We start from the raw sequence: 57671 nt of genomic DNA, 5'->3' as shown, positions 1-57671 counted from the left end.
TCATCGAAAAGGTGTCGGGGATGTCGTACGCCGACTTCATCCGCACGCGCATCTTTGAGCCGCTGGGGATGCGCAACAGCTACTACGAAACGGCCAACGCCATCGTCCCCGGCCGCGTGTCGGGCTACGACCGCACGCCGGAGGGGATCCGCGCGGCCAACTACCTGAGCATGACGCAGCCGTACGCGGCCGGCTCGCTCATCAGCACGGTGGATGACCAGCTGGTGTGGCAGCGCGCCGTGGCCGAGGGGCGGATGCTGAAGCCGGAGACGTGGCACCGCGCCTTTAGCCCGTACCGGCTGAGCGGCGGGCTTAACGCGGGATACGGCTACGGCTGGTTCGTGGGCGAGGCGGCGGGCCGGCCCAGCATCGAGCACGGCGGCGACATCAACGGCTTTTCCAGCAACGGCCTGTGGATTCCGTCGGAGCGCCTGCACGTGATCGTGCTGAGCAACCGCGAGCGTGAGGGCGAGCGCAACCCCGACGACATCTCGCGGCAGATCGCCACCCGCGTCCTGGGCGCACCCGCGGCACCCGCTCCCTTTGCCGTCACCGTTGATGCGCTGCGGGAGTACGCGGGCGTGTACCGGATCAGCGAGACGGAGAACCGGCTGATCATCATCGATGGCGGAAAGATCTACGGCCAGCGCGGCCGCAACCCGCGCCAGGAGATGACGCCCACCGGGCGCGACGAGTTCGTGTTCGCCTCCGGCACCCGCGCGCGCTTCGTGCGCGGCGGAGACGGAAAGATTACGGGGATGGTGGTACGGGGGCGGATCGGGCCGGAGGAGATGGCCCCGCGCACCGCCGAGTCGGCGGAGGCGGTGCTGGCCGCCGCGAGCGCGACGGTCACGGTGCCGGTGGAGACCCTGCGGCGCTACGTGGGCGTGTACGAGCTGGCGCCCGGCTTCGAGGTCACGGTGCGCCTGGACGGCGACGTGCTGCGGGCGACGCCCACCAACCAGCCGGAGACGGCGCTGGTGCCGGAGAGCGACACGCGCTTCTTTGTGCGCGAGGCCAACGCCACGGTGGTGTTCGAGACGGACGCGTTCGGCGCCGCCACGCGCCTGATCCTGCACCAGGGCGGCCGCCAGCTCCCCGCGCCGAAGATCCGGTAGGCCTCACCCCGGCTCGTTCCTCGCCTTCCCCTCTCCCACAAACTGCGTGGGAGAGGGGATTGTTGTCACGACGACCCGCGGGTTCGTTTCCGCCGATTGTCGGCGGGCGAAAATCATCCAGGCGCGCAGGCCCCCGCCTACCGGAGCAGGTGAAGCCCCGTTTGGCGAGCGCAAGCGAGCCGAGACGGGGCTTATGGCCTTTCCAGCCGCGGCTTTAGCCGCCCTTGCCGGGCCGTGACGCCCATGGTGCCGTGCCGGTGCGCTCCCCAGTGTGGGACTTGGGCATCACCCCTTCACCCGTTCACCCCATCACCTTCACCCCTCCCACCGCCGCAGCTCCGGCGCGCCGCCGCCGACCGGGAGCACCACGTAATCGAAGGTGCTCAGCCAGTCGCCGGAGTTCACGTAGAACCGGCCGGGCTCCACCTCCGTCACCGACGCCAGGTGGGCGTGGCCGGTGAAGATCAGGTCGATGCCGGGATCGGCACGCATCTGCTCCAGCGCCCACGCCTGGATGAACGCCGCCCGCCCGCGCGCCGCCACGTCGCCCGTATCCGCCTTGTGCTCGGTGGTGCTGGCCATCAGCGCGATGCGCCGGCCCAGGTCCGGGTGCAGCGTGCGGAACGCGCCCACGGTCACCGGGTTGCGGATCATCTTCTTGAGCGCGCGATACTTCAGGTCGCCGCGCCCCACGCCGTCGCCGTGCGCCACCAGGGTGCGGCGCCCGCCCAGCGTCATCTCCACGGGCCCGTCCAGCAGCTGGATGCCGATGGTGTCGCGCAGGAACGGCCCCGCCCACGCGTCGTGGTTGCCGCCCACGAAGGCGATGGGCACCCCCGCCTCTACCACGTCGCGCAGTTTGGCCAGCACGCGGTAGTGCTCGGCCAGGATCACGTGGCGGTACTCGAACCAGAAGTCGAACAGGTCGCCGTTGATCAACAGGAACGACGCCTCCCCGGCCACGTGGTCCAGGAAACGGCGAAACGCGCGCTCCGTCGCTTCCGGAACGGCGCCCAGGTGAATGTCGGATACAACGTAGACGGGCTTGGTGTCCATGGGGCGGGGAAGCTACCCGGCGCCCGTGGCTGAAACAAGCGCGCACTCGATCCGTTTTCCAACGATGCCCGCCGCGCGGCCGCTCACCCGCGGCCCAATTCGTCGCCGGAAGGATTCACCCGCCGCCCGCGCGTCATCATCCGCATCACCCCGGGATTCGCCGCGGATGCACGCGGGCGACCCCGGGCCTGCCGCACCCGTTTGACTCCCCCCGCGCCGCCGGGTAGAATCGTCCCCGGTTCCCGTACTTTCGTACCCTCGTACTTTCGTACCTTCGCACCCGATGCCGTCCGACGCGCTACCGAGCCCCTCGTCCACCGTCGAGTTCCGCACGCGCTACGCGGAAACGGACCAGATGGGCATCATCCACCACGCCAACTACCTGGCCTGGTGCGAGATCGGCCGCACGGACCTTATCCGCCGCCTGTACAAATCGTACGCGGAGGTGGAAAAGGACGGCGTGCTGCTGGCGGTGACGGAGGTCGCGCTGCGCTACCACGCCTCCGCCCGCTACGACGACCTGGTGCGCGTAACGACCACGGTGGATGACGTGCGTTCGCGCGCCGTTGGCTTTTCGTACCTGATCGAGCGGGTGGAGGCGGACGGATCCACCACGCGCCTGGTGACCGCGCGCACCGGGCTTACGCCCATCGACCGCTCCGGCCGGCCGCAAAAGCTGCCCGCCGACGTGCTGGCCGCCTTTCGCGCCGCATCCCCGCAACCGGCATGACGATGAACGCAGTCCGCCTGGCCGCCGCCGCGCTCCTTCTTGCCGCCTGCGCCCCCGCCGCCCCGTCGTCGTCCCCGTCGCCCGTGGGCAGCGTGTCGCACGCGGGACTGCTGCGGCTGGCGGACCGCCGCGAGCTGGACGAGCCGTACCTGCGCGCGGCCCTGGCGCACCGCAATCCGGCCATCGCGCGCCGCGCCGCGTTCGTGCTGGCGAACCTGCGCCGCGCCGAGGGCGTCGCCCTGCTGGGGCCGGCGCTGGCGCACGCGGACACCTCCGTGGCCGCCGCCGCCGCCTTTGCCCTGGGCCAGATCGCCGACACCACCGCGGTGCCGCTGCTGGTCCCCTACGCCGACCCCGCCCGCGCCGCCACGGCGCCGACGGTGGGGACCGAAGTGGCGTACGCGCTAGGGAAGATCCGCCATCCGCAGGCGCGCGCGGCGCTGGAGGACCTGCTGCGTACGCTGGATGACGAGGGGATCGGCAACAACCTCGTCACCGCGGCGGCGCTGCTTTCCATCTGGCGGCAGGGGCGGCCGGTGCCGGTGAGCGTCATCGAGCCCTGGCTGCGCCACGCGGACCCGGGGATCCGCTGGCGCGCCGCGTATGCGCTCGCCCGCCGCCCGGAGCCCGCGACCGCCGCCGCCCTCTTCACCGTCATCGCCGATCCGGATCCGCTCGTCCGCTCGTTCGCGGTCCGCGCGATCACCGGGCCCATGGTGGACTCGGCCGGCGTGGAGAAGCAGCACGCGCAGGACTTTCTCACCTTCCTGGCGACGGGCGACCCCACGCAGATCGTCCGCATCAACGCCCTGCGCACCCTGGGCACCTACCCGGGCGAGCGGTCCGTGCGGATGTTCATGGACAACATTCCCACGCAGGACGATCCGTACCTGGTGATCGCCGCGCTGGAGGGGATGCAGCGGATGGGGACGGATGCGGCGCCCGCCGTGCCGCTGCTGCGGGAGATGGTGGCGGATGCGCGCCGCCCCGTCTTCGTCCGCCAGACCGCGCTCGCCACGCTGACGATCATCGACCCCGCGGCCGCCGTCGCCGCCGCGGCTCCCCTCGCGCGCGACCCGGAATGGCGCCTGCGCGCCTCCGCGGCGCGGGCGGTCGCGCACGCACGACCCCTTCCGCTGGGGGATCTCACGGCCGTGCTCCGCGATCCGGACGGGCGCGTGGCGTCCGCCGCCCTCGAGGAGGCCGTCACCGTCGCGGGCGACTCCGCCATCGGCACGATCCGCGAGCTGCTGCTGGCCGGCCTGGCGCACCGGGACGTGATCGCGCGCACCAACGCGCTGGGCGGGCTGGTCACGCTGGCGGATCCCGTCACGCTTCCCGTGATCCTGGACGCGTACGAGCGCGCCCAGGCGGACTCGCTGAACGACGCCGCGCTGGCCGCCATCGGCGCCGTGGACGCGATCGCGAAGAAGGATCCCGCCGCGGCCCGGACGTTCGCCGCGCGCTTCCCCCGCTCCGGCGACTACCTGGTGCGCCAGCGGGTCGACGCGCTGTTCGGCGACTCCATCCCCAATCCGTGGGGCGAGCCGCTGCCGATCGAGGCGGAGCTGACGATGCGGGACTACGCGCGCATCGCCGCCGCGTCGCGCGCGCGGCCTCGTCCGCGCGTGGTGATCGAAACCAATCGCGGCGAGATGGAGCTGGAATTGTTCGCCGACGACGCACCGCTGACGGTCCGCAGCTTCCTGTCGCTGGCGCGGAGCGGATTCTTCGACGGGCAGGAGTGGCCGCGGGTGGTGCCCAACTTCGTCATCCAGGGCGGCGATCCGCGGGGGGACACTTCCGGCGGTCCGGGGTATGCCATCCGCGACGAGATCAATCGCCACCTGTACCTGCGGGGCAGCCTGGGGATGGCGCTCTCCGGCCCGGACACGGGGGGGAGCCAGTGGTTCGTCACCCATTCCCCCCAGCCGCACCTGGACGGCACCTACACGGTGTTCGGCCACGTGGTGCGGGGGATGGAGGTGGCGGACACCATTCTGCCGGGCGACCGCATCATCCGCATTCGGGAGGTCCGTTGAAGTTTTTTGCGACGCTGATCATCGCCGGCGCGCTGGCGGCCTGCACGCCGCCCCCGGCGCCGGCCACCGGGCCCGCGCCGGAGCCGGGCTCCACCGCGCAGCCGGGACAGCCCGCGCCCTCCGCGCAGGACATGCAGACCCTCGCGGCCGACGCGCGGCGCGCCACCGTGCCCGACGCGCCGCGGCAGGTGAACTTTGGCTGGGAGCTGGACGAGGCGGGCGCGCGCTTTCAGGGCCGCGGCGTGGCGCGCTACGAGGCGCCGCGGCGCTCGCGGCTGGACCTGTTTGGCCCGCGGGGCGAAACGTACCTGGCGGCCGCGCTGGTGGACGGCGAGCCGCGCGTGCCCCCGGGGCTGATGGGGCGCTTTCAGCTTCCGTCCCCCGCGCTGCTGTGGGGCGCCGTGGGCGTGATCGAGCCGCCGGCGGGCGCGCGCCTGCTGGAGGCGTCCAACCGCGGCGCCGTGACCACGCTGCGCTACCAGGCGGGGGACGACGTCATCGAGTACCGCGCGGAGGGCGGCCGGCTGCAGTCCGTGCGCCGCCGCCGCGGGAGCGCCGTGGCGGAGTCCATCGACCTGACGTACAACGACCAGGGGCTGTCCCGCGCGCAGTACCGCGACTGGGCCGCCTATCGCTCGCTCAACCTGACCATCGAGTCATCCACCGATGTCCTGCAGTTTCCTGAAGATACCTGGCGCCCGGCGGGCACGTAGCCTGGCCGGCGCCCTGCTGGCGCTGTCGATGCTGGCGGGGTGCATGTACAGCTTCACCGGCGGGGGCCTTCCCAGCCACGTGGACCGCGTGTACATCCAGCCGTTCGAGAACGAAACGCCGTACCAGAACCTGACCTCCGACCTGCTGCGCGAAATGCAGGACCGGCTGCCGGGAAGCCTGGGCGTGCGCCTGTCCGCGGAGCAGACGGCGGACGCCGTGGTCCGCGGCACCATCCGCTCCGCGGAGGAGCAGACCACCAACTTCGACCCCCAGCCTGACGCCACGGGGCGCATTCAGCGGCTGGAGGCGCGCGTGCAGGTGAGCTTCGACGCCGAGATCTTTGACGTGCGCAACGACAAGGTGCTGTGGCGGGGGAGCGGCCTTACCGCCATCGGCAACTTTGAGCCGGGGCGCGAGGACGTGGACGACGGGCGCAAGAAGGCGCTGGAGCTGGTGGTGCAGAAGATCGTGGAGGGAGCGCAGTCGCAGTGGTGAGGATGGATACGCTGCGCATCGCCTCGCGCGGCAGCGAGCTGGCGCTCTGGCAGTCGCGCACCGTGCAGGCCGCCCTGACGGCCGCCGATCCCGCGCTGCAGGTGGAGATCGACGTCATCAAGACCACGGGCGACAACATCCAGGACGTCCCCCTGGCCAAGATCGGCGACAAGGGGCTGTTCACCAAGGAGCTGGACGCCGCGCTGCTCTCCGGCGCGGCGGACCTGGCCGTCCACTCGCTCAAGGACGTCCCCACGCGCCTGCCGGACGGGCTTACCCTCGCCGCCGTCACGTCGCGCGAGGACCCGCGCGACGTGGTGATCCTCCCGCCCGGGGGACGCGGCGGGCTGTACTACCTCAAGTCCGGCGCGAAAGTGGGCACCAGCTCGCTGCGCCGCCGCGCGCAGCTGCAGGCGCTGCGGCCGGACCTGGACATCACCGACCTGCGCGGCAACCTGAACACCCGGCTGGCCAAGCTGGATGCCGGCGCGTACGACGCCATCATCCTCGCCGCGGCCGGCGTGCTGCGCCTGGGCTGGGCGGAGCGGATCGGACAGTACCTGGACGCGCCGGCGTGGCTTCCGGCGGTGGGCCAGGGCGCGCTGGCCGTGGTCGCGCGCGCCGACCGGCCCGACGTCATCGACCGCCTGCATCCGCTGCACGATCCGCACGCCGCCGCCTGCACCGTGGCGGAGCGCGCCCTGCTGCGGGCGCTGGAGGGCGGCTGCCAGGTGCCGATCGGCGCGCTGGCCACGGTGGACGCGGACGGGGTGATCGCGCTGCACGGGCTGGTGGCGGCGCTGGACGGCCGCCGCATCCTGCGCGTGCAGGAGGTGGGTTCGATGCACGAGGCAGAGGACGTGGGCCGGCGCGCGGCGGACGCGCTGATGGCCAGGGGGGCGGGGGAGATCCTGGCCTCCATCCGCGCCTCGCTCTCGCCCCAGCCCGCCGCGCCGTGAAGCCGCCCGTCCATCCCTCGGACAAAATCCTGTCGCGGGACCAGGTGCTGCACCGCTTTGGCGGGGCGCGGTGCGGGCGCGTCGTCTTCACCAACGGCGTGTTCGACCTGCTGCACCGCGGACACGTGGAGTATCTCTGCGCCGCCCGCGCCCTGGGTGACGCGCTGGTGGTCGCGGTCAACACCGACGCGTCCACGCGGCGGCTGGGAAAGGGGAGCGACCGGCCGGTGAACGGCGAGGCGGACCGCGCCTACGTGCTGGCCGGCCTGGCCTGCGTGGACGGCGTAACGCTGTTCGACGAAGACACGCCGCGCGACCTGATTGCCGCGCTGCTGCCGGACGTGCTGGTGAAGGGCGGGGATTACACCGTGGACACCGTGGCCGGCGCCCGGGAGGTGATGGCGGCCGGCGGGCGCGTGGAGATCATCCCGCTCACGCCGGGGCGATCGACCACGTCCATTCTGGAACGAGCGAGGAGGGGAGGGGAGGATGGCTGAGGGGTCGATGGAGACGGTCCGCGCCGACGGCCGCGCGCCCGGCGAGCTGCGCCCGGTGACGCTGGAGCGCGGCGTAGGCCTGTACGCCGAGGGTTCGTGCCTGATCACCGCCGGGCGGACGAAGGTGCTGTGCACGGCGTCGGTGGAGCAGGGGGTGCCGTCCTGGCGCAAGGGGCGCGGCCAGGGGTGGGTGACGGCGGAGTACGGCATGCTGCCGCGCGCGACGGACACCCGCAACAAGCGCGAGCGCAAGGAGGTGGGCGGGCGCACGCAGGAAATCCAGCGCCTGATCGGCCGGTCGCTGCGCGCCTGCGTGGACTTTGCCGCCATGGGCGAGTGGCAGATCACCATCGACTGCGACGTGCTGCAGGCGGACGGCGGCACCCGCACCGCCTCCATCACCGGCGGCGCGGTGGCGCTGTACGATGCCTGCGCCTGGCTGCAGCAGCGCGCGGGGCTTTCCGCCTCGCCCTTTCGCCAGTTCGTGGGGGCGATCAGCGGCGGCATCGTGGACGGGCAGGTGGTGCTGGACCTTGACTACGCCGAGGACAAGCGCGCCGAGGTGGACCTGAACGTGGTCGCGCGCGAGGGCGGGGGCTTGATCGAGGTGCAGGGCACCGGGGAGCACGGTGATTTTACGCCGGAGCAGCTGACGGCGCTGGTGGGCTTGAGCGCCGGCGCCATCCGCGAGCTGAATGCCCGGCAGCGCGCCGCCGTGGGCGGATGACGCGGCTGGTGGTCGCCACCCGCAACGCGGGCAAGGTGCGGGAGATCCATGAGATGCTGGCCGGTGTCGGTGGATACGAGGTCGTGGGCCTGGCTGACCTGGCCATCCCCGAGTCGCCGGCGGAAGACGACATCGAGGCGTACGAGACGTTCGAGGAGAACGCGCTGGCGAAGGCGCGCTACTTCGCCGCAAAGACGGGCGAGCTGGCGCTGGCGGACGATTCCGGCCTGTGCGTCGACGCGCTCGGTGGCGCGCCCGGCGTCCGCTCCCGCCGCTTTGCCCCCGTGGACGAGGCGCGCGGCGAGCGGCAGGACGCGGCCAACAACCGCTACCTGCTCGCGCTTCTGGCGGACGTCCCCGATGAGCGCCGCACCGCGCGCTACGTCTGCGCCGCGGCGGCCGCGTGGCCGGACGGACGCGAGCTGGTGCGCACCGGTACCTGCGGCGGCGCCATCCTGCGCGAGCCCCGCGGCACCGGCGGCTTCGGCTACGATCCGCTCTTCTACCTGGAGACCGAGGGGCAGACATTCGGCGAGCTGCCGCCGGATCGCAAGAACGCCCTCAGCCATCGCGGCAAGGCCGTGCGCGCGCTGCTGCAGGCGCTGGGGGAGGGCTGACGAGCCACCGATCTTCCTCAGCCCACAGGTTGTGGTGCGCGTGGTTTTTTACAACCACAGCGCCGGCGGAACCTGGGATGACGCTGGCAGTCAACGCTCCAGTCATACCGGTTTCCATGATTCGTCGTGCACTCGGAGTTGTACTGCCGGGCTCACGCGGAGACGCGGAGGGCGCGGAGACGCGGAGAAACGCTACGCTTCTTCGCGCCTCCGCGTGGAATTTCGTGAAGGCGTGACTGCACAGCGAATGGAAGTCGCAGAAACGGTATCAGGGTTGGCAACGTCGTTCTGAGCAGGCCGCCAACATCCCCGCAGGGGTTGACGAAAAGGGCGCGGTTGTCTACGTTTTTCTGCTCCGATCGGGGTGTGGCGCAGCCCGGTAGCGCGCCTGCTTTGGGAGCAGGAGGTCCTCGGTTCGAATCCGGGCGCCCCGACTGAGCAGAACAGGGACAGGCGCCAGTAGCTCAGCTGGATAGAGCAACGGCCTTCTAAGCCGTAGGTCGCTGGTTCGAGTCCAGCCTGGCGCGTGGAGGCTAAACCCCCGCGGTTGCTGCAGATGCAGCGCCCGCGGGGGTTTCAGCATTCAGGACCCTTCCCCCCATTTCCGTTGACGCAGGAGCGGCCGCCGCGCTTCTCTCTCCGCGCCCGGGAGGAGATCGTGGGACTGGACGGGCGTGAGGCACGCATCTCGGCGGAAAGCGTGATGGCGCCTGAGGCGCGGTCCGGACCGCAAAGCTCTGCCATGTCGCCTACACCTCCGGCAGCACGGGACTTTCAGGGGGGGTAGCCCTGCAGCACACGGGCGTTTACAATTATATTCACTGGCGCGTACCGGTGTGCGGACGTGGGGGCGGGGTCCGATGTGGAACGCCGGTTCTACCCCCATGGCGATAGACCTGACGGTCACCAGCCGCTTTCCCGTTTTCGTCGGCCGGGGGTTCGCCTGCTCCCGGACGCGTTGCGCGTTGAAGCGCTCGCGTTGTCGCGTAAGGAGCGAACGGGCTTCGGGCTCATCCAGATTACCCCGATCCAGGCTCATCTCGATCACCCCGATTCACGTGGCCCCGCAGGACCTGCCATTCGCTGGTGATCCGCGCCGACTTCCTTTCCGTCGAACCCACCGCATCCTGGCGGCAGCACGCGCCGGGGGTGCGGCTTGATGAACGAGTACGGGCCCACCGGCTCCAACGATCCAACGTACCGCACGAGGAGAGCAGATGAAAGGTGACCTGGAGCTGGACGCTCCGTCCGCCGCCGCGCCCGGAGAGCTCCGGCTTCCCCCCGTGGCCGCCCACGTCCCCGCCGGGGGGCGCAGGCACCTTCTGTCCATCCTGGACCTGTCGCCCGAGGAGGTTGTCTACCTTTGCCGCCGCGCGCTGGCCATCAAACGCGCCGGGAGCGCCCCGCAGACGCTCAAGGGGCGCACCGTGGGCGTCTACTTCCGCAAGACGTCCACGCGCACCCGCGCCGGCTTCATGGTGGGCGCCGGGCGGCTGGGGGCGACGACGGTCTACTTTGGCCCCAACGAGCTGCAGACCACCACCGGCGAGACGACCGGGGACACGGCCCGTACGCTGGCCGGCTACCTGGACGTGCTGGTGATGCGGACCAACGAGAGCGTGGAGGAGATGCAGGTCTACGCCTCGCACCCGTCCATGTCCGTGGTGAACGCGCTCAGCTCGGAAGAGCACCCCACGCAGGCGCTGACGGACCTGACCAGCATCCTGGAGCACTTCGGGCGGCTGGAGGGCGTCTCCGTCCTGTACTGCGGCGAGGGGAACAAGACGGCGGCCGCCCTGGCGCTGGCCATGAGCCGCGTTCCGGGGATGCGCCTGACTCTGGCCACGCCGGACGGCTACGGGCTGGATGCCGAGGTGCTGGCCACGGCGCAGTCGCTGGCCGCGGTGCACGGGGCGACGATCGAGGAGACGCATGACATCGAGGGGGTGCAGGCCGGCTACGACGTGGTCTACACCAGCCGCTGGCAGGAGATGGGCGTCAGCAAGGCCGATCCGGAGTGGAAGACGCACTTTCATCCGTTCCGGGTGACGCAGGCGCTGATGGACCGCGTGGGCAATCCGGACGCCGTCTTCATGCACGACCTTCCCGCCGTGCGCGCCGAGGACGTGGACGACGAGGTGCTGGATGGGCCGCGCAGCCTTGCCTGGGTGCAGGCGCAGCACAAGATGTTCAGCGCCATGGCGGTGGTGGAGTGGTGCGGCGCGGGCGTGCAGGACGAAGGCTGATCGCGCGCCGCGGTGTCGGCCGCCACTGGCCGTCGCTGCGCACCACGCTTCCGTTAGACTGTCGGGTTGGCAGAGGGATTCGGTGCGGCAGGGTGCCATGCGAATTTTTTTGGAGAGGCGTGTATCCACGCCGATGCTTCCGAAAGCGCGCCGCACCCCGCCCCCCGGACCACCCGTGGCGCGATCTGGCGAACCTTCCGCTCGCGCCCTGACTGCCGGAGACGCGGCTGATCGTGACGGTCCGCGGCCGTGGGCGCGGGAGGCCGGCCGTCAACGAAGCGGGCGCGCATCGGGCGTCGGCTGATCGCGCCGCCCCGTGACGGGGGGAAGTCCGGGCGGAAACGGAGATCCACCGTGTAACGCAGCCCGATGGCTGCACGGCGGCGGAACTGGTGGGCAAGTCAATCAGGCCACCGCGAGGACAGGCGTCGCGGATCCGGGCGAGTTGGTGATGGGGTGGAGGCCCGGCTCCCTTGCGGAACGCCGCGGAAATGCGGGAACACCTTTGGCGACGGTCATGATACAGGAAGCCGTACCGCTCCTCGACATCCCCGGGAGCATCGTCAGGCGCGGGCGCGCCGCGCCCGCTCTGACGCTCTTTCCGCCCGCCGCGGAGCCGTGCCGCGTGGGGCGCGGCGAGGTGCACGCGCACCACGGCGAGATCATCCAGGGGCTCTTCCACACCTCTGACGGGACGCTGGAGCACGGGCTGGTCACGCTGCCGTGCAGTCTCTTCAACGCGCGCGCCCGCTTTCGCCCGCTGCGCGGAGGCCCGCTGACGGTGGAGCCCGGCGACCGCTCCCGCGCCCGTTTGGCCGCGCGGCTGACGCTGGACGCACTGGGACGCACCGGGTGGGGGGGCTCGCTGCGCCTGGAGAGCGACGTCCCCCTGCGCTGGGGGTGCGGCTCGTCGACCACGGACGTGCTGGCCACCATCCGCGCCGTGGCCGACGCCTTTGGAGCCGTGCTGGAGCCGGCGTGGATCGCGCGGCTTTCCGTGGCCTCCGAAACCGCGTCGGACTCGCTGATGTACGGGGCCGACCGGGCCGTGCTCTTTGCCCAGCGCCGCGGAAGCGTGCTGCTGGACCTGGGCGGACCCCTTCCCGCGGTGCGGGTGCTGGGCGTGAACACCGAGGGAATGCACGGCGTGGAAACGCTCGCCCTTGCGCCCATGCCGTACTCGGCGTGGGAGGTGGAGGCCTTCCGGACCATCCTGGGGCTGCTGCGCCGGGCCGTGGAGGAGCAGGACCCCGCGCTGCTGGGCCGGGTGGCGACCGCCAGCACCATCATCACCCAGCGACACCGCCCCAAGCGGTGCATGCCCCAGCTGCTGCGGATCGCGAAGGAAAGCGGCGCCCTGGGAGTGCAGGTGGCGCACAGCGGGACCGTGGCCGGGCTTATCTTCGAGCCCGGCGCTGCGGAGCGCATGGAGCAGGCCCGCGCCGCGATTGGAGTGCTGGGGCTGCAGAACTGGGAATTTTCTACCGACTTCGCCTCGCGGCGGGAGGGAGTTTCGTGAGCGGTACGCTGATCAACGCAAACATGGTGGATGCCATCGCGCTGCCGCGCGTGGTGTGGCTGCGCCCCAACCTCATCGGCCTGGCCTTTCCGCTGATGAAGCTGCTTCCCGCCCGCTTCATCATCCGCAAGGCGCTGGAAAGCGGCGAGCTTACGCCGGGCGGGCTGATCGCCGAGACCACCAGCGGCACCTTTGGCCTGGCGCTGGCCATGGTGGCGCGGCTGGGCGGCCATCGGCTCACGCTGGTGAGCGACCCGGCCATCGACGCCCCCCTCAAGCGGCGGCTGGAAGACCTGGGCGCCACCGTCCACATCGTAGAAAAGGCGGGCGCCTCCGGCGGCTACCAGACGGCCCGGCTTCAGGTGCTGGAGCGGGTGCTGGAAGAAAACCCCGGCTCGTTCTGCCCGCGGCAGTACGACAACCCCAACAACCCGGGAAGCTACGCCCCCTGCGCCGAGCTGCTGGCGCACGCCACCGGCGGCATCGACTGCCTGATCGGTACCGTGGGCTCCGGCGGCTCCGTGTGCGGCACCTCGTCGTACCTGCGGCTGCTCTTTCCCGAGCTGCAGGTGATCGGCGTGGATGCGCACCGCAGCGTGATCTTTGGGCAGAGCGACGCGGGGAGCGGGCGGCTGCTGCGCGGGCTGGGCAACAGCCTGATGCCGCCCAACGTGGACCACACGGCGTTCGACCTGGTGCACTGGGTGGGCGCGGCCGAGGCGTTTCGCGCCACCCGCGAGCTGCACCAGCGCCACGCCATCTTCTGCGGCCCCACCAGCGGCGCCGCGTTCCTGGTGGCGGACTGGTGGGCGCGCAACAACCCCGACGCACTGGGCGCGGTCATCTTTCCGGACGAGGGCTACCGCTACCAGGACACCATCTATGACGACGCGTGGCTGGAGGAGAAGAACGCGCGTCTGGACGTGCTTCCCGACGGCCCGGTGGAGTGGGACCGCCCGCACGACGGCGACGACCCGTGGGCGTTCTATCGCTGGGGCCGCCGCTCGTTCGACGAGGTGATGGGCGCGGAGGCCGGCCGCCTGGAGCCGGTCGCGTGACGCGCGCGGGCAACGGCGGCGGGGCGCTGCTCTTCATCGAAAGCAACACCAGCGGGACGGGGCGCCTCTTCGTCCACACGGCCCGGGAGCTGGGCTTTGCCCCCGTGCTGATCACGGCGAAGCCGGAGAAGTACGCCTACCTGTCCCAGGCCGGGGCGCCGGAGACCATCGTGGTGCCGCGGGTGGACGAGGACGCGCTGGATGCGCTGATCCGGGAACGGTTCGACGGCGGGGCGGGGGTGGCGGGCATCACCTCCAGCTCCGAGTACTTTATCGCCACGGCGGCGGCGCTGGCGGCGCGCTTTGGCCTGCCGGGCCCGGACGCGGCGTCCGTCCGCGCGGCGCGCGACAAGTCGCACCAGCGCCGGGCGACGGCCGCCGCGGGGATCGCGGCGCCCGCCTTTCGCGTGGCCGCCTCGGCGGCGGAAGCCGTCGCCGCCGCGCGCGAGATCGGCTTTCCCGTGGTGGTGAAGCCGGTGGACGGCAGCGGCAGCATGGGCGTGCGCGCCTGCGCCGGCGAGCGCGAGGTAGAAGAGCACGCCGCGCCGCTGTTCGCGGCGGGCGGGGCGGAGACGCGGCTGCTGGTGGAGGGGTTCGTCGAGGGGCACGAGTTTTCGGTGGAGGTGTTCTCGGGCCGCGTGATCGGCATCACCCGCAAGCACCTGGGACGCCCGCCCTACTTTGTGGAGGCCGGGCACGACTACCCGGCGGCGGAATCGCCCGAGATCGAGCGGACGCTGACGGACGCCGTGGTCCGGGCGACGGAGGTGCTGGGGCTGGGCTGGGGCCCGCTGCACTGGGAGATGCGGATCACGGCGGATGGCCGGGCGGTGCCCATGGAGGTGAACCCACGGCTGGCCGGCGGCTTTATCCCCGAGCTGGTGCGCCACGCGCAGGGGATCGACCTGATCCGCGAAACCCTGCGCCTGGTGGTGGGCCAGGCGCCGCAACCCGCCGCCGCGCGCCACCGGTACGCGTCCATCCGCTTTCTGTTCGCGCCCGCGGCGGGGCGGCTGGAGGCGGTGGAGGGGCTGGACGAGGCGCGGGCGCGGGAGGGCGTGGTGGACGTGTCGCTGTACCGTCCCGTCGGCTCCGAGCTGACCATCGAGGGCGACTTTCGCGACCGCATTGGCCACGTGGTCGCCTGCACGGACGAATCGGAGGCCGCCTGCACGGCGGCGGAAGGGGCACGGGGGGCGATCCGCATCGTCGTCGCCGCGCCCGAATCCGCGGACGACGCGGCGCTGGTGGGCGCGGGGGAGGGGGCGGCGTGACGGAAGACACCGGCCGCATCCGCAAGACCCTGGACCGGCGCGCCCGGCGGATCGTCTTTGGCGACAACGCGGACCGTGGCATCGACCAGGAGCTTCCCTCCAACGTGCAGGTGGACCGGGCGCACGTGGTGATGCTGGTGGAGCGGGGACTGCTTCCCCGCGCGTCGGGGCGGCGCCTGCTGGCCGCCATCGACGAGCTGTCGGCGGGGGGGTACGGGCCGCTGCGGGGGCGCGAGGCGCCGCGCGGGCTTTATCTGCTCTACGAGGGGTGGCTGGCGGAGACGCTGGGCGAGGAGGTGGGCGGGGCCATCCACCTGGGCCGCTCGCGCAACGACATCAACGCCACGGTGCTGCGCCTGCGCCTGCGGCCGGTTTACCACCGCCTGGTGCGCGAGGTGCTGCGCCTGGTGGCGGTGCTGGTGCGCCGCGCGGAGCGGTACGCCGCGGTGACGATGCCCATCTACACGCATTATCAGGCGGCGCTTCCGGTTACCTACGGCCACTACCTGGCCGGGGTGGCGGTGGCCCTGCTGCGCGACCTGGAGGGGATCGAGGCGGCCGCCGCCGGGCTGGACCGCTGCCCCCTGGGCGCCGGCGCGGCGGGGGGAACCACGGTGCCCATCGACACCGGGCGCACGGCGGAACTGCTGGGATTTTCCGCGGGCGTGCTGCACTCCATCGACGCGGTGGCCTCGCGCGACCTGGCGCTGCGCCTGCTGGCGGCGGCGGCGGTGCTGGGGGTTACGCTCAGCCGGCTGGCGAGCGACCTGCAGCTGTGGAGCACGGCCGAGTTCGACCTGGTCCGCTTTCCCGACGAGCTGGTGGGCTCCAGCTCCATGATGCCGCAGAAGCGCAACGCCTTTCTGCTGGAGCACCTGCAGGGGCGGGGCGGGGCGGCGCTGGGTGCCTTTACCGCCGCCGCCACGGCCATGCACGCCACCCCGTTCAGCAACTCGGTGGCCGTGGGCACCGAGGGCGTCAAGCCGCTGTGGAACGCGCTGGACCAGGTTGCCGAGTCGGTGCTGCTGGCGCGGCTGGTGGCCGCCGGGGCGCGGCCGCAGCCGGAGCGGATGCGGCGGCGCGCCGTGGAAGGGTTCACCACCGCCACGGCGCTGGCGGACCGGCTGGTGATGGAGGCGGGGATGCCGTTCCGCCGGGCGCACCACCGCGTGGGCGAGGCCGTGCGCGAGGCCCTGGACGGCGGCGAGCCGCTGGCCGCGGCCGCCGGACGGCTGCTGGCCGAGCACGGCCTGGAAGCGCAGGCGGCCTGGACGGAGCCGGCCCAGGTGGCGGCCGCCGCCGCGTACGGGGGCGGCCCCGCCGCGGAGTCGCTCGGGCGGATCGTGGCGGAGCTGCGGGCCGGGTGGACGGACGCCGCGCGCCGGCTTCGCGAGCGGGCGCGGGCGTGGAGCGAAGGGGAGCGCGCCCTGGACGCCGGGGTGGCCGGGGTGCTGGCGGAGGACGCCGTTCGCCCTCCCACCGACGCCGGACGGGCGCGCGTGCCGGCGCTGGAAGAGGCGTGATGCCGCGTCCGGGGTGAACCCGGTCCGGGAGGGTGTCGCCCAACCTCGCGGAGGAGAAGGAGAGACCTGTCGTCCCGTCGGGGCGGACGGAGCCAGCCCGCCGGCTTTGCCGTCGAGGTCTTTCGGCCGGCACAGAGCCTTGCGTACGCGCACGATGCAGCGCGGCGCCGCGTTCGGCGTGACGGTTGTTCGCAGGGGTTCGGCAACGGAAGAACATCGGCTTGACAACGTCCGCAGTGCCTTGGTATCCTGCCACATGCCTTCCGGAAATGTGCGCCAGATCCCACCCGTGCGATCCACGGGAGGCGCACCCCGTGCCGCGGTTTTCCTCTTTTTCTGCCGCGAAGCCAGCCGCCGTTTCCTGATGTTGTGACGAGATGAACGGATCGTGAGCGCTGGCGCCTTGGGGGCGACGGCGTTGCTCTCGAAGCCGCAGTGCTCGCGTGCCGATGACGGCTCCCATTCCGCCACCGGGAGCCATGAATCGACAGCGCGGCTTATGACGGCTGATCCCGAATCCTCAAAAAGATCGGGCACGCAGAGGAAGCGGAGGAAGCAGAGAACTGCATGTAGAAACCTCTGCTTCCTCTGCTCCCTCTGCGTGAGAACCTGCAGTGAGGGAATGCGGAGTAAATCTGCGGATGCGGCTTGAGGTGCCGTGCGGAAGCGCGGATCTGCACGTGGCGCAGGCATGCGACGGCACGAGGGCGGGGATGGGCGCGGAGTTCGATCCGTCCCGGACGGAACCGAGGGTGAGGATGCGGGCGCGTGGGGTGACGGTGGGATGGTCCGGCGCCCGCCGCGGGATGCCACAGACGTGAGGAAACCCCTTTGGCGACGGTCATGATACAGGAACCCGACGTTTTCGGGAGCATCGCCCAGCGCGAGCGCGCCGCGCCTGCCCGGGGGCTGTTTCCGCCCGGCGCGGAGCCGTGCCGCGTGGGGCGCGGCGAGGTGCACGCGCACCACGGCGAGATCGTCCAGGGGCTCTTCTATTCCTGCGATGGAACGCTGGAGCACGGGCTGGTGACGCTGCCGTGCAGTCTCTTCAACGCGCGCGCCCGCTTTCGCCCGCTGCGCGGAGGACCGCTGACGGTGGAGCCCGGCGACCGCTCCCGCGCCCGTTTGGCCGCGCGGCTCACGCTGGACGCACTGGGACGCACCGGGTGGGGCGGCTCGCTGCGCCTGGAGAGCGACGTTCCCCTGCGCTGGGGGTGCGGCTCGTCGACCACGGACGTACTGGCCACCATCCGCGCCGTGGCCGACGCGTTCGGTGTCGTGCTGGAGCCGGCGTGGATCGCGCGGCTTTCCGTGGCCTCCGAAACCGCGTCGGACTCGCTGATGTACGGGGTCGACCGTGCCGTGCTCTTTGCCCAGCGCCGCGGAAGCGTGCTGCTGGACCTGGGCGGACCCCTTCCCGCGGTGCGGGTGCTGGGCGTGAACACCGAGGGGGAGCGCGGGGTGGAGACGCTCGCCCTGACGCCCATGCCGTACTCCGCGTGGGAGGTGGAGGCCTTCCGGACCATCCTGGGGCTGCTGCGCCGGGCCGTGGAGGACCAGGATCCCGCGCTGCTGGGCCGGGTGGCGACCGCCAGCACCACCATCACCCAGCGCCACCGCCCCAAGCACTTCATGCCGCAGCTGCTGCGGATCGCGAAGGAGAGCGGCGCCCTGGGAGTGCAGGTGGCGCACAGCGGGACGGTGGCCGGGCTTCTTTTCGAGCCCGGAGCCGGCGCCGCGGAGCGCATGGAGCAGGCCCGCGCCGCGATCGACCTGCTGGGGCTGCAGAGCTGGGAGTTTTCCACCGACTTCGCCTCGCGGCGGGAGGGAGTTTCGTGAGCGGCACGCTGATCAACCCCCGGCACGGTGGATTCCATCGCGCTCCCGATGACGAAGGAGAGGTCGTGAGCGGTTCCGTGATCAACGCCAACGTGGTGGACGCGCTGGTGCTTCCCCGGCTGGTGTGGCTGCGGCCGAACCTGGTGGGGATGGTGTTCACCCTGTCCAAGCTGCTTCCCGCGCGCTACATCGTCCGTAAAGCGCGCGAGGAGGGCAAGCTGCGGCCGGGCGCCGTGATCGCCGAAACCAGCTCGGGGACGTTCGGGCTGTCGCTGGCGATGGTGGCGCGGCTGCACGGGCACCCGGTGGAGCTGGTGAGCGACCCCTCCATCGAGCCGCCGCTGCGGCGCCGGCTGGAAGACCTGGGGGCCACCGTCCACATCGTGAGCGACCCGGGCCCGTCCGGCGCCTTTCAGATCGCCCGGCTGGAGCTGCTGGAGCGGATCCTGGCGGACAATCCGGACGCGTTCTGCCCCCGCCAGTACACCAATCCTCAGAACCCGGCCAGCTTTGCCCCCTGCGCCGAGCATCTGGCCCGGGCGGCCGGTACCGTGGACTGCCTGGTGGGCCCGGTGGGCTCCGGCGGGTCGCTGTGCGGCACCGCGTCGGCGCTCCGTGGCTTTTCTCCCGGGCTGAGCGTGGTGGCGGTGGACACGCACCACAGCGTAATCTTTGGCCTTACCGAAGGCCGGCGCACGCTGCGCGGCCTGGGGAACAGCCTGGTGCCCCCCAACGTGGACCACGCGGCGGTGGACCTGGTGCACTGGGTGGGCGCCGCCCAGGCCTACCACGCCACCCGGCGGCTGCACGCGGAGCACGCGGTGTTCATGGGCCCCACCAGCGGCGCGGCGTTCCTGGTGGCCGACTGGCACGCCCGCACCCATCCCGACTCGCTGACCGCCGTCATCCTGCCGGACGAGGGCTACAGATACCAGGACACGGTCTACGACAACGCCTGGCTGGAGGAAAAGGGGCTGCGGCTGGACGCGCCCCCCGCGGGGCCGGTGGAGTGGGACCGCCCGCACGACGGCACCGAGCCGTGGGCGTACTATCGCTGGGGCCGCCGCACGTACGCCGAGGTGATGGGCGCGCCCCCCGAGCGCCTGGAGCTGGCGTCGCTCTGACGGCGCGCAGGGGCATGGATCCGCCCCGGCCGGCGCACGGCCGCGGCCGGCCATGGACCAGCCGCCTTTGTCGATTCGATCATTCACCGGGACGGGGAGGGAGTGCGCTGTGGATCAAACGGAGGCGACCGGCCGGGACGAGCGGCACACGCAGGGCACCGACCGCCCCGCGCCGCGCGCGGCCAGCGGCACCGCGTTCTTTGTCGCCGTGCTGCGGGCGGCACACCTCATCATCGACGGCCAGCCCCCCGTGCTGAACGACACGGTCGCCGCGCGGCTGCTGGGCGGCGAAACCCTGGCGCAGATCCGCGCACGCGCCGACGAGCTGCAGACGCCGCCCAACCGCGGCCTGCGCTCGCACGTGCTGTTGCGCAGCCGGTTCACCGAGGACACGCTGATGGACGCCGTCGCGGACGGCGTGGAGCAGTACGTTCTTCTGGGTGCGGGGCTCGACTCCTTTGCGTACCGCCAGCCCTCGTGGGCGCGCCGCCTCTCCATCATCGAGGTGGACCACCCGTCCAGCCAGGCGGGAAAGCGCGAGGTGCTTGCCGCGGCGGGGGTCGAGATCCCGCCCAACGTGCGCTTTGCCGACGTCGACTTTGAGCGCGAGACGCTGGCCCACGGCCTGGCGCGCACTGGCGTGGACACGTCGAAGCGCACGTTCTTCTCCTGGCTGGGGGTGACGATGTACCTCACCCGCGAGGCGATCGAGGCGACGCTTCGCACCGTGCTGTCGTTCCCCAGGGGGAGCGGGATCGTGTTTACGTACGCACACACGGACTCGCTGGCGTCGCAGCTCGCCCGGGGATCCGCGTCGGACGGCGAGCCGTGGGTGAGCTACTTTACGCCCGAGGAAGTGGAGGCGATGCTGCGATCACTCGGCTTTTCCGGCACCCGCTTTCTTTCGCGCGAAGAGGCCCAGCGGCGCTACTACGCGAACCGCACCGACGGGTTCGAGGCGCCGCCCCGCGTGTCGGTGGTCGCCGCGACGGTGTGACCACGGAGCGGGGGGCCGCGAGCTGTTGTGGGCCCCTCGTGCACATCCCCATCATCCGCCATTGGCCGGATTCAACGCGCGCATGTCCAGTCTCGACACTCCCGATCGCCCCACCATGGCCGCCATGCTGGGGGCCTACCAGGCTCCGCACGCGCTCTACGACCGTGCAAGAGCTGGGGACGGGGTCGCGTTCGACCCGGCCGGCAACTGCTGGCTGGTCACCGACCACCGGGCCGTTCGGAGCATTCTCGAGGACCGGCGGTTCACCTCGGACCTGCGCTTCGCGAGCGGGGGAAAGGCGCGGCCGGGCCGTCGGTTGTTCATCCAGGACGTGGTGGAGAAGCAGATCGTCCTGTCGGACGGGGCGGAGCAGCACGGCGCGCAGCGGGTGATCCTGCAGGAGTCGTCGCGCAAGATGCAGGAGCTGTCCGGCTGGATCCGGGAGCTTGCGGCCGGGCTGCTCGAGCCGCTGCGTCCCCGCGGCGCGTTTGACCTGGTGGGCGACTTTTCCCTGCCGTACGCGCTGCAAACGGTCTGCCGGGTGTTCGGCATCCCCGTGGACGACCCCGTGCGGGTGGCCGAGCTGGCGAGCTGGTCCTCGACCATGGCGGACCTTACCAGCGGCTACCTGAACATACGGATTCAGGAGATCACGCTCTTCGGCGAGTACTTCCGCAAGCTGGTCGCCGCGCGCAGAGCGTCGCCGTCCGACGACCTGGTCAGCTCGTTCCTGACCGCGGGAACCTTTGCCCAGGACGAGGACCTGGTCATCAACTGCATGGCGGCCTTCGCGGCCGGCAGGGTGACGTCGCAGAAGCTGATCGGAGACGGCGTTCCCATGCTGTTTGCGGAGTGGGCCACCTGGCGGCAGATGGTGGCGGAGACGCCAGGCGTGAGCCGGCGGCTTACGGAGGAGCTGCTGCGGATGATCACGCCCACCCGCTACGTGGGGCGGCACGCCATCGAAGACGTGGACCTTTCGGGCGAGTGGGGCGCCGGCCACGTGATCCGGGCGGGGCAGAGGGTCATCCTCTTCCTTGAGGCCGCCAACCGCGATCCCGCGCGCTTTCCCGACCCGCATGAGCTTAAGTGGGAGCGGCAGCCCAACCCGCACGTGGCGTTTGGCCACGGCCCGCATCGCTGCCCCGGGGCGAGCATCGCGCGCGCGGAGATCCAGATTGCCCTGGAGACGCTGCTGGCGACCTTCGAGACGCTGGGCCCCAATCCGTCCGCGCCGCCGGTATGGGACCCCAACCCCAACCTTGGCGGCTACCGGTCCTACCCGTGCCTGTGTAGCTGAAGCCAGGCTGTTCGCCAGCCCGGGCCGCGGCGCAGGCGGAGCCGGAGCCGCGGCGATCATCCACGACGGCGTGCCGGTCACCTGCTCGGAGGGGATCGGCGTTCCGGTGCTGGCGGGGGCCTCATCTGCGCTGGGAGCACGGCATCACGTGCCGCGGGTCACCCCGGGCGTGCCGTACGCGGCCTTGCTCGCTTCACCCGCGGAATTTGTTCGATTTGCCGCACCGTACGGATCCCGCTCCCCCGTAGCACGCGAACCATTCTCCCGCGCCATCCCGCCCGCGCCGCTGCCCAACTTTTCGCTTTTCTTCACTTTTGCCGAAATCGTCTGTTTCCCGTCAAGCTCCTTATCTGACATCAAGTCAGAACGTAACAAAGTGTTGCGCCAAATCTGACGGGAAGCGTTGACGCAAGTACAAGCCCCAGGTTATCATTTATTCCCTACATTTCTGGACACCACGCAGTTCAAGTCCTCCAGACCAAAGGCCGTGCCGCCGGAGGAAATGGGCCACCTCCATCGTGGGAGGCTGTCCCCCTCTCAAGGCAGGCCGATCAGCGAGTGGCGGCAATCACGTGAGCTGACAAGACAAGGATACTGCGGGGCACATGGGCCCCGCAGTTTTACGTCCCGGATGAGATTTTTTGCGGGAAACAGGCTTATGGACGTGCTTGCTGGTCGGACATCCTCCACATCCCCGGTGGCGGTGAGCGCGGTTGGGGCGGAGTTGCCGGTGGACGCCGACCTGCCGCGGCGGCGGGCGGAGTACTGGCGGGAGGTGCTGGCGGACGCGCCCGAGCCGCTGGAGGTGCCGGCGGACCGCCCGCGCCCCGCGCACGGGGACGACGCCGGAGCCCTCGTCCGCCTGGAGCTGGACGAGGAGCTTGTTACGGCCTTTAAGGCGCTCGAAATGCGCCACAGTGCGCACGTCTCCACGGTGCTGCTGGCGGCGTGGGCCGCGGTGCTGGGCCGGCTGTCGGGGCAGACGGACCTGGTGATCGGCACGTCCGTGGGCGGCGTGAACCCGCTGCCGGTGCGGATGGACCTGTCGGGCTCGCCCACGGCCGTGGAACTGGTCGAGCGGGTCGAGGCGCGGGTGCAGGGAGCGCTGCGGAACGGGGATCTTCCCCTCGCGCGACTGGTGGAGTTCGTGCAGCCGGGCGGCGCCGACGCTTCGGCCACGCCGCTGTTCCGCGCGGCGTTCGCGTGGCGGGATGTCTCCGCGCGCGCGACGACGGTGCGGGAGCCGCGCTCGACCTCCGGCGTTGACCTGTCGCTCGAACTCCGCAAGGAGGAGGACCGCATCGTGGGCGAGGTGGTCTTCGCGACGGCGCTGTTCGACCGCGAGACGGTGGAGCGCTACGCGGAGTACCTGCGCCGCGTCCTCGCGGGGATGGCGGCGGACGAGACGCGCCCGGTGGACCGGCTGCCGCTGCTGCCCGCCGACGAGCGCCGGCGTGTGACGGAGGAGTGGAACCGCACGGCGGCGCCGTATCCCGCGACGTTCATCCACGAGATGTTCGAGGCGCAGGCGGAGCGCACGCCGGACGCGGTGGCGGTGGTCTACGAAGACCGGCAGCTGACGTACGGGGAGCTGAACGGGCGCGTCAACCGGCTGGCGCACCACCTCCGCTCCCTCGACGTCGGTCCCGACGTGCGCGTGGGGATCTGCGTGGAGCGCGAGCCGGAGCTGGTCGTGGCGGTGCTGGGGGTGCTGAAGGCGGGAGGCGCGTACCTGCCGCTGGATCCGGGCTACCCGCGAGAGCGGCTGCTGGACATGGTGCAGGACTGCGCGCCGGTGGTGATGCTGACGCAGGATGCGCTGGCTGACCGGCTCGCCGGGCTGAATCTGCCCCTGCTCGCGCTGGATGAAGGCGCGGCGTGGTGGGCCGAACAGCCGGACACGGACCCGGAGCGTGCCGCGCTGACGCCGGAGCACCTGACGTACGTGATCTACACCTCCGGCTCCACCGGCCGGCCCAAGGGGGTGGAGATGACGCACGGGGGCGCGTCCAACCTGCTGCACTGGTACCTGGGCGCCACCGGGATGTCGGATCGCGACGCGGTGCTGGTCGTCACCTCGTTCAGCTTCCACCTTACGCAGCGCAACCTGATGGCCCCGCTGTTCGTGGGCGGGCAGGTGCACCTGGCGCGGGAGCCGTTCGAGCCGCACCGGATTGCGGCGCAGATCGTCGCGTCCGGCATCAGCATGATGAACGTCACGCCGACTGGCTTTCAGGCGCTGGTGGGGCATGCGATCGGCGGGCTGCGGATCGTGGTGTTCGGCGGAGAGCCGCTGTATCCGCGGCAGCTGGCCAGGGTGCCGGAGCCGCGTCCCGTGTTCCTGAACCCGTATGGATCTACCGAGGCCACCGGGATCACGACGCATCACTTTGCGCGGGTGGACCTGTCGAGCTACGGCAGCCGCGCCATGCCGCCGGGGCGCCCGATCGCCAACGCGCAGATCTACGTGCTGGACGGGGTGGGCGAGCCGGTGCCGGTGGGGGTGACGGGGGAGCTGTACCTGGGCGGTGCCGGGGTCACGCGCGGGTACCGGCGGCTCCCGGCGCAGACGGCGGAGCGCTACCTCCCCGATCCCTTCGCACCGACGCCCGGTGCGCGGATGTACCGCACGGGCGACCTGGGGCGGTGGCTGCCGGACGGAACGGTCGAGTTCATGGGCCGCGGCGACGCGCAGGTAAAGGTGCGCGGGTTCCGCATCGAGCTGGGCGAGATCGAGGCGCGGCTGGCGGAGCATGCCGCCGTGCACGAGGTGGTGGTGGTGGCGCGCGACGGGGAGATCGGCGACCCGCGGCTGGTGGCCTACTACACGGGTGACGAGACGCGCGCGGCGGCGCTGCGCGGCCACCTGGCGGAGCGGCTGCCGGAGTACATGGTGCCGGCCGCGTTCGTCCACATGGACGCGCTGCCGGTGAACCCCAACGGCAAGCTGGACCGCAAGGCGCTGCCGGCGCCGGAGTTCGCGTCGGACGAGGAGGCGTACGTGGCGCCGCGCACCGCCGTGGAGGAGGTGCTGGCGGGGATCTGGGCCGAGGTGCTGGGCGTCGCGCGGCTGGGCGTGGAGGCGAGCTTCTTCGAGCTGGGCGGGCACTCGCTGCTGGCCACGCGGGTGGTGTCGCGGGTGCGTGAGGTGTTTGCCGTGGAGCTGCCGCTGCGGGCGTTCTTCGAGGGGCCCACGGTGGCGGAGCTGACCGTGCGCGTGGAGGAGATGCGCCGCGCGGGGATGGCGGTGCTGCCGCCCGTGGTGCCCACCGAGCGCACGCAGGCGCCGCCGCTGTCGTTCGCGCAGCAGCGGCTGTGGTTCCTGGAGCAGATGGGGAACCTGGGCGGCACCTACCACATCCCCATGCGCCTGCGGCTGCGGGGCGGCCTGGACCGCGGCGCGCTGGCGCGGTCGCTGGACCGCATCGTGGCCCGTCACGAGGCGCTGCGCACCTCGTTTCCCACGGTGGACGGCGAGCCCGTCCAGCGCATCGCGCCGGCCGCGGAGAGCGCGTTCCGTCTGGTGGAGCACGATCTTCAGGCCGCGCCGGAGGCGGAGGACGAGCTGCACCGCCTGGTATCGGACGAGGCGGGCGCGCCGTTCGACCTGGCGCAGGGGCCGCTGATCCGCGGGCGGCTGGTGCGCATGGCGGCGGACGACCACGTGCTGCTGCTGACGATGCACCACATCGTCAGCGACGGCTGGTCGATGGGCGTGCTGCACCGCGAGCTGGGCGCGCTGTACGCCGCCTTTGCGCGCGGCCAGGCGGATCCGCTGCCGCCGCTGCCGGTGCAGTACGCCGACTACGCCGCGTGGCACCGGCGCCTGGTGGAGGGCGAAGTCCTGCGGCGGCAGGCGGAGTACTGGCGTGAGACGCTGGCCGGCGCGCCGGAGCTGCTGGAGCTGCCGACGGACCACCCGCGCCCGGCCAAGCAGGACTTTGCCGGCGCCTCGGTGAACGTGGAGCTGGACGAGGCGCTGGCTGCCGCGCTCAGGACGCTGGGGCAGCGGCACGGCACCACGCTGTTCATGACGCTGCTGGCCGGGTGGGCCGCCGTCCTGGCCCGGCTGTCGGGCCAGGACGAGGTCGTGGTGGGCACCCCCACCGCCAACCGCGGGCGGAGCGAGATCGAGGGGCTGATCGGCTTCTTTGTCAACACGCTGGCGCTGCGCGTGGATCTGTCGGGCTCGCCCAGCGTGGCGGAGCTGCTGGGGCGGGTCAAGGAGCGGGCGCTCGCGGCGCAGCACCACCAGGACATCCCCTTCGAGCAGGTGGTGGAGCACGTTCACCCCGTGCGCAGCCTGGCGCACACCCCTGTGTTCCAGGTGATGTTCGGCTGGCAGAACGCGCCGGGGGGTAGCCTGGCGATGCCGGGGCTGGCACTGGGCCCGCTGGACCCGGCGGGCTCCGGCGGCTCGCCGTTTCCCGCCAGCGCAAAGACCGACCTGTCGTTGACGCTGTGGGAGGAGGGCGGGCGGATCGCGGGGGTGGTGGAGTACGCCACCGCGCTCTTCGACCGCGCCACCGTCCAGCGGCACGTGGGCTACCTGCGGCGGGTGCTGGAGCAGATGGCCGCGGACGACGCCGCTCCGGTGGACCGGCTGAAGCTGCTCTCCGCGGCCGAACGGCACACGGTGGTGGAGGCGTGGAACGCCACCGGCGCCGCGTTCCCGGCCGACGCGTGCATCCACGAGCTGTTCGAAGCCCAGGTGGAGCGGACGCCCGGCGCGGTGGCGGTGACGTTCGAGCGGGAGCGCCTTACCTACGCGGAGCTGAACGCGCAGGCCAACCGGCTGGCGCACCACCTCCGCGCGCTGGGGGTGGGGCCGGAGGTGCGGGTGGCGGTGTGCGTCAAGCGGGGGATGGAAACGGTGGTCGCGCTGCTGGCCGTGCTGAAGGCCGGCGGCGGCTACGTGCCGCTGGACCCCATGAATCCGGAGGACCGCCTGCGCTACGCGCTGGCCGACAGCGCGCCCGCCGCGCTGCTGACGGGAGGGCCGCTCGTCGCCCGCTTCGCCGACGCCGGGATGCGGATCGTGAACGTGGACGCGCCCGCCGCGTGGGACGCGTATCCCGCCTCCAACCCCGATCGGGCCCGGTCCGGGGTGCGGCCGGAGCACCTGGCGTACGTCATCTACACCTCCGGGTCCACCGGACGGCCCAAGGGCGTGCTGGTGCGGCACGGGTCGCTGGTCAGCCTGCTGGCCGTCACCCGCGCCGCGTTTGGCGTGGGCCCCGGCGACGTGATGCCGGCGCTGGCGTCGAGCGCCTTCGACATCTCCCTGTTCGAGCTCCTTCTCCCGCTCGTCGCGGGCGCGGAGCTGCGCCTGGTGCTGCTGCAGCGGGTGATGGACGCCCGCGCGCTCATGAGCGAGATCGCGGACGTCACGCTGCTGCACGCCGTCCCCGCGCTGATGCGCGAGATCGCGGAGGTCGAGCGCCGGGCGCCGCGCCTGGCCCGCCTTCGCGGCACCTTCGTGGGCGGTGACCAGGTTCCCGCCGACCTGCTGGCGGAGATGAGCGCCGCCTTTCCGGCCGCGCGGACGCACATCCTGTACGGCCCCACGGAGGCCACGATCCTGGCCTCCGCCCACGCGGTGCCGGCGGACGGCGCGGTCGCCGGGCACCCGATCGGCCGGCCGCTGGGCAACGTGCGCCTGTACGTCTGCGACCCGCTGGGCCAGCCGCAGCCGGTGGGTGTCGCCGGCGAGCTGCTGATCGGCGGCGCGGGCGTGGCGCGCGGCTACCTGGGCCGCCCCGCGCTTACCGCCGAGCGGTTTGTCCCCGATCCGTTCTCCACCGCGCCCGGCGCGCGGCTGTACCGCACCGGCGACCGGGTGCGATGGAAGGAAAGCGGCGTCCTGGACTTTCTGGGGCGCACCGACTTTCAGGTCAAGATCCGCGGCTTTCGCATCGAGCTGGGCGAGATCGAGGCGCGGCTGCGCGAGCACCCGGCGGTGCGCCAGGCGGCGGTGCTGGCGCGGGAGGACGTTCCGGGGCGAAAGCGGCTGGTGGCGTACGTGGTGGGCGAGGCCCCGGCCGACGCGCTGAAGGCGCACCTGGAGGCCCGTCTGCCCGGTTACATGGTGCCGGGTGTGTACGTGCGGCTGGAAACCCTTCCGCTCACCAGCAACGGCAAGCTGGACCGCCGGGCGCTCCCGGTGCCCGACGCCGCGGCGTTCGCGCGCCGCGGCCTGGAGCCGCCGCGCAACATGACGGAGCACGTGCTGGCGGAGATCTGGGCCGAGGTGCTGGGGGTTGAGCTGGTGGGCCGGCGCGACCACTTCTTTGACCTGGGCGGCCACTCGCTGCTCGCCGTCCGCGTGATCGCCCGGGTGCGCGAGGCGCTGAACCCGGCCGCCACGGTGGACGAGGTGTTCGCGTACCCGACGCTCTACCAGCTGGCGGCGCGGCTGGAGCGGAGCGGCGAGTGGCTGGGCGCCACCCGCGCCATCCCGGTCCGTGAGACCGGCTCCGAGCGCCCGCTGTTCCTGGTGCACGACGTACTGGGGTTCGTGTTTTACGCGCAGGTCCTTCGCCCGCACCTGGACCCGGAGATCCCCGTCTACGCCCTGCCGGGGCCGCTCAACGATCCGGACGAGCTCCACTCGCTGGACGACCTGGTGACCCGGCTGGTGCGGATGATCACGGAGGTGCAGCCGGAGGGGCCGTATCGCGTGGCCGGGTGGTCCGCGGGCGGGGCGTTCGCCTACGCGGTGGCGGAACGGCTGATCAGCACGGGGCGGGAGGTGGAGTTCGTGGGGCTGCTGGACACCGTCTACCCGCGCCCGCTGGCGGGGCCGGACTCGCCGGTGATGCGGCAGCACCGGGTGCTGGGGGTGCTGGCCTGGGCCACCGGCGAGATGCGGCCGACGCCCGAGGCGATCATGGCGCTCCGGGTCGATGCCGACGGGCTGGACATGGCGGGCTTCATCGCCGAGTGCAAGGCGCGGGCGCTCCTTCCCCAGTCGGTCACCGTGGCGCAGGCCGAAGAGGCGGACAGCCGGCTCGTTCTCCTGGAGCGCAGCTACGTGGACAACGTTCCCGGGCCGCTCCCGGTTCCCGTCCACCTGTTCAGCAGCGACGATGCCGAGGCGGAGGGCGACCTGCGCCGCGGCTGGGCAGACCTGCCGGGTGGCGCTCCGTTCCGGGTGGTGCGCGTTCCCGGCAACCACAACACGATGTGGACGAAGGGGAACGTGGAGATCGTGGGGGCGGCGATCTCCCGCGCGGTCCGTGCGTCCGCGGCGGCGGGGAACTGAGGCGCGGGTGGGGCCCGCGCCTCACCCATCACGTGAGCTGGAAAGACAAGGGATCCCGCGGGGCACCTGGGCCCCGCGGTTTTACGTCCCGGTTGAGATTTTCTGAGGGGATACAGTTCCATGGACGTGCTTGCTGGTCGGACATCCTCCACCTCGCTTTCGGTGGCGGTGATGGAGGACGGGGTGCCGCGGGAGCGGGCGGAGTACTGGCGGCAGATGCTGGCGCATGCGCCGGAGCCGCTGGAGCTGCCCGCGGACCGCCCGCGCCCCGCGCATCCCGACCACGCGGGTGCCGTCGTTCGGCTGGAGCTGGACGAGGAGGTGGCCGCGGCGCTCCGGGTGCTCGGAAGCCGCCACGGTGCGTCGCTGTCCACGACGCTGCTGGCGGGGTGGGCCGCGGTGCTGGGCCGGCTGTCGGGGCAGACGGACCTGGTGATCGGCACGTCCATGGGCGGCGTGAACCCGCTGCCGGTGCGGGTGGACCTGTCGGGCTCGCCCACGGCCGTGGAACTGGTCGAGCGCGTCGAGGCGCGGGTGCAGGGAGCGCTGCGGAACGGGGGGCTTGCCCTGGAGCAGGTGGTGGAGCTCGTGCAGCCGGACGGCGCCGACGCTTCGGCCACGCCGCTGTTTCGCGCGGCGTTCGCGTGGCGGGACGCGCCGGAGAGCGGGCCGGAGGCGCGCTCCACGGCGGGGCTGGACCTCTCGCTCGAACTGTGGGAGGAGGACGGCCGGATCGCGGGCGAGGTGGTGTTCGCGACGGCGCTGTTCGACTGGGAAACGGTCGAGCGCTACGCGGGCTACCTGCGCCGGATGATGGCGGGGATGGCGGGGGACGAGACGCGGCCCGTGGACCGGCTGGCACTGCTGTCCACCGAGGAGCGCCGCCGCGTGACGCAGGGGTGGAACCGCACGGAGGCGCCGTATCCCGCGACCTTCATCCACGAGATGTTCGAGGCGCAGGCGGGGCGCACGCCGGACGCGGTGGCGGTGGTCTACGAAGACCTGCAGCTGACGTACGCGGAGCTGAACGGGCGCGTCAACCGGCTGGCGCACCACCTCCGCTCCCTGGGCGTCGGTCCCGACGTGCGCGTGGGGATCTGCGTGGAGCGCGAGCCGGAGCTGGTCGTGGCGGTGCTGGGGGTGCTGAAGGCGGGTGGCGCGTACCTGCCGCTGGATCCGGGCTATCCGCGGGAGCGGCTGCTGGACATGGTGCAGGACTGCGCCCCGGTGGTGATGCTGACGCAGGGTGCGCTGGCGGGACGGCTCGGAGGGCTGAATCTGCCCCTGCTCGCGCTGGACGAGGACGCGGCGTGGTGGAGGACGCAGCCGGATAGCAACCCGGAGCGCGCGGCGCTGACGCCGGAGCACCTGACGTACGTGATCTACACCTCCGGCTCCACCGGCCGGCCCGAGGGTGTGGAGATGACGCACGGGGGCGCGTCCAACCTGCGGCACTGGTACCTGGGGGCCACGGGGATGTCGGAGCGCGACGCGGTGCTGGTCGTTACCTCGTTCAGCTTCCACCTTACGCAGCGCAACCTGATGGCCCCGCTGTTCGTGGGCGGGCGGGTGCACCTGGCGCGGGAGCCGTTCGAGCCGCACCGGATCGCGGCGCAGATCATCGCGTCGGGCATCACCATGATGAACGTCACGCCGACCGGCTTCCAGGCACTGGTCGAAGCGGACGGGGGGCATGCGATCGGCGGGCTGCGGATCGTGGTGTTCGGCGGCGAGCCGCTGTATCCGCGGCAGCTGGCGAAGGTGCCGGAGCCGCGTCCCGCGTTCCTGAACCCGTACGGCTCCACGGAGGCCACCGGGATCACAACGCATCACTTTGCGCGGGTGGACCTGTCGAGCTACTCCAGCCGCGCCATGCCGCCGGGGCGCCCGATCGCCAACGCGCAGATCTACGTGCTGGACGGGGCCGGAGAGCCGGTGCCGGTGGGGGTGACGGGGGAGCTGTATCTGGGCGGTGCCGGAGTGACGCGCGGGTACCGGCGGCTCCCGGCGCAGACGGCGGAGCGCTACCTCCCCGATCCGTTCGGGGCCACGCCCGGTGCGCGGATGTACCGCACGGGCGACCTGGGGCGGTGGCTGCCGGACGGAACGATCGAGTTCATGGGGCGGAGCGACGCGCAGGTAAAGGTGCGCGGGTTCCGCATCGAGCTGGGCGAGATCGAGGCGCGGCTGGCGGAGCATGCCGCCGTGCACGAGGTGGTCGTGGTGGCGCGCGACGGGGAGATCGGCGATCCGCGGCTGGTGGCCTACTACGTGGGCAACCCGGCGGTAAAGGCGGAACTGCGCGCGCACCTGGCGGAGCGGCTGCCGGAGTACATGGTGCCGGCCGCGTTCGTCCACATGGACGCGCTGCCGGTGAACCCCAACGGCAAGCTGGACCGCAAGGCGCTGCCGGCGCCGGACTATGCGTCGGACGAGGAAACGTACGTGGCGCCGCGCACCGGCGTGGAGGAGGTGCTGGCGGGGATCTGGGCAGAGGTGCTGGGCGTCGCGCGGCTGGGCGTGCACGACTCGTTCTTCGAGCTGGGCGGGCACTCGCTGCTGGCCACGCAGGCCGTGTCGCGGGTCCGCGAGCTGTTTGGCGTGGAGCTGCCGCTGCGGGCGCTGTTCGAGGGGCCCACGGTGGCTGAGCTGGCCGTGCGCGTGGAGGACATGCGCCACGCGGGGCTGCCGGTGCTGCCGCCCGTCGTTCCGGCCGAGCGCACGGAGGCGCTGCCGCTGTCGTTTACCCAGCAGCGGCTGTGGTTCCTGGAGCAGCTGGGCAGCCCGGGCAGCGTGTACCACCTGCACAAGTCCCTGCGCCTGCGCGGCGCGCTGGACGTGGACGCGCTGGCGCGGGCCGTGGACGGCGTGGTGGCGCGCCACGAGGCGCTGCGCACCACGTTCGCGCAGGTGGACGGCGTTCCCGTGCAGCGGATCGCGCCGGCGGCGGCGAGCGGATTTCACCTGGTGGAGCACGACCTGGAGGGTCGGGCGGACGCGGAGGCCGAGCTGGGCCGGCTGATCGCCCGGGAGGCGCATGCGCCCTTTGATCTGGAGCGGGGGCCGCTGGTCCGCGGCCGGCTGGTGCGGCTGGCGGCGGACGACCACGTGCTGGTGCTGGCGATGCACCACCTGGTCAGCGACGGCTGGTCCACGGGCGTGCTTTTCGACGAGGTTTCCGCGTTCTACACCGCCCATCACGAGGGCAAGGACGCGCACCTTCCCGAGCTGCCGGTGCAGTACGCCGACTACGCGGTCTGGCAGCGCCGGTGGGTGGAGGGCGACGTTCTGCGCGAGCAGGCGGACTACTGGACGCGGACGCTGGCCGGCGCGCCGGCGCTGCTGGAGCTGCCCACCGACCGCCCGCGGCCGGCGCAGGTGGACCATGCGGGGGGCCTGCTGGGGGTAGAGCTGGACGCGGAGCTCACGGCGGGGCTCAAGGCGCTGGCGCGGCGGCACGGCACCACGGTGTACATGACGCTGGTGGCCGCGTGGGCCGTGGTGCTGGGCCGGCTGTCGGGCCAGGACGACGTGGTGATCGGCACGCCCACGGCGGGCCGCGGACGGCGCGAGATCGAGGGGCTGATCGGCTGCTTCGTGAACACCCTGGCGCTGCGCATGGAGCTGTCGGGCGCGCCCACGGTGGCGGAGCTGCTGGAACGGGTCAAGGAGCGGGCGCTCGCGGCGCAGCACCACCAGGACATCCCCTTCGAGCAGGTGGTCGAGCTGGCCGACCCGGTTCGCAGCGTGGCGCACCACCCGCTCTTTCAGGTGGTGATCGCGTGGCAGAACATGGCCCGCGGAGACGGCAACACCCTGTGGCTTCCGGGGCTGGAAGCCGGCGTGGGTGTGGAGTCGGCGAACGTGGACGCCAAGGTCGACCTCTGGCTGGGGTTGTGGGAGGCGGACGACCGCATCCTGGGCAACGTCAAGTACGCGACGGCGCTCTTCGACCGGGCCACCGTCGAACGCCACTTCGCGTACCTGCGCCGGGTGCTGGAGGCGATGGTCGCCGACGACCTGCAGGCCGTGGACGCGCTCCCGCTGCTGCCGGAATCCGAGCGGCGGCTCGTCGTCGAGGCGTGGAACGCGACCGGCGCGGAGTACCCGCGAGGGCTGTGCATGCACCAGCTGTTCGAGGCGCAGGTGCGGCGCACGCCGGACGCGGTGGCCCTGATCTCCGGTGACGGATCACTGACGTACGCGGAGCTGAACGCCCGCGCCAACCGGCTCGCGCGGCGGCTGGCCGCGCTGGGCGCCGCGCCCGAGGCGATCGTGGCGCTGGCGCTGGAGCGTTCGGCGGAGATGGTGATCGCGCTGCTCGCCGTCTCCAAGACCGGCGCCGCGTTCCTCCCCGTCGACCCGGCCTATCCCGCCGAGCGCCGGGGCTGGATGCTGGAGCGCTCCGCCGCCCCGGTGATCCTCACCACCTCCGCGCTCGCCGCCGATCTCCCGGAGACGGGGGCGGCCATCGTCTCGCTGGACCGGATCGCGGCGGAGATGGAGTCGGAGGATGACGGCGATCTCGCGGTCGACGTCCATGTCGACAACGCCGCCTACGTGATCTTTACCTCCGGATCGACCGGGCGGCCCAAGGGCGTCGTGGTGCCGCACCGGGGGATCGGGAACCTGGCGGCGGCGCAGGGCGTGGCGTTCGGCATCGAGCCCGGCGCGCGCGTGCTGCAGTTCGCCTCGTTCTCGTTCGACGCGGGGGTGGCGGAGGTCGCGCACACGCTGCTGGGCGGCGCCACGCTGGTGATGGCGCGCCCTGGGCAGGCCGGCCCCGAGCTGCTGGCGCTGCTGCGCGACCAGGCGGTTACCCACGCCACGCTGCCGCCCGCGCTCCTGGCCACGCTCCCGGCGGACGACCTGCCGGCGCTGCGGACGATCGTTTCCGCCGGCGAGGCGGTATCCGCGGAGGTGGTGGCGCGCTGGGGTGCGGGGCGGCGCTTCGTGAACGCCTACGGCCCGACGGAAACCACCGTCTGCGCGACGGTCTCCATCGACCCCTCCATCACCGCACATCCCCCGATCGGGCGGCCGATCGCGAACGTGCGCACGGACCTGCTCGACGCGGGGATGCAGCCGGCGCCCGTGGGCGTGCCGGGCGAGCTGTACGTGGGCGGCGTGGGCGTGGGGCGCGGCTACCTGGGCCAGCCGGCGCAGACGGCGGAACGCTTTGTCCCCAGCCCGTTCGGCGGCGAGCCGGGCGCGCGGCTGTACCGGACGGGCGACCTGGGACGGTGGCTGCCGGACGGGACGATCGAGTTCCTGGGGCGCACCGACTTTCAGGTGAAGATCCGTGGCTTCCGCATCGAGCCGGGCGAGGTCGAGGCGCGGCTGGCCGAGCACGCCGGCGTCCGGGAGGCGGTGGTGCTGGTGCGCGAGGACACGCCGGGTGACAAGCGGCTGGTGGCGTACTGGACCGGCGAGGCGGGCGCGGACGTGGAGGCGCTGCGCGCGCACCTGGGCGAGCGGCTGCCGGAGCACATGGTGCCGGCGGCGTACGTGCGGCTCGACGCCTTCCCGCTCACGCCCAACGGCAAGCTGGACCGCAACGCGCTGCCCTCGCCCGACGGCGAGGCGTTCGCGCGGCAGGGCTACGAGGCGCCGGTGGGCCACACCGAGCAGGCGCTGGCCGAGATCTGGAGCGAGGTGCTGGGCGTGGACCGGGTGGGCCGCCACGACGACTTCTTCGAGCTGGGCGGCCACTCGCTGCTCGCGCTGCAGATGGCCTCGCACGTGGAGCAGGTGCTGGAGCTGGAGGTGGAGCCGGGAAAGGTGTTCGAGTGCCCGGTGCTCAAGGACCTGGCGCAGGCGCTGGCCGGGGCCGGGCGTGCGGAGCTGCCGCCGATCGAGCCGGTGGACCGCGCCGGGCACCTGCCGCTCTCCTTTGCGCAGCAGCGCCTGTGGTTCCTGGAGCAGATGGGCGGCCTGGGAAGCGCGTACCACGCCTCGCAGCGGCTGCGGCTGCGCGGCGCGCTGGACCGGGCGGCGCTCCGGTGCGCGCTGGACGGCCTGGTGGCCCGCCACGAGGCCCTGCGCACCACGTTCACCGGGGCGGACGGCGCGCCGGAGCAGCGCATCGCCCCCGCGGACGCGGGATTCCACCTGGAGGAGCTGGACCTGGCGGGCCGCCCGGAGGCGGAGCTGCAGCGCGTGATGGCCGAGGAGCGGCACGCGCCCTTCGACCTGCGGCGCGGCCCCCTTATCCGCGGCCGGCTGGTGCGCCTGGCGGACGACGACCACGTCCTGCTGCTGACCATGCACCACATCGTCACCGACGGGTGGTCCATGGGCGTGCTGTTCGACGAGCTTTCGGCGCTGTACGCCGCCCATCGCGAGGGCAGGGACCCGCGGCTGGCCCCGCTTCCCGTGCAGTACGCGGACTACGCCGTGTGGCAGCGGCGCTGGGTGGAGGGTGACGTGCTGCGGGAGCAGGCGGAGTACTGGACGCGCACGCTAGCGGACGCCCCCCGGCTGCTGGAGCTGCCCACGGACCGCCCCCGGCCGGCGGAGACGGACCACGCCGGGGCGATGTTCCCGCTGGAGCTGGACGCGGAGCTCACGGCGGGGCTGAACGCCCTCTCGCGCCGGCACGGGGCCACGCTCTACATGACGCTGCTGGCCGGGTGGGCCGCCGTGCTGGGCCGGCTTTCGGGGCAGGACGACGTGGTGATCGGCACGCCCACGGCCGGCCGCGGGCGGCGGGAGATCGAGGGGCTGATCGGGTTCTTCGTCAACACGCTGGCGCTGCGCCTGGACCTGTCCGGCGCGCCCACGGTGGCGCAGCTGCTGGAAAGGGTCAAGGAGCGGGCGCTCGAGGCGCAGAACCACCAGGACATCCCCTTCGAGCAGGTGGTGGAGCTGGTGCAGCCCGAACGCAGCCTCTCCTACAGCCCGCTGTTCCAGGCGCTGTTCGCGCTGCAGAACGCCAGGGTCGAGGCGCTGTCGCTTGCCGGGCTGGACGTGGACCCCGTGGACGGTTCCACGCAGGTGCAGGCCAAGTTCGACCTCACGGTCGCCCTGCGCGAGGCGGACGGCCGCATCGTGGGGAACGTGACCTACGCCACCGCGCTGTTCGAGCGGGAGACGGTGGAGCGCTGGGTGGGCTACCTGCGGCGCGTGCTGGAGGAGATGGTGGCCGACGACGCGCGCGGGGTGGAGCGGCTGGCGCTGATGCCGGAGAGCGAGCGCGCGCTGGTGGTGGACGTGTGGAACCGCACCGACGAGCCCTTTACCGACCTGGTCCTCATCCACCGCCACTTCGAGGCGCAGGTGGCGCGCGATCCCGGCGCCACCGCGGTGGAGTTCGGCGACGAGTCGCTGACCTACGCGCAGCTGGACGCATGGGCCAACCGCCTGGCGCACCGGCTGGTGGAGCTGGGGGTGCGTCCCGAGGGGCGGGTGGCGCTGTGCATGGAGCCGTGCAGCGCGGCGATCGCCGGGCTGCTGGGGGTGATGAAGGCCGGCGCGGCCTACGTTCCCCTGGACCCCGCGGCGCCGGACGAGCGCACCGCGTTCATGCTGGCCGAATCCGGCGCCCGCATCGTGCTGGCCGACGCGGCGAGCGCCGCGCGCCCCTGGACCGCGGGGTACGAGGTGCTGGTCGCCGGCGCCGATCTGGACGCGGAGCTGGAGCGCTACCCCGCCACGCCGCCCGCGGTGGAGATCGGGCCGCGCCACCTGGCGTACGTCCTCTACACCTCCGGCTCTACCGGCGTCCCCAAGGGGGTGCTGGTGGAGCACGGCGGCGTGTGCAACACCATCGCCACCTTTTCCCGGCTGTACGAGAACGGGCCGGCGTCGCGGGTGCTCCTTTTTGCCCCGCTGCACTTTGACGCGTCGGTGCTGGACGTCTTTACCGCGCTGGCCAACGGCGGCACGCTGATCGTGGCCCCGCGCGAAGAGACGATCCCGGGCGACGAGCTGACCGCCCTGCTGGCCCGCAAGCGGGTCACCCACGCCAAGTTCACCCCAAGCGCACTGGCGGCCACGCCGTGGGCCGATCTTCCGTTGCTGGAGGTGGTGATCCTGGGCGGGGAGGTCTGCTCGGCCGAGCTGGTGGAGCGCTGGGCGCCCGGCCGCCGCTTCTTCAACGGGTGGGGACCCACCGAGGTCAGCGTCCGCTCCACCGCCTTTCAGGCCACGGACGGCACCTGCCTGCCGCCGATCGGGGGGCCGCTGGGCAACGTGACGCACTACGTCCTGGACCCGGCGGGACGCCCCGTCCCCATCGGCGTTCCCGGCGAGATCTACGTGGGCGGCGCCGGCGTTACGCGCGGCTACCTGGGGCGGCCGGCGCTCACCGCCCAGCGCTACGTTCCCGACCCTTTCGCGAAGGCTCCCGGCGCGCGGATGTACCGCACCGGCGACAAGGTGCGCTGGCGCGCGGACGGGCTGCTGGACTTCGTGGCGCGGATGGACGGGCAGGTAAAGGTGCGCGGCTTCCGCATCGAGCTGGGCGAGATCGAGGCGGTGCTGCGCCGGCACGAGGACGTCGCCGACTGCGTGATGATGGTGCGCGAGGACGTGCCCGGCGACCAGCGGCTGGTGGCGTACGTGGTGGGCGAACCGCGGGCGGAGGCGCTGCGCGAGCACGTGCGGCTCAGCCTGCCGGAGTACATGGTCCCGGCCGCGTTCGCCTTTCTGGACGCGCTTCCGCTGTCGCCCAACGGCAAGGTGGACCGCAAGGCGCTCCCCGCGCCGGAGTACGGCGGTGCGGAGGAGGCGTACGTAGCGCCGCGCACGCCGGCCGAAGAGGTGCTGGCGGGGATCTGGGCCGAGGTGCTGGGCGTGGAGCGGGTGGGCGCGGACGACAGCTTCTTTGAGCTGGGCGGGCACTCGCTGGTGGCGACCCGCGTGGCCGCGCGCGTCCGCGCGGTCTTTGGCGTGGACCTTCCGCTGCGCGCCGTCTTCGAGCGGTCGGTGCTTTCCGACCTGGCGGCCGAGGTCGAGCGTTTGCGCGGCACCGGCGCGGCGGCCGGCGACGGCGCCATTGCCCCCGCCGCGCGCGAGGGCGACCTGCCGGTGACGTTCGCGCAGGAGCGGCTGTGGTTTGTGGACGCGCTGGACCCGGGAAGCCCGGTGTACGCGATCCCCTTCTCGTACGGGATCACCGGCCGCCTGGACCCCGACGCGCTGCGCCGCGCGCTGGCCGAGCTGGTGCGCCGCCACGAGCCGCTGCGCACCACGCTGCCGGCCGTGGACGGCGCTCCCGTGCAGCGGATCGCCCCGCCGCCGGCCACGTTCGACCTGCCCGTCGCCGACCTGCGGCACCTCCCCGAGGACGAACGGCGGGCGGAGGCCCGGCGCCTGGAGGACGAGGCCCGGCGGCACCGCTTTGACCTGGCGCGCGGGCCGCTCTTCCGTGCGTCGCTGGTGCGCATGGCCGACGCCGAGCACCACCTTCTCCTCAACATCCACCACGCCATCGGCGACGGGTGGTCGCTGGGGGTGCTGCGCGAGGAGCTTTCCGCGCTGTATGGCGCCTTTTCGCGCGGCGAAGCGTCGCCGCTGCCCGAGGCCGCGCTGCAGTACGCGGACTACGCGGTGTGGCAACGCGAGCGCCTGTCCGGCGACGCCCAGGGACGGCAGGTGGAGTTCTGGCGGCAGGCGCTGGCCGGCGCGCCGGCGCTGCTGGAGCTGCCGACGGACCGTCCCCGTCCGCCGGTGGAATCGCACCGCGGCGCGCTGGAGCGCCTGGTCGTGCCGTCGGGCCTGACGGCGGAGGTGCACGCGCTGGCCCGCCGCGAGGGATCGACGCTGTTCATGGTCCTTCTCGCCGCGCTGGACGTGGTCCTGGGACGCCTGGCCGGGCAGGAGGACGTGGTGATCGGGACGCCGATCGCGGGGCGGACGCGGGCGGAAACCGACCGAATGGTGGGCCTCTTCCTCAACTCGCTGGCGTTGCGGACCGACCTGTCGGGCGATCCCAGCTTCCGCGAGCTGCTGAGGCGGGTGCGCGAGACCACGCTGAACGCGTACGCGCACCAGGATCTCCCCTTTGAGCGGGTGCTGGAGGAGGTGCGTCCCGAGCGCAGCATGGCGCACGCGCCGGTGTTCCAGGTGATGCTCAACCTGGGCAACTTCCAGCGCGGCACGCTCAAGGCCGAGGGGCTGGAGGTCGCGGAGGCCAGCCCGGGCGCCGACGCGGCCAGCAAGTTCGACCTTACGCTGTACGTGAGGGAGCGGGACGGGGGGATCCACGTCAACCTGGTCTACGCCGCCGACCTGTTTGACGCGGCGCGGATGCGCGGGCTGCTGGCGCAGCTTGAAGGGGTGCTGCGCCAGGCCGCGGCCGCGCCGGAAACCCGCATCGGCGCGCTGTCGCTGGCGACGGACGCGGCGCGCGGCGTCCTCCCCGACCCGGCCCGGCCGATCGAGGCCGAACCGTGGCGCGGCGCCGTGCACGAGACGTTCGCCGCGCGGGCGGCGGCGACCCCGGACGCGCTGGCGATCTCCGCCGCGGGCGAGACGTGGACGTACGCCGAGCTGGACGCGGCGGCCAACCGGATCGCCCACCGGCTGATCGATGGCGGGGTGCGCTCGGGCGACGTGGTGGCGGTCTACGCCCACCGCTCGCCGGCGCTGGTGCGGGCGCTGCTGGGCGCGTGGAAGGCCGGCGCGGCGTTCGCCGTCCTGGATCCGGCGTATCCGCCCGCGCGTCTGGCGGCGCAGGCCGGCGCGGCGCGCCCCGCCGCCCTGCTGCGGATTTCCGCCGCGGGCGAAGTACCGGCGGAGGTGGCCGCCGCGCTCGCGGAGAGCACCCGGCTCACCGTCGTTCTGGCGGCGGACAGCAAGGACGACGGGCTCGGTGGATTCCCGTCGGCCGCGCCCGCGGTTTCCGTCGCAGCCGACGACCTGGCGTACGTCGCGTTCACCTCGGGGACCACGGGCACGCCCAAGGCGATCGCCGGCACGCACCGGCCGCTGGCGCACTTCTTCGGCTGGTACGCGAGGGAGCTCGGGATCGGCACGGCGGACCGATTCTCCCTCCTCTCCGGCCTGGCGCACGACCCGCTGCTGCGCGACGTGTTCGCCCCGCTGGCGGTGGGCGGCAGCATCGCCATCCCCGATCCCGGCCAGGTGGGCACGCCCGGCTGGCTGGCGGGGTGGATGGCGGACCAGGGGATCACCGTCGCGCATCTCACCCCCGCGATGGCGCAGGTGCTGGCGACGGGGGCGGGGGATACACGGCTTCCCGCGCTGCGGCTGGCCTGCTTTGGCGGCGACGTGCTGCGCGCGGCGGACGTGGAGCGGCTGCGCGCCGCCGCGCCCAACGCGGAGGCCGTCAACTTCTACGGCGCCACCGAGACGCCACAGGCCATGGGCTGGTTCCGCCTTCCCGCCGACCTGGCGCAGCTGGGCGCGGCCGTGCCCGTGGGGCGGGGGATCGAGGGCGTGGACTTGCTGGTCATCACGCCGTCCGGGGCGCTGGCCGGGATCGGCGAGCGGGGGGAGATCGCCGTCCGCACGCCGTACCTCTCGCGCGGCTACCTGAACGACGCGGAGCTGACCGCCGCGCGCTTCATCCCCAATCCCCTGACCGGCGACCCGGCCGACCGCGTGTACCGCACCGGCGACCTGGGCCGCTACCGCCCGGACGGCTCCGTGGAGCCCGCCGGCCGCGTGGACGGCCAGGTAAAGGTGCGCGGCTTTCGCGTGGAGCTGGGGGAGATCGAGGCCGCGCTGGCCAAGCATCCCGCCGTGGCCGAGGCCGTCGTCGCCGTGCGCGGGGAGGATCCGGACCGCGTGCTGGTGGCGTACGCCGTCCCGCGCGAGGGCGCCGGCATCGACGCCGAGGCGCTGCGGGCGCACCTGAAGGCGATCCTCCCCGACTACATGGTTCCCGCGGCGTTCGTGGCGCTCGCCGCGGTGCCGCTGACGGCGAACGGCAAGGTGGACCGCCGCGCGCTGCCGGAGCCGGTGATCTCGGCGGAGGAGACCCGCCCCACCGCGCCGCGTACGCCGGCGGAGGAGATCCTGGTCCAGATCTGGGTCGAGGTCCTGCGCCGGGAATCCGTGGGCGTGCACGACGACTTTTTCGCGCTGGGCGGGCACTCGCTGCTGGCGACGCGGCTGCTGGCGCGGGTGCAGAACGCGCTGGGCGTCGTCGTTCCGCTGCGCGCGCTGTTCGAGGGGCCCACCGTGGCGGAGCTGGCCGTGCGCGTGGAGGAGATGCGCCGCGCCGGGCTTCCGGTGCTGCCGCCGGTGGTACGTGTGGATCGTGGTCGTCCCCTCCCGCTCTCGTTTGCCCAGGAGCGGCTCTGGTTCATCGACCGGATGGAGGGCGGGAGCGCGCAGTACAACATCCCCGCCGCGCTGCGCCTTGCCGGCCCGCTGGACGCCGCGGTGCTGGAGCGCGCGCTGGGCGAGATCGTCCGCCGCCACGAGTCGCTGCGCACCGTCTTTCGCGAGGCGGACGAAGGCGCGGTGCAGGTGATCGCCCCCTTTGCCGGCTTTGCGCTCCCCGTCGACGACCTGACGGGGCTGGACGAGACGGCGCGGGAGGCGGAGGTGCGGCGGCGCGCGCGGGAAGATGCGGCGCGTCCGTTCGACCTCACCGCAGGCCCGCTCATCCGCGCCGCGCTGCTGCGGCTGGCGGACGAGGAGCACGTGCTGCTGCTGTGCATCCACCACATCGTGAGCGACGGGTGGAGCAGCGGCGTGCTGCTGCGCGAGCTGTCGGCGCTGTACGCGGCGTATCGCGAGGGGGGCGATTCGCCGCTGGGCGAGCCGCCGGTGCAGTACGCGGACTTTGCCGTGTGGCAGCGCGAGCAGCTGCGGGGCGAGGTGCTGGACCACCAGGTGGGCTACTGGAAGGAGCGGCTGGCGGGCGCGCCGGCGCTGCTGGAGCTGCCCACCGACCGTCCCCGGCCGCCCGTGCAGACGCACCACGGCGCGCGGGAACGGTTCGAGTTGCCGCGTGCGCTGCTGGACGGTCTGCAGGCGCTGGGGCGCGGCGAGGGCGCCACGCTGTACATGGTGATGCTGTCCGCCTTTCAGCTGCTGCTGTCCAAGTACAGCGGAAGCGAAGACGTCGTCGTCGGATCGCCGATCGCGGGGCGCACGCGGCGCGAGGTGGAGGAGCTGATCGGCCTGTTCGTCAACACGCTGGTGCTGCGGACCGACCTTGCGGGCGACCCGAGCTTCCGCGAGCTGCTGGGCCGGGTGCGCGAGGGAACGCTGAGCGCGTACGAGCACCAGGAGGTGCCGTTCGAGCGGCTGGTGGCGGAGCTGCAGCCCGAGCGCTCGCTGAGCCACGCGCCGCTGTTCCAGGTGATGTTCTCGCTGCAGAACGCCGACCGCTCCGGCTTTGGCCTGGAGGGGGTGCGGATGGAGGCGGTGGCCGCGGAGGTGGAGACCACCCGGTTCGACCTGGGCCTTACCGCCGTGCCGCACGAGGGCGGCATCCGCGGCACGCTGGAGTACAGCACCGACCTCTTCGATCGCTCCACCGTCCGGCGGATGCTGGGGCACCTGGAGCGGGTGCTGGAGCAGGTGGCCGCCGACGCGGACGTGCGCCTTTCGCAGCTGGACCTGCTTTCGTCGGAAGAGCGCGGCCTGGTGGTGGATGCCTGGAACCGCACGGAGCTCGGAGCCAGCGACCCGCCGGCCCACCTGCTCTTCGCCGAGTGGGCACGCCGCGCTCCGCACGCGGTCGCCCTCCTGGAAGGCCGGACGACCGTGACGTACGGAGAGCTGGACCGTCGCGCCGCGGTCCTCGCCCGGCACCTGCGCGAGCTGGGCGTGGGGCCGGAGACGCCGGTGGGCCTGTGCATGGAGCGCACGCCCGAGCTGCTGGTGGGCGTGCTGGGGATCTGGAAGGCGGGCGGCGCCTACGTGCCGCTGGATCCCAGCTACCCGGCGGATCGGCTGGGGTGGATCATCACCGACGCGGCGCTTCCGGTGGTGGTCGCCACGGCGGGCACGGCCGGGGTGCCGCCGAAGCACGGCGCCACCCTCGTGCGGGTCGACCAGCTTCCGGATGTCGCCTCGGACATGACGAATGCGACGTCGGAGCTGCCGGCGATCGACGCGAGCCTGGCGTACGTCATCTACACCTCCGGCTCCACCGGCCGCCCCAAGGGGGTGCAGGTACAGCACGGGTCACTCGCCAACCTGCTGGCGGCGACACGCGAGGCGTTCGGTGTCGGTGAGGGGGACGTGATGCCGGCGCTGGCTTCGTACGCGTTCGACATCTGGCTCTTCGAGGCGCTGCTGCCGCTCACCTCGGGTGGCGCGGTACGCCTGGTGGCGCGTGAGCGGGTGCTGGACGCGCACGCGCTGGTGGACGAGATCGCCGACGCCACGCTGGTGCACGGCGTTCCCGCGCTGATGCGGCAGCTGGTCCACGCGGAGCGCGAAACGCCCCGGCTGGCCCGGCTGCGGCGCGCCTTCGTGGGCGGCGACCGGGTGCCCGCCGACCTGCTGGAGGAGATGCGTGAGACGCTTTCCGGCGCGGAGACGCACGTCCTGTACGGCCCCACCGAAGGAACCATCCTGGCGTCCACGCACCCGTTGCCCTCGCACGGAACGGTGGAGGGGCACCCGATCGGCCGCCCGCTGGGAAGCGTGCGCCTGTACGTGTGCGACGCGTTTGGAAACGCGCAGCCGGCGGGCGTCCCGGGCGAGCTGCTGATCGGCGGGGCGGGGGTGGCGCGCGGCTACCTGGGGCGCGCCGCGTTGACGGCGGAGCGGTTCGTTCCCGACGCGCTGGGTGGAGAGCCGGGGGCACGGCTGTACCGCACGGGCGACCGGGCGCGCTGGCGGGCGGACGGGACGCTGGAGTTCCTGGGGCGCACCGACTTTCAGGTGAAGATCCGCGGCTTCCGCATCGAGCCGGGAGAGATCGAGGCCGTGCTGTCGGCGCACGGGCAGGTGCGGGAGGCGCGGGTGATCGTGTGGGAGGATGCGCCCGGCGAGAACCGGCTGGTGGCCTACGTGGTGGGCGGCGTCGGGGCGGACGAGCTGCGGGAGCACCTGCGGCGCAGCCTGCCGGAGTACATGGTGCCGGGGGCGTTCGTGGGGCTGGAGGCGCTGCCGCTTACGCCCAACGGCAAGCTGGACCGCAAGGCGCTCCCCGCGCCGGAGTACGCGGCCGACGCGGACCGGTACGTGGCGCCGCGCACGGAGGCGGAAGAGCTGCTGGCGGAGATCTGGGGCGAGGTGCTGAAGGTGGAGCGGGTGGGCGTGCACGACAACTTCTTCGAGCTGGGCGGTCACTCGCTGCTCATCATGCGCCTGCTGGCCCGCATCCGGGACACGCTGGACCTGCGGATCTCCATCCGCACCGTGTTCTCGATGCCCACGCTGGAGGCCATGGCGGAAGAGATCGAGCGCATGCTCTACGAAGACGTCGCCGGCATGTCCGAAGACGAGGCCGCTCAGCTGGTCGAGTCCAACCCCATTGCAGGGATCTGAGATGTCCTCGGACAAGACGGTCGAGTCTCCGCGCCCGGAGCTTTCCGCCGCCAAGCGCGCGCTCGTCCAGGCCAGGCTCAAGGGACGGGTCCGCTCGTTCAGCATCGTCCCCCGCGGCCATCGCGACGGCGCTCCGCTTTCCTTTGCGCAGGAGCGGCTGTGGTTTCTGGACCGCCTGGAGCCGGGGAGCACCACCTACAACATGCTCTGGCCGCTCCGGCTGCGGGTAGCGCCCGACACCGGTGCGCTAGAGCGCGCGCTGGGCGAGATCGTCCGGCGCCACGAGTCGCTGCGCACCGTTGTTCGCGAGGTGGACGGCGCTCCCGTGCAGGTGGTCGTGCCCTTCGCCGGCTTCCCGCTCGACACCGTCGATCTGTCGCGGCTGGCCGAGGGGGAACGGGAGGCCGAGATGCGGCGCCGCGTCAGCGAAGAGGCGGCGCGGCCGTTCGACCTGGCCACGGGCCCGCTGTTCCGGGCGTCGCTGCTGCGGCTGGGCGAGGACGACCACGTGCTGCTGCTTTCGATGCACCACATCGTCAGCGACGAGTGGAGCATGGGGGTGCTTTCCCGCGAGTTCTCGGTGCTGTACGAGGCGTACCGCGCGGGGCGGGAGTCTCCCCTGCCGGAGCTGGTGGTGCAGTACGCCGACTACGCCGCCTGGCAGCGCGAGCAGCTGGAAGGCGCGGCGCTGGAGCGGCAGCTGGGCTACTGGCGGGCGCGGCTGGCGGACGCACCGGTGCTGCTGGAGCTGCCCACGGACCATCCCCGCCCGGCCGTGCAGACGTTCCGGGGGGCGGTCGAGCGGATCGAGCTTTCCGCCGAGCTGCTGGAGCGGCTGCAGGCGCTGGGACGCGGCGAGGGGGCGACGCTGTACATGGTTGCGCTGGCGGCCTTTCAGGTGCTGCTGTCCCGGTACAGCGGAAGCGAGGACGTGGTGGTGGGCAGCCCCATCGCCGGGCGCGAGCGCAGCGAGGTGGAGGGGCTGATCGGCTTTTTCGTCAACACGCTGGTGCTGCGCACCGACCTCGCGGGCGATCCGTCGTTCCGCGAGCTGCTGGGCCGGGTGCGCGAGGGAACGCTGGGGGCGTACGAGAACCAGGAGGTGCCGTTCGAAAAGCTGGTGGCGGAGCTTCAGCCGGAGCGCTCCCTGAGCCACGCGCCGCTCTTTCAGGTGCAGTTCACGCTGCAGGACACCCGCGACTCGGCCGGTGGCCTGGCGGAACTGGGCACGGAGCGCGTCGACGCGGGCTTCGCCAGCGCCAAGTTCGACCTGTCGCTGACCGTCGCGACCACGCCCCAGGGTCTGCGCTGCGGGCTGTCGTACGCCACGGACCTGTTCGAGCGCGGCACGATCGTCCGGCTGCTGGGGCACCTGGGGCGGGTGCTGGAGCAGGTCGCCGCGGATGCGGACGTGCGGCTGTCCGAAATCGAACTGCTCGGCGAGGCGGAGCGCGCGCGGGTGGTGGACGAGTGGAACCGGACCGAAGCGGAGGCGCCGGCGGACCGCTGCATCCACCAGCTGTTCGAGGCGCAGGCGGCCCGGACGCCGGACGTGGTCGCCGTGCGCTTCGAGGACGCGTCGCTCACCTGCGCGCAGCTGAACGCGCGCGCCAACCAGCTCGCCCACCACCTGCGCCGCCAGGGCGTGGGTCCAGAGGTGCGCGTGGGCGTGCTGATGGAGCGCAGCCTGGAGATGGTGGTCTCCCTCCTGGCGGTGCTGAAGGCCGGGGGAGCCTACGTGCCGCTGGACCCGGGCCTGCCCGCCGAGCGGCTGGCGTACATGCTGGAGGATGCGGACGTGGCCGTGCTGCTCACGCAGGAGCGGCTGCGCGGCATCGTGCCGGACTCCAAACTGTCGGCGCTGGAGGTGGACGCGGCGTGGGATGCGATCGCGCGGGAGAGCGCGGAGAATCCGGCCCCTGACGTCACGCCGTCGAACGTGGCGTACGTCATCTACACCTCCGGCTCCACCGGCCGCCCCAAGGGGGTGATGAACCAGCACCGGGGCGTGGTGAACCGCCTGGTGTGGATGCAGGCGCACTTCGGCCTGTCCGCGGACGACGTGGTGCTGCAGAAGACGCCGTTCTCGTTCGACGTGTCGGTGTGGGAGTTCTTCTGGCCGCTGCAGCAGGGCGCAACCCTGGTGATGGCGCGCCCGGACGGGCACCGCGACCCCGCTTACCTGCAGGAGGTCATCGAGGCCGAGGGGGTGACGACGCTGCACTTCGTCCCCTCCATGCTGCAGTCGTTCGTCGAGGCGGTGGAGGCCGGGCGCTGCGCGTCGCTCCGCCACGTCGTGTGCAGCGGCGAGGCGCTGCCGCCGGCGCTGGTGCATCGCTTCTACGACCGCTTCGCCGCCCCCGTGGTGCTCACCAACCTGTACGGCCCGACGGAAGCGGCCGTGGACGTGAGCTGCTGGACCTGCCCGCGCGATGAAGCCGCCGACGTCGTGCCGATCGGCCGCCCCGTCTGGAACACGCAATTGTACGTTTTGGACGCCGCGCTCAACCCCGCTCCCGTCGGCGTGCCGGGCGAGCTGTACATCGGCGGCGTGCAGGTGGCGCGCGGCTACCAGGGCCGCGCGGCGATGACGGCGGAGCGCTTCATCCCCGATCCGTTCTCGTCGGAGCCGGGCGCGCGCCTCTACCGGACGGGCGACCGGGCGCGGTGGCGGGCGGACGGTGCCATCGAATACCTGGGGCGCCTCGACTTCCAGGTAAAGGTGCGCGGCTTCCGCATCGAGTTGGGCGAGATCGAAGGCGTGCTGCGGCGCAGCGAGGGCGTCACCGACTGCGTGGTCCTGGTTCGCGCGGATGCGGGCGAGCAGCGGCTGGTGGCGTACGTGGTGGGCGCTGCGAAGGCGGACGTGCTGCGCGAGCATCTGCGCCGGGAGCTGCCGGAGTACATGGTGCCGGCCGCCTTCGTCGCGCTGGACGCGCTGCCACTGACGGCCAACGGCAAGCTGGACCGCAAGGCGCTCCCGGCGCCGGAGGGGGACGCCTACGCGCGGCGGAGCTACGAGGCCCCGCTGGGCGAGATCGAGACGGCGCTGGCGGAGATCTGGGGCGAGGTGCTGGGCGTGGAGCGGGTGGGGCGGTGGGACCACTTCTTCGAGCTGGGCGGGCACTCGCTGCTGGCGATCAAGCTGATCGGGCGGATGCGGAGCGCGGGGCTGCACGCGGACGTGCGGGCCCTGTTCACCACGCCGGTGCTGGCCGAGCTGGCCCTGGCCGTGGGCGGAGCGTCCGCGGAGGTGGAGATCCCCGCGAACGGGATCCCCGAGGGGTCCGCGTCCATCACGCCGGAGATGCTGCCGCTGGTGGAGCTGAGCCAGGCGGAGATCGACCGGATCGTCGCGGCGGTGCCGGGTGGCGCGGCGAACGTGCAAGACATCTACCCCCTGGCCGCGCTGCAGGAAGGCATCCTTTTCCACCACCTGATGTCGGAGGAAGGCGACCCGTACCTGCTGTCGAGCACCACCGAGTTCGACAGCCGCGCGCGCCTGGACCAGTACCTGGCGGCACTGCGGGCGGTGATCGACCGCCACGACATCCTGCGCACGGCCATGGCCTGGGACGGGCTGCGCGAGCCGGTGCAGGTTGTGTTGCGGCACGCGCCGCTGCCGGTGGAGGAGGTGCGGCTGGATGCGGAGGCCGGGGATGCGGCCGGGGAGCTGTGGCGCCACTACGACCCCCGGCGGTACCGCATGGACCTGGGCCGGGCGCCGCTGCTGCGGGCGTGCATCGCCGAGGACCGGCCGCGCGGCCGCTGGCTGCTGCTGATGCTCATGCACCACCTGACCAACGACCACGAGTCGCTGGAGGTGCTGCGGGAGGAGATCTCGGCGCACCTGCGGGGCCTGCAGTCGGAGCTGCCGGCACCGCTCCCCTTCCGCAACTACGTGGCGGGGGCGCGGCTGGGGGTAAGCCGGGAGGAGCACGAGCGGTTCTTCCACGCGATGCTGGGCGACGTGGAGGAGCCGACGGCGCCGTACGGTCTGCTGGACGTGTGGGGCGAGGGCCATGGGATCGGCGAGGCGCGGCTGCCGGTCGCGCACGACGTGGGCGCGCGGCTGCGCCTGCGTGCGCGCGCGCTGGGGGTAAGCGCGGCCAGCCTGTGCCACCTGGCGTGGGCGCAGGTGCTGGCGCGGCTGAGCGGCCGGCGCGACGTGGTGTTCGGCACGCTGCTCTTCGGCCGCATGCAGGGCGGGGAAGGCACGGACCGGGTGATGGGTCCGCTCATCAACACGCTGCCGGTGCGAATCGGGGTCGGAGCGGAGGGCGTCGAAAGCGCGGTGCGGCGTACGCACGCGCTGCTGGCGGACCTGCTGCGGCACGAGCACGCCTCGCTGGCGCTGGCGCAGCGCAGCAGCGGCGTGGCGGCGCCGGCGCCGCTGTTCACCTCGCTGCTGAACTACCGCTACGGCGGCAGGGCGGCGCGCGCGCGGGAGGCGGGGCAGGCTGCGGAGGGCGTGCGGGGCATTCGCGGCCAGGAGCGGACCAACTACCCGGTGGTCCTCTCCGTGGACGACCGGGGCGAGGAGTTCTCGCTGCTGGCGCAGGTGGCGGCCCCAGCGGATGCGGAGCTGGTGTGCCGGATGATGCACACGGCGCTCGCCGGGCTGGTCGAAGCGCTGGAAGCTGCTCCCGGCCGGCCGATCGGGAGCATCGACGTGCTTCCGGAAGCCGAGCGCCGCGTGGTGGTGGAGGCGTGGAACCGCACCGACGCGGCGTATCCCACGCACCTCCCCATCCACCAGCTGTTCGAGGAGCAAGTCCGGCGCACGCCGGACGCGGCGGCGCTGGTGTGGGGTGCGGAGGAGCTGACGTACCGGGAGCTGGACTCGCGTGCCAACCGGCTGGCGCACCACCTGGCCGGGCTGGGCGTGGGGCCGGAGAGCCGCGTGGGACTGCGCGTGGAGCGGGGCGTGGAGAACGTGGTCGCCACGCTGGCCGTGCTCAAGGCCGGCGGCTGCTGCGTTCCCGTCGACACCAGCTATCCGGCCGAGCGCATGGCGCTCATGCTGGCCGACTCCGCCGTCCGCATCCTGCTTAGCGACGCGGACATCGCCGCCCCGGATCTTCACGTCATCCGCCTGGATCAGGCGGCGGAGCTGCTCGCTGCCCACCCGGATCACCCGCTGTCGACGGACGTGGCGGCGGGGAACCTTGCCTACGTCTTCTACACCAGCGGCAGCACGGGGCGGCCCAAGGGCGTGATGATGGGGCACCGCGAGGTGGTGCAGTACGCGTACTGCCTCCCCCTGACGATGCCGCTCGGCCCCGGTGATCGCGTGGCGCAGGCATCGAACGCGAGTTTTGACGCGGCGGTGTTCGAGATCTGGGGCGCGCTCGTGCACGGCGCCACGCTGGTGGGCATCGACCGCGACGTCCTTCTCTCCGCGCCGCTGCTGGGGCAGGCGCTGCGCGAGCAGGGGATCACGCACCTCTATCAGACCGCGGCGCTGTTCACCCAGCACGTGCGCGAGCAGGTGGACGTGTACGCGACGCTGCGCCAGCTGGTGTTCGGGGCGGAGGCGGTGGGGACGGACAGCGTGCGCCGGATGCTGCGCGAGGGCAAACCTGCGCGCGTGCTGCACGAGTACGGTCCCACCGAGGCGACGGTGTGGTGCACGCTGGAGGTGGTGGAGGAAGTGGCGGAGGACGCGCCCACGGTGCTGATCGGCAAGCCGATCCCCAACGCGCGTGCCTACGTCCTCGATCCCGCGGGCCAGCCGCTCCCGGCGGGCGTTCCCGGCGAGCTGTGCATCGGGGGTGACGGCGTGGTGCGCGGCTACCTGGGCCGCCCGGCGCAGACGGCCGAGCGCTTTGTCCCCGACCCCTTTGCCGCCCAGCCGGGCGCGCGGATGTACCGCACCGGCGACCGGGCGCGGTGGAAGGCGGAGGGGAAGCTGGAGTTCCTGGGCCGCGTGGACGACCAGGTGAAGATCCGCGGCTTCCGCATCGAGCCGGGCGAGGTGGAGGCGGCGGTTGCGGCGTTCCCGGGTGTGCGCGAGGCCCGGGTGATGATGCGCGAGGACCAGCCGGGCGACAAGCGGCTGGTGGCGTACGTGGTCGGTGAGATGGAAACGGACGCGCTGCGCGAGCACCTGCGGCAGAGCCTGCCGGAGTACATGGTGCCGCGGGCCATCGTCGCCATGGACCGGCTGCCGCTGAACGCCAACGGAAAGGTGGACCGCAAGGCGCTGCCGGTGCCGGAGTACGCGGCCGGCGCGGACCGGTACGTGGCGCCGCGCACACCGACCGAAGAGGTGCTGGCCGGGATCTGGGCAGAGGTGCTGCACCTGGACCGCGTGGGCGTGGAGGAAAGCTTCTTCGACCTGGGCGGACACTCGCTCCTGGGCACGCGGGTGGTGTCGCGGGTGCGCGGGCTGTTCGGCGTGGAGCTGCCGCTGCGGGCGCTGTTCGAAGGACCCACGGTGGCGGAGATGGCCGGGCGCGTGGAAGAGATGCGCCGCGCGCAGCTGCCGGTGCTGCCGCCCGTGGTGCCGGCCGAGCGCACGGACCCGCTGCCGCTGTCGTTCGCGCAGGAACGGCTCTGGTTCATCGACCGGCTGGAGCGGGGGAGCGCCGTCTACAACATCCCCGTGGCGCGGCGGCTGAAGGGTGCGCTGGACGGGCCGGCGCTGGAGCGCGCGCTGGGCGAGATCGTGCGGCGCCACGAGGCGCTGCGGACGGTCTTCGCTGAACTGGACGGCTCGCCCGTGCAGGTGATCGCGCCCTTCGGCGGGTTCGCGCTGGCGGTGGAGGACCTGTCGGCGCTGGACGAAGCGGATCGCGAGGCGGCGGTCAGGCGGCGCGCCGGCGAGGAGGCGCGGCGGGCGTTCGACCTTTCCGCGGGCCCGCTCTTCCGCGCCGCGCTGCTGCGGCTGGGGGCGGAGGAGCACGTGCTGCTGCTGACGATGCACCACATCGTCAGCGACGGGTGGAGCATGGGTGTGCTCTTCCGCGAGCTGTGGGCGCTGTACGCCGCGTTCGCCGAAGGGCGTGAATCGCCGCTGGCGGAGCTGGCGGTGCAGTACGCCGACTACGCGGTGTGGCAGCGCGAGCAGCTGGCGGGCGAGACCCTGGACCGGCAGCTGGCGTACTGGCGGGAGCGCCTGGCGGGCGCACCCGCGCTGCTGGAGCTGCCGACGGATCATCCGCGCCCGCCGGTGCAGACGTACCGCGGCGCGACGGTCCCGGTGGCGCTTTCCTCCGACCTGCTGGAGCGGCTGCAGCGGCTGGGGCGCAGCGAAGGCGCGACGCTGTACATGACGCTGCTGGGCGCGTTCCAGGTGCTGCTCTCCAAATACGCCGGCAGCGAGGACGTGGTGGTCGGCAGCCCGATCGCCGGGCGCACGCGCGGCGAGGTGGAAGCGCTGATCGGCTTCTTTGTCAACACGCTGGTGCTGCGTACCGACCTCGGTGGCGACCCGAGCTTTCGCCAGGTGCTGGGGCGGGTGCGCGAGGCCACGCTGGGTGCCTACGCGCACCAGGAGCTTCCGTTCGAAAAGCTGGTGGCCGAGCTGCAGCCCGAGCGTAGCCTTAGCCACTCGCCCCTCTTCCAGGTGCTGTTCGCGCTGCAGAACGCGGAGGGCGGGGCGAGCACGCTGCACGGGCTGGAGGTGAGCGGAGCGGGAACGGCCCGGGAGGTCGCCCAGTTCGATCTCTCCCTTACGCTCTGGACGACCGGCCAGGGTCTGCGCGGCGCGCTGGACTACAGCACCGACCTCTTTGAGCGCGCCACGGTCGAGCGGATGCTGGGCCACCTTGAGCGGGTGCTGGAGCAGGTGGCCGCCGACGCGGACGTGCGGCTTTCGCGGCTGGAGCTGGTGGGCGAGGCGGAGCGCGCGCGGGTGCTGGACGAGTGGAACCGCACGGAAGCGGAGGTACCCGCCGGCCAGTGCATCCACCAGCTCATCGAGGCGCAGGCCGCGCGCACGCCGGACGCGGTTGCGGTGATCGCGGAGGAGGCGTCGCTCACCTGCGCGCAGCTGAACGCGCGCGCCAACCAGCTGGCGCACCACCTGGCCCGCCGCGGCGTGGGGCCGGAAACCCGCGTGGGTCTTTGCCTGGAGCGCGGCGTGGAGATGGTGGTTTCCATCCTGGCCGTGCTCAAGGCGGGTGGCGCGTACGTTCCGCTGGATCCGGGCTATCCGCCGGAGCGGCTGGCGTACATGCTGGAGGATTCGGGCGTGGCCGTGCTGCTTACCCAGTCGCGGCTGCGCGGCATCCTCCCCGCCTCCGACGTGCCGACGCTGGACGTAGATGCGGCGTGGAATTCCATCGCTGCGGAGAGCGCGGAGAACCCGGCGCCCGCCGTAACGCCGTCGAACCTGGCGTACGTCATCTACACCTCCGGCAGCACCGGCCGGCCCAAGGGGGTGATGAACGCGCACCGCGGTGTGGTGAACCGGCTGTGGTGGATGCAGGCGGAGTACGGGATCGGTGCGGACGACGTGGTGCTGCAGAAGACACCGTTCTCGTTCGACGTCTCCGTGTGGGAGTTCTTCTGGCCGCTGCAGCAGGGCGCAACGCTGGTGATGGCGCGGCCCGACGGCCACCGCGACCCGCTGTACCTGCAGGATGTGATCGAGCGGCGCGGGGTCACCACGCTGCACTTTGTCCCCTCCATGCTGCAGCAGTTCGTGGAGACGGCGGACCCGGCGCGCTGCACCAGCCTGCGCCGCGTCATCTGCAGCGGCGAGGCGCTGCCGCCGGCGCTGGTGGCGCGCTTTCACGAGCGCTTCCCGGCTCCGGTGGAACTGCACAACCTGTACGGGCCCACCGAAGCGGCCGTGGACGTGAGCCACTGGGCGTGCGCGCGCCAGGACGCCGCCGACGTGGTGCCGATCGGCCGCCCCGTCTGGAACACGCAATTGTACGTTTTGGACGCGGCGCTCACCCCCGCGCCCGTGGGCGTGCCGGGAGAGCTGTACATCGGCGGGGTGCAGGTGGCGCGCGGCTACCTGGGCCGCCCCGGCCTCACCGCGGAGCGGTTCATTCCCGATCCCTTCTCCGCCCGTCCGGGCGCGCGCCTCTACCGCACGGGCGACAAGTCGCGCTGGCGGGCGGACGGCGCCATCGAGTACCTGGGGCGGCTGGACTTTCAGGTAAAGGTCCGCGGCTTCCGCATCGAGCTGGGCGAGATCGAGGGCGTGCTGCGGCGCAGCGAGGGCGTCGTCGACTGCGCCGTCATCGCGCGCGAGGACGAGACGGGCGACCGTCGGCTGGTGGCGTACGTCGTGGGTGAAGCGGAAACCGAGACGCTGCGCGAGCACCTGCGCCGGGAGCTGCCGGAGTACATGGTGCCGGCGGCGTTCGTCCCGCTGGACGCGCTGCCGCTTACGGCGAACGGCAAACTGGACCGCAAGGCGCTCCCCGCGCCGGAAGGGGATGCGTACGCGCGGCGCAGCTACGAGGCGCCGCTGGGGGAGATCGAGACGGCGCTGGCGGAGATCTGGGGCGAGTTGCTGGGCGTGGAGCGGGTGGGGCGGTGGGACCACTTCTTCGAATTGGGCGGGCACTCGCTCCTGGCGATGAAGCTGATCGAGCGGATGCGGCGGGCGGGGCTGTACACGGACGTGCGGGCCCTGTTCACCACGCCGGTGCTGGCGGAGCTGGCCCTGGCCGTGGGCCGGGCGTCCATGGAGATGGAGATCCCCGCGAACGCGATTCCCGCGGGGAGCGAATCCATCACGCCGGACATGCTTCCGCTGGTGGAGCTTACGCAGGCGGAGATCGACCGCATCGTGGCGGGCGTGCCGGGCGGAGCCGCGAACGTGCAGGACATCTACCCGCTGGCTCCGCTGCAGGAAGGGATCCTGTTCCATCACCTGCTGTCGGAAGAGGGCGATCCCTACCTGCTGTCCAGCACGACCGAGTTCGACACGCGCGCGCACCTGGATCAGTACCTGGCGGCGCTGCAGGCGGTGATCGACCGGCATGACGTCCTGCGCACGGCCGTGGCCTGGGAAGGACTGCGCGAGCCGGTGCAGGTGGTCTGGCGCCGCGCGCGGCTGCCGGTGGAGGAGGTGGAGCTGGATGTGGAGTTGGGCGATGCGGCCGGGCAGCTGTGGCGGCGCTACGACCCCCGGCGGTACCGGATGGACCTGGGGCAGGCGCCGCTGCGGCGGGCCGCGATCGCCGAGGACCGCGCGCGGGGCCGCTGGCTGCTGCTGGTCCTTACGCACCACCTGACCAGCGACCACGAGTCGCTGGAGGTGCAGCGCGAGGAGATCTCGGCGCACCTGCGGGGCGTGGAATCCGAGCTGGCGGCGCCGCTGCCCTTCCGCGGCTACGTGGCGCAGGCGCGCCTGGGGGTGAGCCGCGAAGAGCACGAGCGGTTCTTCCGCGGGATGCTGGGCGACGTGGACGAGCCGACGGCGCCGTACGGGCTGCTCGACGTATGGGGGGATGGACGCGGGATCGCGGAGGCGCGGCTTCCGGTGGCGGACAACGTCGCCGCGCGGCTGCGCCGCCGGGCGCGCACGCTGGGGGTGAGCGCGGCCAGCCTGTGCCACCTTGCGTGGGCGCAGGTGCTGGCGCGGCTGAGCGGTCGGGAGGACGTGGTCTTCGGGACGCTGCTTTTCGGCCGCATGCAGGGCGGGGAGGGTGCGGACCGGGTGATGGGCCCGCTCATCAACACGCTGCCGGTGCGGATCGGGGTGGGCGAGGAGGCGGCCGAGGCGGCGGTGCGGCGCACGCACGCGCTGCTGGCGGACCTGCTGCGGCACGAGCACGCCTCGCTGGCGCTGGCGCAGCGCAGCAGCGGCGTGGCGGCACCCGCGCCCCTCTTCACCTCGGTGCTGAACTACCGCTACGGCGGGACCAAGCGTCCGCGGCAGGCGGGGCCCGGCAGGGAAGGCGTGCGGGGCATCGGCGCGCAGGAGCGGACCAACTACCCCGTGGCGCTCGCGGTGGACGACTGGGGAGATGCGTTCTCGCTCGTCGCGCAGGTGGCGGCGCCCGCGGACGCGGAGCGGGTGTGCCGGATGATGCACGCCGCGCTGGAGGGGCTGGCCGAGGCGCTGGAGTGCGCGCCGCGCCGGGCGATCGGGAGCATCGACGTGCTGCCGGAGTCGGAGCGCGCGCGGGTGGTGGGCGAGTGGAGCCGGACGGAAACGGACGCCCCCGCGGACCGTTGCGCGCACGAGCTGTTCGCGGAGCAGGCGGCGCGGACGCCGGACGCGGTGGCCGTGCGCTTCGGCGCGGAGTCGCTGAAGTACGCGGAGCTGGACGCGCGGGCCAACCGGCTCGCGCACCACCGGCGCGCGCTGGGCGTGGGGCCGGAGGTGCGGGTGGGGCTGTGCCTGGAGCGCAGCCCGGAGATGGTCGTGGCCGTGCTCGGGGTGCTCAAGGCCGGCGGCGCCTACGTGCCGCTGGACCCGGCGTATCCGGCCGAGCGCCTGGCGTTCATGCTCCGCGACGCGGCGGTGCCCGTCCTGCTGACGCACTCCGCGCTGGAGCCGAAGCTCCCCGCGCACGACGCGCGCGTGGTGCGGATGGACGCGGACGCCGCCGCGATCGGCCAGGAGCCGGGCCACGCGCCGGAGAGTGGCGTGGACCTGCGGAACCTGGCGTACATCATCTACACCTCGGGGTCCACCGGGCGGCCCAAGGGCGCTGCCATTCCGCACGGCGGCCTCGCGCGCTACCTGGCGTGGGCCGGTCCCACGTACGGTGCGGGCGATGGAGAGGGTGCGCCGGTGCACTCGTCGCTCTCCTTCGACCTGACGGTCACCAGCCTCTTCGTCCCGCTGCTGGCGGGCGAAGCCGTCGTGCTCGCGGCCGATGAAGGGGTCGAGGCGCTGGCGGGGGTGATCCGCTCGTCGGGCACCTTCGGATTCGTCAAGATCACCCCCGCGCACCTGTCGCTGCTGCTGGAGCAGCTGTCGCCGGAGGAGGCGGCACGCGCCACGGGCCGGTTCGTCGTCGGCGGCGAGAGCCTGGCGGGCGAGGTGGTGGCGCGCTGGGGGCAGGTCGCGCCGAACGTGTTGATCACCAACGAGTACGGCCCCACCGAGACGGTGGTCGGCTGCTCCATCCACACGCTCTACGCGTCCGAGGCCCCGGCGGGCGCGGTGTCCATCGGCCGGCCCTCGCCGGGGACCGCGCTCTACGTGCTGGACACGGCCGGCCAGCCCGCGCCCGTCGGCGTGCCCGGCGAGCTGCACGTGGGCGGGGGGCAGCTGGGTCGCGGCTACCTGGCGCGGCCGGCGCTCACGGCGGAGAAGTACGTCCCCGATCCGTTCTCCCTGGACCCCGGCGCCCGCCTCTACCGGACGGGCGACCTGGTGCGGTGGGGCGCGGACGGGGAGCTGGAGTTCCTGGGCCGGCTGGACGAGCAGGTCAAGATCCGCGGCTTCCGCATCGAGCTGGGCGAGATCGAGGCCGCGCTGCGCCAGGCGCCCGGCGTGGACGACGGCACCGTCATCGTGCGCGAGGACGGGCCGGGCGACCGGCGGCTGGTGGCGTACGTCGTCGGCGACGCGGAGGCCGAGGCGCTGCGCGAGCGCCTGCTGCAGAGCCTGCCGGAGTACATGGTCCCCGCGGCCTTCGTCCCCATGGACGCGCTGCCGCTGACCCCCAACGGCAAGCTGGACCGCAAGGCCCTCCCCGCGCCGGAAGGCGATGCCTACGCGCGGCGCAGCTACGAGGCCCCGCTGGGCGAGACCGAGACCGCGCTGGCGGAGATCTGGGCCGAGGTGCTGGGCGTGGAACGGGTGGGGCGGTGGGACCACTTCTTCGAGCTGGGCGGGCACTCGCTGCTGGCCATCCGGCTCATCGGGCGGATGCGCAGCGCGGGGCTGCACACGGACGTCCGCGCGCTGTTCACCACGCCGGTGTTGGCGGAGCTGGCCCAATCCGTGGGCGGCGCGGCGCCGGAGCTGGAGATCCCCGCGAACGCCATCCCGGACGGGGCGGAGTCCATCACCCCGGACATGCTGCCGCTGGTGGAGCTGGACCAGGTTGAGATCGACCGCATCGTGGCGGCGGTGCCGGGTGGCGCCGCCAACGTGCAGGACATCTACCCGCTGGCGCCGCTGCAGGAAGGCATCCTCTTCCATCACCTGATGTCGCAGGAGGGTGACCCCTACCTGCTGTCGGGGGTCAGCGAGTTCGACACCCGTCCGCGGCTGGA

The 57671-nt window shown here is 72.6% G+C and carries 23 protein-coding genes and 2 tRNA genes (1 of these 25 running past the window's edge); 23 read left to right on the top strand and 2 right to left on the bottom strand.

Going from position 1 to position 57671, the window contains the following annotated elements; all coding sequences use genetic code 11:
• A protein-coding gene (locus tag ACOJUJ_RS01065) for a serine hydrolase (protein WP_420124983.1) crosses the window boundary here: on the top strand, window positions 1-1118 show its 3' portion. It extends 610 nt beyond the left edge of the window; 1118 of the gene's 1728 nt are visible here — the last part of the coding sequence; its start codon lies beyond the left edge, outside the window; its stop codon occupies window positions 1116-1118.
• 315 nt (window positions 1119-1433) lie between these two features.
• On the opposite strand, the gene ACOJUJ_RS01060 is transcribed toward ACOJUJ_RS01065, so the two are convergent.
• Complete coding sequence (locus tag ACOJUJ_RS01060) at window positions 1434-2174, bottom strand: UDP-2,3-diacylglucosamine diphosphatase (RefSeq protein ID WP_420124982.1); 741 nt, start codon at window positions 2172-2174, stop codon at window positions 1434-1436.
• A 283-nt stretch (window positions 2175-2457) separates the two neighbouring features.
• Here ACOJUJ_RS01060 and ACOJUJ_RS01055 point away from each other — a divergent pair, with 283 nt between their 5' ends.
• The 19 genes from ACOJUJ_RS01055 to ACOJUJ_RS00965 all read left to right on the top strand — a co-directional run bounded on the left by ACOJUJ_RS01055 (window position 2458) and on the right by ACOJUJ_RS00965 (window position 21835).
• Window positions 2458-2904: an acyl-CoA thioesterase gene (locus tag ACOJUJ_RS01055; protein ID WP_420124981.1), complete on the top strand. Its 447-nt coding sequence runs from the start codon at window positions 2458-2460 to the stop codon at window positions 2902-2904.
• A 2-nt stretch (window positions 2905-2906) separates the two neighbouring features.
• Window positions 2907-4946: a peptidylprolyl isomerase gene (locus ACOJUJ_RS01050; protein WP_420124980.1), complete on the top strand. Its 2040-nt coding sequence runs from the start codon at window positions 2907-2909 to the stop codon at window positions 4944-4946.
• The gene (locus ACOJUJ_RS01045; RefSeq protein ID WP_420124979.1) at window positions 4943-5659 is read left to right on the top strand and encodes a hypothetical protein; all 717 of its coding nucleotides are present in this window, start codon (window positions 4943-4945) and stop codon (window positions 5657-5659) included. Before ACOJUJ_RS01050 ends, ACOJUJ_RS01045 begins: the two co-directional genes overlap by 4 nt.
• Complete coding sequence (lptE, locus tag ACOJUJ_RS01040; RefSeq protein WP_420124978.1) at window positions 5613-6155, top strand: LPS assembly lipoprotein LptE; 543 nt, start codon at window positions 5613-5615, stop codon at window positions 6153-6155. Before ACOJUJ_RS01045 ends, lptE begins: the two co-directional genes overlap by 47 nt.
• The gene (gene hemC, locus ACOJUJ_RS01035; RefSeq protein WP_420124977.1) at window positions 6152-7114 is read left to right on the top strand and encodes a hydroxymethylbilane synthase; all 963 of its coding nucleotides are present in this window, start codon (window positions 6152-6154) and stop codon (window positions 7112-7114) included. Before lptE ends, hemC begins: the two co-directional genes overlap by 4 nt.
• Window positions 7111-7611, top strand: coding sequence for a D-glycero-beta-D-manno-heptose 1-phosphate adenylyltransferase (gene rfaE2 / locus ACOJUJ_RS01030; RefSeq protein WP_420124976.1), 501 nt, complete (start codon window positions 7111-7113; stop codon window positions 7609-7611). Before hemC ends, rfaE2 begins: the two co-directional genes overlap by 4 nt.
• On the top strand, window positions 7604-8338 hold the full coding sequence (rph, locus tag ACOJUJ_RS01025) for a ribonuclease PH (protein ID WP_420124975.1): 735 nt from the start codon (window positions 7604-7606) through the stop codon (window positions 8336-8338). The genes rfaE2 and rph overlap by 8 nt, the downstream gene beginning before the upstream one ends.
• Entirely contained in the window at window positions 8335-8955 is a 621-nt protein-coding gene (gene rdgB / locus ACOJUJ_RS01020; RefSeq protein WP_420124974.1) for an RdgB/HAM1 family non-canonical purine NTP pyrophosphatase, read from the top strand. The genes rph and rdgB overlap by 4 nt, the downstream gene beginning before the upstream one ends.
• A gap of 360 nt (window positions 8956-9315) precedes the next feature.
• A tRNA-Pro gene (locus ACOJUJ_RS01015) sits at window positions 9316-9389 on the top strand.
• A gap of 19 nt (window positions 9390-9408) precedes the next feature.
• Window positions 9409-9482: transfer RNA gene (locus tag ACOJUJ_RS01010), tRNA-Arg, on the top strand.
• 690 nt (window positions 9483-10172) lie between these two features.
• Window positions 10173-11201, top strand: a complete 1029-nt coding sequence (locus ACOJUJ_RS01005) for an ornithine carbamoyltransferase (RefSeq protein ID WP_420124973.1) — start codon at window positions 10173-10175, stop codon at window positions 11199-11201.
• Window positions 11202-11718: 517 nt separating this feature from the next.
• On the top strand, window positions 11719-12720 hold the full coding sequence (locus ACOJUJ_RS01000; RefSeq protein ID WP_420124972.1) for a hypothetical protein: 1002 nt from the start codon (window positions 11719-11721) through the stop codon (window positions 12718-12720).
• A complete protein-coding gene (locus tag ACOJUJ_RS00995) occupies window positions 12717-13778 on the top strand; it encodes a cysteine synthase family protein (protein ID WP_420124971.1) in 1062 nt (353 codons plus the stop codon). Before ACOJUJ_RS01000 ends, ACOJUJ_RS00995 begins: the two co-directional genes overlap by 4 nt.
• Window positions 13775-15052, top strand: a complete 1278-nt coding sequence (locus ACOJUJ_RS00990) for an ATP-grasp domain-containing protein (RefSeq protein WP_420124970.1) — start codon at window positions 13775-13777, stop codon at window positions 15050-15052. The genes ACOJUJ_RS00995 and ACOJUJ_RS00990 overlap by 4 nt, the downstream gene beginning before the upstream one ends.
• Entirely contained in the window at window positions 15049-16575 is a 1527-nt protein-coding gene (gene argH / locus ACOJUJ_RS00985) for an argininosuccinate lyase (protein ID WP_420124969.1), read from the top strand. The genes ACOJUJ_RS00990 and argH overlap by 4 nt, the downstream gene beginning before the upstream one ends.
• 843 nt (window positions 16576-17418) lie before the next feature.
• Window positions 17419-18414: a hypothetical protein gene (locus tag ACOJUJ_RS00980; RefSeq protein ID WP_420124968.1), complete on the top strand. Its 996-nt coding sequence runs from the start codon at window positions 17419-17421 to the stop codon at window positions 18412-18414.
• A gap of 65 nt (window positions 18415-18479) precedes the next feature.
• Window positions 18480-19538 (top strand): PLP-dependent cysteine synthase family protein, encoded by a 1059-nt coding sequence (locus ACOJUJ_RS00975; protein WP_420124967.1) that lies wholly within the window; start codon window positions 18480-18482, stop codon window positions 19536-19538.
• Between the two features lie 109 nt (window positions 19539-19647).
• Window positions 19648-20535, top strand: a complete 888-nt coding sequence (locus tag ACOJUJ_RS00970) for a class I SAM-dependent methyltransferase (protein ID WP_420124966.1) — start codon at window positions 19648-19650, stop codon at window positions 20533-20535.
• A gap of 82 nt (window positions 20536-20617) precedes the next feature.
• Window positions 20618-21835 carry a cytochrome P450 gene (locus tag ACOJUJ_RS00965; RefSeq protein ID WP_420124965.1) on the top strand — a complete coding sequence of 406 codons (1218 nt, stop codon included), beginning with the start codon at window positions 20618-20620 and terminating at the stop codon, window positions 21833-21835.
• Between the two features lie 144 nt (window positions 21836-21979).
• On the opposite strand, the gene ACOJUJ_RS00960 is transcribed toward ACOJUJ_RS00965, so the two are convergent.
• Complete coding sequence (locus tag ACOJUJ_RS00960; protein WP_420124964.1) at window positions 21980-22192, bottom strand: hypothetical protein; 213 nt, start codon at window positions 22190-22192, stop codon at window positions 21980-21982.
• Between the two features lie 346 nt (window positions 22193-22538).
• Between ACOJUJ_RS00960 and ACOJUJ_RS00955 the strand changes: the two genes are divergently transcribed.
• From ACOJUJ_RS00955 to ACOJUJ_RS00945, 3 genes are all read left to right on the top strand, one after another.
• Window positions 22539-29099, top strand: a complete 6561-nt coding sequence (locus ACOJUJ_RS00955) for an amino acid adenylation domain-containing protein (protein ID WP_420124963.1) — start codon at window positions 22539-22541, stop codon at window positions 29097-29099.
• Between the two features lie 120 nt (window positions 29100-29219).
• Window positions 29220-44525 carry a non-ribosomal peptide synthase/polyketide synthase gene (locus ACOJUJ_RS00950; protein WP_420124962.1) on the top strand — a complete coding sequence of 5102 codons (15306 nt, stop codon included), beginning with the start codon at window positions 29220-29222 and terminating at the stop codon, window positions 44523-44525.
• A 1-nt stretch (window position 44526) separates the two neighbouring features.
• On the top strand, window positions 44527-57671 hold a 13145-nt coding region (locus ACOJUJ_RS00945), incomplete at its 3' end, for an amino acid adenylation domain-containing protein (protein ID WP_420124961.1).

Source organism: Longimicrobium sp., from assembly GCF_048594345.1.
Lineage (GTDB): Bacteria > Gemmatimonadota > Gemmatimonadetes > Longimicrobiales > Longimicrobiaceae > Longimicrobium.
This window is presented reverse-complemented; position numbering and strand designations above follow the sequence as displayed.

Excerpts from the sequence above, each read along its gene's own strand:
- ACOJUJ_RS01050 (WP_420124980.1), top strand. The coding sequence starts at position 2,907 with ATGAACGCAGTCCGCCTGGCCGCCGCCGCGCTCCTTCTTGCCGCCTGC.
- ACOJUJ_RS00965 (WP_420124965.1), top strand. The coding sequence starts at position 20,618 with ATGTCCAGTCTCGACACTCCCGATCGCCCCACCATGGCCGCCATGCTG.
- ACOJUJ_RS00980 (WP_420124968.1), top strand. The coding sequence starts at position 17,419 with ATGATACAGGAACCCGACGTTTTCGGGAGCATCGCCCAGCGCGAGCGC.
- ACOJUJ_RS01055 (WP_420124981.1), top strand. The coding sequence starts at position 2,458 with ATGCCGTCCGACGCGCTACCGAGCCCCTCGTCCACCGTCGAGTTCCGC.
- ACOJUJ_RS00960 (WP_420124964.1), bottom strand. The coding sequence starts at position 22,192 with ATGTCAGATAAGGAGCTTGACGGGAAACAGACGATTTCGGCAAAAGTG.
- ACOJUJ_RS00950 (WP_420124962.1), top strand. The coding sequence starts at position 29,220 with ATGGACGTGCTTGCTGGTCGGACATCCTCCACCTCGCTTTCGGTGGCG.
- rdgB (WP_420124974.1), top strand. The coding sequence starts at position 8,335 with ATGACGCGGCTGGTGGTCGCCACCCGCAACGCGGGCAAGGTGCGGGAG.
- ACOJUJ_RS01060 (WP_420124982.1), bottom strand. The coding sequence starts at position 2,174 with ATGGACACCAAGCCCGTCTACGTTGTATCCGACATTCACCTGGGCGCC.
- rph (WP_420124975.1), top strand. The coding sequence starts at position 7,604 with ATGGCTGAGGGGTCGATGGAGACGGTCCGCGCCGACGGCCGCGCGCCC.
- ACOJUJ_RS01000 (WP_420124972.1), top strand. The coding sequence starts at position 11,719 with ATGATACAGGAAGCCGTACCGCTCCTCGACATCCCCGGGAGCATCGTC.
- ACOJUJ_RS01005 (WP_420124973.1), top strand. The coding sequence starts at position 10,173 with ATGAAAGGTGACCTGGAGCTGGACGCTCCGTCCGCCGCCGCGCCCGGA.
- lptE (WP_420124978.1), top strand. The coding sequence starts at position 5,613 with ATGTCCTGCAGTTTCCTGAAGATACCTGGCGCCCGGCGGGCACGTAGC.